At 41.3% G+C, this 56322-nt stretch carries 63 protein-coding genes, 3 tRNA genes and 1 pseudogene; 10 read left to right on the top strand and 57 right to left on the bottom strand.

Features of this window, described 5'->3' with window-relative positions; genetic code table 11:
* Nucleotides 1-280: 280 nt before the first annotated feature.
* The 6 genes from MOZ64_RS08905 to MOZ64_RS08880 form a co-directional block, all read right to left on the bottom strand.
* Complete coding sequence (locus MOZ64_RS08905; protein ID WP_320326212.1) at nucleotides 281-1534, bottom strand: hypothetical protein; 1254 nt, start codon at nucleotides 1532-1534, stop codon at nucleotides 281-283.
* Nucleotides 1535-1790: 256 nt separating this feature from the next.
* Nucleotides 1791-2468: a 2-phosphosulfolactate phosphatase gene (locus MOZ64_RS08900; protein WP_320326211.1), complete on the bottom strand. Its 678-nt coding sequence runs from the start codon at nucleotides 2466-2468 to the stop codon at nucleotides 1791-1793.
* Between the two features lie 10 nt (nucleotides 2469-2478).
* Nucleotides 2479-3240 carry an RICIN domain-containing protein gene (locus MOZ64_RS08895; RefSeq protein WP_320326210.1) on the bottom strand — a complete coding sequence of 254 codons (762 nt, stop codon included), beginning with the start codon at nucleotides 3238-3240 and terminating at the stop codon, nucleotides 2479-2481.
* A 94-nt stretch (nucleotides 3241-3334) separates the two neighbouring features.
* A tRNA-Ser gene (locus MOZ64_RS08890) sits at nucleotides 3335-3423 on the bottom strand.
* Between the two features lie 46 nt (nucleotides 3424-3469).
* Nucleotides 3470-4198, bottom strand: coding sequence for an NAD-dependent protein deacylase (locus MOZ64_RS08885; protein WP_320326209.1), 729 nt, complete (start codon nucleotides 4196-4198; stop codon nucleotides 3470-3472).
* A 57-nt stretch (nucleotides 4199-4255) separates the two neighbouring features.
* Nucleotides 4256-6835, bottom strand: coding sequence for an ATP-dependent Clp protease ATP-binding subunit (locus MOZ64_RS08880; protein ID WP_320326208.1), 2580 nt, complete (start codon nucleotides 6833-6835; stop codon nucleotides 4256-4258).
* 173 nt (nucleotides 6836-7008) lie between these two features.
* Here MOZ64_RS08880 and MOZ64_RS08875 point away from each other — a divergent pair, with 173 nt between their 5' ends.
* A complete protein-coding gene (locus MOZ64_RS08875) occupies nucleotides 7009-8196 on the top strand; it encodes an FprA family A-type flavoprotein (RefSeq protein ID WP_320326207.1) in 1188 nt (395 codons plus the stop codon).
* A gap of 88 nt (nucleotides 8197-8284) precedes the next feature.
* A complete protein-coding gene (locus tag MOZ64_RS08870; RefSeq protein ID WP_320326206.1) occupies nucleotides 8285-9235 on the top strand; it encodes an alpha-hydroxy-acid oxidizing protein in 951 nt (316 codons plus the stop codon).
* A gap of 2 nt (nucleotides 9236-9237) precedes the next feature.
* Here the strand turns inward: MOZ64_RS08870 and MOZ64_RS08865 are convergent, their stop codons facing one another.
* Genes MOZ64_RS08865 through proC form a run of 4 tightly spaced genes read right to left on the bottom strand, consistent with a single transcriptional unit; the run spans nucleotide 9238 to nucleotide 13709 of the window.
* Entirely contained in the window at nucleotides 9238-10545 is a 1308-nt protein-coding gene (locus MOZ64_RS08865) for an RsmB/NOP family class I SAM-dependent RNA methyltransferase (protein WP_320326205.1), read from the bottom strand.
* Nucleotides 10546-10555: 10 nt separating this feature from the next.
* Nucleotides 10556-11728, bottom strand: a complete 1173-nt coding sequence (locus tag MOZ64_RS08860; protein ID WP_320326204.1) for a M23 family metallopeptidase — start codon at nucleotides 11726-11728, stop codon at nucleotides 10556-10558.
* Between the two features lie 29 nt (nucleotides 11729-11757).
* Nucleotides 11758-12912 (bottom strand): O-antigen ligase family protein, encoded by a 1155-nt coding sequence (locus tag MOZ64_RS08855; protein WP_320326203.1) that lies wholly within the window; start codon nucleotides 12910-12912, stop codon nucleotides 11758-11760.
* Nucleotides 12913-12914: 2 nt separating this feature from the next.
* Nucleotides 12915-13709 (bottom strand): pyrroline-5-carboxylate reductase, encoded by a 795-nt coding sequence (proC, locus tag MOZ64_RS08850; protein WP_320326202.1) that lies wholly within the window; start codon nucleotides 13707-13709, stop codon nucleotides 12915-12917.
* A 509-nt stretch (nucleotides 13710-14218) separates the two neighbouring features.
* Between proC and MOZ64_RS08845 the strand changes: the two genes are divergently transcribed.
* On the top strand, nucleotides 14219-14842 hold the full coding sequence (locus tag MOZ64_RS08845; protein ID WP_320326201.1) for a helix-turn-helix transcriptional regulator: 624 nt from the start codon (nucleotides 14219-14221) through the stop codon (nucleotides 14840-14842).
* 19 nt (nucleotides 14843-14861) lie between these two features.
* The gene (locus MOZ64_RS08840; protein ID WP_320326200.1) at nucleotides 14862-15260 is read left to right on the top strand and encodes a hypothetical protein; all 399 of its coding nucleotides are present in this window, start codon (nucleotides 14862-14864) and stop codon (nucleotides 15258-15260) included.
* 512 nt (nucleotides 15261-15772) lie between these two features.
* Here MOZ64_RS08840 and MOZ64_RS08835 read toward each other — a convergent pair.
* The 6 genes from MOZ64_RS08835 to MOZ64_RS08810 all read right to left on the bottom strand — a co-directional run bounded on the left by MOZ64_RS08835 (nucleotide 15773) and on the right by MOZ64_RS08810 (nucleotide 18335).
* Nucleotides 15773-16177 carry a hypothetical protein gene (locus MOZ64_RS08835; protein ID WP_320326199.1) on the bottom strand — a complete coding sequence of 135 codons (405 nt, stop codon included), beginning with the start codon at nucleotides 16175-16177 and terminating at the stop codon, nucleotides 15773-15775.
* A gap of 12 nt (nucleotides 16178-16189) precedes the next feature.
* Nucleotides 16190-16459 carry a hypothetical protein gene (locus tag MOZ64_RS08830; protein WP_320326198.1) on the bottom strand — a complete coding sequence of 90 codons (270 nt, stop codon included), beginning with the start codon at nucleotides 16457-16459 and terminating at the stop codon, nucleotides 16190-16192.
* Nucleotides 16460-17299: a peptidoglycan recognition protein family protein gene (locus MOZ64_RS08825; protein WP_320326197.1), complete on the bottom strand. Its 840-nt coding sequence runs from the start codon at nucleotides 17297-17299 to the stop codon at nucleotides 16460-16462.
* A 98-nt stretch (nucleotides 17300-17397) separates the two neighbouring features.
* Entirely contained in the window at nucleotides 17398-17715 is a 318-nt protein-coding gene (locus MOZ64_RS08820; RefSeq protein WP_320326196.1) for a hypothetical protein, read from the bottom strand.
* Complete coding sequence (locus tag MOZ64_RS08815) at nucleotides 17702-17914, bottom strand: holin (RefSeq protein WP_320326195.1); 213 nt, start codon at nucleotides 17912-17914, stop codon at nucleotides 17702-17704. Before MOZ64_RS08815 ends, MOZ64_RS08820 begins: the two co-directional genes overlap by 14 nt.
* Before the next feature lie 13 nt (nucleotides 17915-17927).
* Entirely contained in the window at nucleotides 17928-18335 is a 408-nt protein-coding gene (locus MOZ64_RS08810) for a hypothetical protein (protein WP_320326194.1), read from the bottom strand.
* Nucleotides 18336-18349: 14 nt separating this feature from the next.
* Between MOZ64_RS08810 and MOZ64_RS11655 the strand changes: the two are divergent.
* A pseudogene (locus MOZ64_RS11655) lies at nucleotides 18350-18595 on the top strand (phage baseplate protein); the annotation flags it as partial.
* On the opposite strand, the gene MOZ64_RS08805 reads toward MOZ64_RS11655, so the two are convergent.
* The 38 genes from MOZ64_RS08805 to MOZ64_RS08620 all read right to left on the bottom strand — a co-directional run bounded on the left by MOZ64_RS08805 (nucleotide 18592) and on the right by MOZ64_RS08620 (nucleotide 48677).
* Nucleotides 18592-20295 (bottom strand): DUF859 family phage minor structural protein, encoded by a 1704-nt coding sequence (locus MOZ64_RS08805; RefSeq protein ID WP_320326193.1) that lies wholly within the window; start codon nucleotides 20293-20295, stop codon nucleotides 18592-18594. The pseudogene MOZ64_RS11655 and the gene MOZ64_RS08805 sit on opposite strands and share 4 nt — an antisense overlap.
* A 44-nt stretch (nucleotides 20296-20339) precedes the next feature.
* Nucleotides 20340-23549, bottom strand: a complete 3210-nt coding sequence (locus MOZ64_RS08800; protein ID WP_320326192.1) for a phage tail protein — start codon at nucleotides 23547-23549, stop codon at nucleotides 20340-20342.
* Nucleotides 23546-25051, bottom strand: a complete 1506-nt coding sequence (locus MOZ64_RS08795; protein ID WP_320326214.1) for a distal tail protein Dit — start codon at nucleotides 25049-25051, stop codon at nucleotides 23546-23548. Before MOZ64_RS08795 ends, MOZ64_RS08800 begins: the two co-directional genes overlap by 4 nt.
* Before the next feature lie 68 nt (nucleotides 25052-25119).
* Nucleotides 25120-28425: a tape measure protein gene (locus MOZ64_RS08790; RefSeq protein WP_320326213.1), complete on the bottom strand. Its 3306-nt coding sequence runs from the start codon at nucleotides 28423-28425 to the stop codon at nucleotides 25120-25122.
* Between the two features lie 972 nt (nucleotides 28426-29397).
* Nucleotides 29398-29769 carry a tail assembly chaperone gene (locus MOZ64_RS08785; protein WP_320326191.1) on the bottom strand — a complete coding sequence of 124 codons (372 nt, stop codon included), beginning with the start codon at nucleotides 29767-29769 and terminating at the stop codon, nucleotides 29398-29400.
* A 74-nt stretch (nucleotides 29770-29843) separates the two neighbouring features.
* Nucleotides 29844-30389, bottom strand: coding sequence for a phage major tail protein, TP901-1 family (locus tag MOZ64_RS08780; RefSeq protein ID WP_320326190.1), 546 nt, complete (start codon nucleotides 30387-30389; stop codon nucleotides 29844-29846).
* Entirely contained in the window at nucleotides 30386-30799 is a 414-nt protein-coding gene (gene gp17 / locus MOZ64_RS08775; protein ID WP_320326189.1) for a tail completion protein gp17, read from the bottom strand. Before gp17 ends, MOZ64_RS08780 begins: the two co-directional genes overlap by 4 nt.
* A gap of 1 nt (nucleotide 30800) precedes the next feature.
* Nucleotides 30801-31157 carry an HK97-gp10 family putative phage morphogenesis protein gene (locus MOZ64_RS08770; RefSeq protein ID WP_320326188.1) on the bottom strand — a complete coding sequence of 119 codons (357 nt, stop codon included), beginning with the start codon at nucleotides 31155-31157 and terminating at the stop codon, nucleotides 30801-30803.
* A 2-nt stretch (nucleotides 31158-31159) separates the two neighbouring features.
* On the bottom strand, nucleotides 31160-31462 hold the full coding sequence (locus tag MOZ64_RS08765) for a hypothetical protein (protein ID WP_320326187.1): 303 nt from the start codon (nucleotides 31460-31462) through the stop codon (nucleotides 31160-31162).
* Complete coding sequence (locus MOZ64_RS08760; protein ID WP_320326186.1) at nucleotides 31459-31779, bottom strand: phage head-tail connector protein; 321 nt, start codon at nucleotides 31777-31779, stop codon at nucleotides 31459-31461. Before MOZ64_RS08760 ends, MOZ64_RS08765 begins: the two co-directional genes overlap by 4 nt.
* Before the next feature lie 8 nt (nucleotides 31780-31787).
* Nucleotides 31788-32693, bottom strand: a complete 906-nt coding sequence (locus MOZ64_RS08755) for a hypothetical protein (RefSeq protein WP_320326185.1) — start codon at nucleotides 32691-32693, stop codon at nucleotides 31788-31790.
* 9 nt (nucleotides 32694-32702) lie between these two features.
* Nucleotides 32703-33326: a DUF4355 domain-containing protein gene (locus tag MOZ64_RS08750; RefSeq protein WP_320326184.1), complete on the bottom strand. Its 624-nt coding sequence runs from the start codon at nucleotides 33324-33326 to the stop codon at nucleotides 32703-32705.
* Nucleotides 33327-33640: 314 nt separating this feature from the next.
* On the bottom strand, nucleotides 33641-33952 hold the full coding sequence (locus tag MOZ64_RS08745; RefSeq protein ID WP_320326183.1) for a ribosomal-processing cysteine protease Prp: 312 nt from the start codon (nucleotides 33950-33952) through the stop codon (nucleotides 33641-33643).
* A gap of 138 nt (nucleotides 33953-34090) precedes the next feature.
* The gene (locus tag MOZ64_RS08740) at nucleotides 34091-34318 is read right to left on the bottom strand and encodes a hypothetical protein (protein WP_320326182.1); all 228 of its coding nucleotides are present in this window, start codon (nucleotides 34316-34318) and stop codon (nucleotides 34091-34093) included.
* Nucleotides 34311-36233 carry a minor capsid protein gene (locus MOZ64_RS08735; RefSeq protein ID WP_320326181.1) on the bottom strand — a complete coding sequence of 641 codons (1923 nt, stop codon included), beginning with the start codon at nucleotides 36231-36233 and terminating at the stop codon, nucleotides 34311-34313. Before MOZ64_RS08735 ends, MOZ64_RS08740 begins: the two co-directional genes overlap by 8 nt.
* The gene (locus tag MOZ64_RS08730) at nucleotides 36217-37617 is read right to left on the bottom strand and encodes a phage portal protein (RefSeq protein ID WP_320326180.1); all 1401 of its coding nucleotides are present in this window, start codon (nucleotides 37615-37617) and stop codon (nucleotides 36217-36219) included. Before MOZ64_RS08730 ends, MOZ64_RS08735 begins: the two co-directional genes overlap by 17 nt.
* A 436-nt stretch (nucleotides 37618-38053) precedes the next feature.
* Nucleotides 38054-38620 carry an HNH endonuclease gene (locus MOZ64_RS08725; protein WP_320326179.1) on the bottom strand — a complete coding sequence of 189 codons (567 nt, stop codon included), beginning with the start codon at nucleotides 38618-38620 and terminating at the stop codon, nucleotides 38054-38056.
* Nucleotides 38621-38736: 116 nt separating this feature from the next.
* On the bottom strand, nucleotides 38737-39726 hold the full coding sequence (locus MOZ64_RS08720) for a PBSX family phage terminase large subunit (RefSeq protein ID WP_320326178.1): 990 nt from the start codon (nucleotides 39724-39726) through the stop codon (nucleotides 38737-38739).
* Nucleotides 39701-40138 (bottom strand): terminase small subunit, encoded by a 438-nt coding sequence (locus MOZ64_RS08715; RefSeq protein WP_320326177.1) that lies wholly within the window; start codon nucleotides 40136-40138, stop codon nucleotides 39701-39703. Before MOZ64_RS08715 ends, MOZ64_RS08720 begins: the two co-directional genes overlap by 26 nt.
* Nucleotides 40139-40218: 80 nt before the next feature.
* A complete protein-coding gene (locus MOZ64_RS08710) occupies nucleotides 40219-40380 on the bottom strand; it encodes a hypothetical protein (protein ID WP_320326176.1) in 162 nt (53 codons plus the stop codon).
* A 139-nt stretch (nucleotides 40381-40519) separates the two neighbouring features.
* The gene (locus MOZ64_RS08705) at nucleotides 40520-41122 is read right to left on the bottom strand and encodes a hypothetical protein (RefSeq protein WP_320326175.1); all 603 of its coding nucleotides are present in this window, start codon (nucleotides 41120-41122) and stop codon (nucleotides 40520-40522) included.
* A gap of 11 nt (nucleotides 41123-41133) precedes the next feature.
* The gene (locus tag MOZ64_RS08700; protein ID WP_320326174.1) at nucleotides 41134-41559 is read right to left on the bottom strand and encodes a hypothetical protein; all 426 of its coding nucleotides are present in this window, start codon (nucleotides 41557-41559) and stop codon (nucleotides 41134-41136) included.
* On the bottom strand, nucleotides 41556-41825 hold the full coding sequence (locus tag MOZ64_RS08695) for a hypothetical protein (RefSeq protein WP_320326173.1): 270 nt from the start codon (nucleotides 41823-41825) through the stop codon (nucleotides 41556-41558). The genes MOZ64_RS08700 and MOZ64_RS08695 overlap by 4 nt, the downstream gene beginning before the upstream one ends.
* A gap of 1 nt (nucleotide 41826) precedes the next feature.
* On the bottom strand, nucleotides 41827-42357 hold the full coding sequence (locus MOZ64_RS08690) for a hypothetical protein (RefSeq protein ID WP_320326172.1): 531 nt from the start codon (nucleotides 42355-42357) through the stop codon (nucleotides 41827-41829).
* 170 nt (nucleotides 42358-42527) lie between these two features.
* Entirely contained in the window at nucleotides 42528-42701 is a 174-nt protein-coding gene (locus tag MOZ64_RS08685) for a hypothetical protein (protein WP_320326171.1), read from the bottom strand.
* A gap of 11 nt (nucleotides 42702-42712) precedes the next feature.
* Nucleotides 42713-43150 carry a single-stranded DNA-binding protein gene (gene ssb, locus MOZ64_RS08680; RefSeq protein ID WP_320326170.1) on the bottom strand — a complete coding sequence of 146 codons (438 nt, stop codon included), beginning with the start codon at nucleotides 43148-43150 and terminating at the stop codon, nucleotides 42713-42715.
* Complete coding sequence (locus MOZ64_RS08675) at nucleotides 43147-43323, bottom strand: hypothetical protein (RefSeq protein WP_320326169.1); 177 nt, start codon at nucleotides 43321-43323, stop codon at nucleotides 43147-43149. The genes ssb and MOZ64_RS08675 overlap by 4 nt, the downstream gene beginning before the upstream one ends.
* Complete coding sequence (locus MOZ64_RS08670) at nucleotides 43320-43562, bottom strand: hypothetical protein (protein ID WP_320326168.1); 243 nt, start codon at nucleotides 43560-43562, stop codon at nucleotides 43320-43322. Before MOZ64_RS08670 ends, MOZ64_RS08675 begins: the two co-directional genes overlap by 4 nt.
* The gene (locus MOZ64_RS08665) at nucleotides 43559-43873 is read right to left on the bottom strand and encodes a hypothetical protein (RefSeq protein ID WP_128520590.1); all 315 of its coding nucleotides are present in this window, start codon (nucleotides 43871-43873) and stop codon (nucleotides 43559-43561) included. The genes MOZ64_RS08670 and MOZ64_RS08665 overlap by 4 nt, the downstream gene beginning before the upstream one ends.
* Nucleotides 43874-44109: 236 nt before the next feature.
* Entirely contained in the window at nucleotides 44110-44628 is a 519-nt protein-coding gene (locus MOZ64_RS08660; RefSeq protein ID WP_320326167.1) for a replicative helicase loader/inhibitor, read from the bottom strand.
* Nucleotides 44629-44918: 290 nt separating this feature from the next.
* Nucleotides 44919-45272, bottom strand: coding sequence for a hypothetical protein (locus MOZ64_RS08655; RefSeq protein WP_320326166.1), 354 nt, complete (start codon nucleotides 45270-45272; stop codon nucleotides 44919-44921).
* A 47-nt stretch (nucleotides 45273-45319) separates the two neighbouring features.
* Nucleotides 45320-45727, bottom strand: coding sequence for a RusA family crossover junction endodeoxyribonuclease (locus MOZ64_RS08650; protein ID WP_320326165.1), 408 nt, complete (start codon nucleotides 45725-45727; stop codon nucleotides 45320-45322).
* Entirely contained in the window at nucleotides 45727-46539 is an 813-nt protein-coding gene (locus MOZ64_RS08645; RefSeq protein ID WP_320326164.1) for a recombinase RecT, read from the bottom strand. Before MOZ64_RS08645 ends, MOZ64_RS08650 begins: the two co-directional genes overlap by 1 nt.
* A complete protein-coding gene (locus MOZ64_RS08640; RefSeq protein WP_320326163.1) occupies nucleotides 46536-47474 on the bottom strand; it encodes a YqaJ viral recombinase family nuclease in 939 nt (312 codons plus the stop codon). Before MOZ64_RS08640 ends, MOZ64_RS08645 begins: the two co-directional genes overlap by 4 nt.
* A 222-nt stretch (nucleotides 47475-47696) precedes the next feature.
* Nucleotides 47697-47942, bottom strand: a complete 246-nt coding sequence (locus MOZ64_RS08635) for a hypothetical protein (protein ID WP_320326162.1) — start codon at nucleotides 47940-47942, stop codon at nucleotides 47697-47699.
* 99 nt (nucleotides 47943-48041) lie between these two features.
* Complete coding sequence (locus tag MOZ64_RS08630; RefSeq protein WP_320326161.1) at nucleotides 48042-48218, bottom strand: hypothetical protein; 177 nt, start codon at nucleotides 48216-48218, stop codon at nucleotides 48042-48044.
* A gap of 16 nt (nucleotides 48219-48234) precedes the next feature.
* Nucleotides 48235-48417 (bottom strand): hypothetical protein, encoded by a 183-nt coding sequence (locus MOZ64_RS08625; RefSeq protein WP_320326160.1) that lies wholly within the window; start codon nucleotides 48415-48417, stop codon nucleotides 48235-48237.
* 50 nt (nucleotides 48418-48467) lie between these two features.
* Nucleotides 48468-48677, bottom strand: coding sequence for a helix-turn-helix domain-containing protein (locus tag MOZ64_RS08620; RefSeq protein ID WP_320326159.1), 210 nt, complete (start codon nucleotides 48675-48677; stop codon nucleotides 48468-48470).
* A gap of 176 nt (nucleotides 48678-48853) precedes the next feature.
* Between MOZ64_RS08620 and MOZ64_RS08615 the strand changes: the two genes are divergently transcribed.
* The 3 genes from MOZ64_RS08615 (at nucleotide 48854) to MOZ64_RS08605 (ending at nucleotide 51382) form a co-directional block, all read left to right on the top strand.
* Nucleotides 48854-49114: a helix-turn-helix domain-containing protein gene (locus MOZ64_RS08615; RefSeq protein ID WP_320326158.1), complete on the top strand. Its 261-nt coding sequence runs from the start codon at nucleotides 48854-48856 to the stop codon at nucleotides 49112-49114.
* 59 nt (nucleotides 49115-49173) lie between these two features.
* Nucleotides 49174-50142, top strand: a complete 969-nt coding sequence (locus MOZ64_RS08610; protein ID WP_320326157.1) for a hypothetical protein — start codon at nucleotides 49174-49176, stop codon at nucleotides 50140-50142.
* Between the two features lie 163 nt (nucleotides 50143-50305).
* Nucleotides 50306-51382 carry a site-specific integrase gene (locus MOZ64_RS08605; protein ID WP_320326156.1) on the top strand — a complete coding sequence of 359 codons (1077 nt, stop codon included), beginning with the start codon at nucleotides 50306-50308 and terminating at the stop codon, nucleotides 51380-51382.
* Between the two features lie 73 nt (nucleotides 51383-51455).
* Here the strand turns inward: MOZ64_RS08605 and MOZ64_RS08600 are convergent.
* The 3 genes from MOZ64_RS08600 to MOZ64_RS08590 form a co-directional block, all read right to left on the bottom strand.
* Nucleotides 51456-51530, bottom strand: a tRNA-Thr gene (locus MOZ64_RS08600).
* Nucleotides 51531-51577: 47 nt separating this feature from the next.
* Nucleotides 51578-52636, bottom strand: coding sequence for a hypothetical protein (locus tag MOZ64_RS08595; protein WP_320326155.1), 1059 nt, complete (start codon nucleotides 52634-52636; stop codon nucleotides 51578-51580).
* 86 nt (nucleotides 52637-52722) lie between these two features.
* Nucleotides 52723-52810, bottom strand: a tRNA-Leu gene (locus MOZ64_RS08590).
* 60 nt (nucleotides 52811-52870) lie between these two features.
* Between MOZ64_RS08590 and mnmA the strand changes: the two genes are divergently transcribed.
* Together mnmA and recD2 are read left to right on the top strand one after the other, a co-directional pair.
* The gene (gene mnmA, locus MOZ64_RS08585) at nucleotides 52871-54076 is read left to right on the top strand and encodes a tRNA 2-thiouridine(34) synthase MnmA (RefSeq protein ID WP_320326154.1); all 1206 of its coding nucleotides are present in this window, start codon (nucleotides 52871-52873) and stop codon (nucleotides 54074-54076) included.
* Nucleotides 54066-56195, top strand: coding sequence for an SF1B family DNA helicase RecD2 (recD2, locus tag MOZ64_RS08580; protein WP_320326153.1), 2130 nt, complete (start codon nucleotides 54066-54068; stop codon nucleotides 56193-56195). The genes mnmA and recD2 overlap by 11 nt, the downstream gene beginning before the upstream one ends.
* The last annotated feature ends 127 nt before the right edge of the window (nucleotides 56196-56322 follow it).

The raw sequence follows: 56322 nt of genomic DNA, 5'->3' as shown, positions 1-56322 counted from the left end.
AATCCAATACAGCTTGTAGCTTTTGTTCAAATGTATATTTGGCTTTTCGTCCCATAATAAAATCCCCCAAAAGCAGGGCAGTACATTTTGTGTATTTGTACTGTCTACTTTTAGGGGATCATATCAGCTTGGGACAACTTTTATTATTTGTTTGCTGACCTATACTGGTATTGGTCACATGACTGCTTTTACGGAATCGTTGGCATCCATCACATTAAATATTGTTCTGTATCTTATGCAAAAAGACCTACCCTATAGTGAGAATAGGTAGGTCTTTTCTTTACACTTGTTCTTCAGCTGGATCAATATTCATTTTTGATAATTTTTCTAAATATCCCTGTGCCTTGGATACAAAACACATCTTATTTCCCATGGCAACAACACGTTTAAAATATACATCGGCCAATGGATAATCTTTTTCAACAAATGAAATCAATCCAATATAATAACTGGCATCTACTTGTTGGCAAGTCACTTGAGCAGTTTGTAGCTTTTTTAAATAATATTTTCGACAAGTATTTAATTCACCATTCATCAAATCAATTTTATTCTGGATCGAAGCCATTTCGTCGCTTGTTGTGATCACACTGGAAAAAGCTGTTCGTTGCGTCGCTTTTTTCAATTCTTCTTTGCATCGCTCAATGGAATGCTCATCTTTTAATAAATAATAAATATAAGCCATCAATGTCCAATATTGAATGATGCTCATTTTATCTTTTTTCGGAAATCGCGTTAATACATCTTGGGCAAGTTCCGGCTCATCCATATAGATCAAACATTGCGCTAATATGGTATGCATCTGTAAATGAACCTTTTTTCCTCTTGTTGAAAATAGGATGATAGCAGATGCACATGATTCTGGATCACATTGATCATACAACAAAGAAATAATAGGTACGATATTCGAAGCCCGGTAACGTGATAGGATATTGAAAGAAAACAAAAAAATCAAAAAGCCAATGATCAATATCCAAATATTGCTGACTAAGAAAATCACACAAATTACGGCAATCAATCCCAATGTATAAACCATCTGAATTTTTTGTGAAGTCTTTCGACAAGTTTCAGCTAATTCTTTGACTTCCATTTTTAATGGATGTCGCAATGTATACATACGAACCAATTCCTGATCGGGCGTTAATACCCCAGAAGTAAAATCACCCGTCTTGCCAAGCTTGAGTTGGATCATGCCAACCAAGCAAACGATCACTACAGGAATGACTAATGCAATACCAATATATAAAAATACTTCAGGCACAAATATCATTAACATGATGATAATAAATGGTGAAATATTCCATTTCTCACCTACAAGTTCCATTAATCGAATAATATTAACGATACCGGCAATGGACAATCCACTCATCGCATAAAAAAATAGTTGATTTTTTTGAATATAGGAAATGACTTCACTCGGATATAAAGACATATACACATCCATATGTTGATTGACAGATATATAAGCAATCAAACACCCCACCGCAAAGCCAATCAACATACTGATCAAATGCGATTTACAACGATATCTCCACATAGAACCTCCAACTGTATGATATAGGATTTATTCATAAATAAATCCTTAAATACACATGCATGAACATAGACTCATCACTTTTTAAGATTCGAGGATTCCCCATACTTTTTATCATAGCAACATAAAAAATAGACCTCAATTTTGCGGCCACACACATGCAAATGATTCGAAAAAGAACAATGTCTATCTACAAGAAAGTTTATGTTATTTTATTTGAAAATGCAAGAATGTCACTCTTTTGTCAACAAAGATTTCCTTATTGAATCCTGTATGCTCGATTTCCATTTTTTGTCACTTGGATCACAAAGTCAAAATGATCAACATTTGTACACAATGCGAAATCAGCTTCGGGAAAAATAAGATTTGTGGGATCAAAAAATTTAGCACCCGCTCCCTTTTTCAACGCTTCTACTTCCTGATCGATCCTAAATTCTTTTCTTTCTAACAATGCTTTAATATACTGAGCACATAACAGATCTTCATCAGCACGACAAACACCTTGATTTCCCATCGCAACAATCGAAACAAGATCTGGATTCTTTTGCTGGATATACCTTGCCACTGCTTTGGCATTCACCAACGATGCCGTTACAATTTCATCCGCACCCTTCGCATTCACAATACCCTGTGTTCCTGCTGAAGTTGTATGAATGATCGTTTTATTTGAAAAATCAAGATGAGCAATCTCATTTGGCGAATTTCCAAAATCACATCCATCCACTTTTGCCCCTTTTCGTTCACCAAATAAACACCAATCGGGATGTTCTGCTTTTAAGGCAAAAGCTTGATTTAGATTGCCAATGGGAATAATGCGTTTGGCTCCTTGATGAAACAAATAACACTCCAAACTAAACGCACGAAATACATCAATGATGACTGTTAATCCCTGGGCTTGTTTTGCCCCTTCAATACATTCTAAAATATTGATTTCCATATTTTTTCACCTACCAATTTGTGGCAACATCTAATTGTGTGGCATTGTTTTGTGCAAACGATCCAGTATCACATACAATGCCCATTCCTAAAGAAGTTGGGATCAATGTACCATAGGGTCGGATGCCTAAATGGGCTGCCACCATCACATATGCCCCATACATTTTAGCACCATCTGCTCTTTCCCAATAGTCCCCTTGTACACCATGAGCCTTTAAATTTGCCACAACCCCGGACATATCTAAATTATAATATGTTTCTTTTCCAGATGGTCCTTCGATTGAACCAGCACTTGCACTTAATACCGGCCCCGTCCAAGTCGTTGTTGCTTCTATGTTCCATTCCGCTTTTTCTGCTTTCATGGCACATACTGTCTGACCATTGACTCCAAGTGTATATTTCTTATTGGCTTGACTCGTCACTTGATAATGACCATCGACTTTTTCAATGATCCATTGTTGTTTCTTTGAATCATCCGCTTCTTTCATTTGCACATTCTTCTTTGTATACGTTAGTACTTGTTGACTCGCTTGATTTTTGATCAAGAAAGTTCCATCTCCACGATTGATGATATCCCATTTTTGCGAATTACCATTATCAAGCGTGGATAATTGTATATTTTGATTCATCATCAATACATCATTGGAAATATGACTGATTTGATAGGAACCAGAAGGTAAAACATCTTTTGCCGAAACAATAGAAACTTGCGAAAAAAAGCAGATGAAACACATCACAAACCATGTGATCATTCGTATATTTTTAGTATTCATAAAGGTATCCTTTCCATACATAAAAAAACTGAATGATGACCATTCAGTTTCCATGTGTATGATAATACCTTAAAATCGGCTTATTTGTCAAATCTGGCGGAGCCGGAGGGATTCGAACCCTCGGGGCCGTTAAGCCTACCCGAATTCCAATCGGGCCCGTTATGACCACTTCGATACGGCTCCATAGCCACTTTATTCTACACAAATAAAGTGGCTATGTCAAACAGAATCAAATCACATTCGACAATATTTTGCCAATGGAATCATGAATAACAAGATCCGCTTGATCATCCATTGGTGTAACATCCCGATTAATTAAGACCAAATGCTTGCCATGAAAATAACGAATCAATCCAGCAGCCGGATAAACCACTAAACTGGTTCCCCCAACAATCAGTAGATCCGCCTTTTCAATGGCATCCACCGCAGCATAGATTGTTCTTTCATCCAATCCTTCTTCATATAAAACAACATCTGGTTTGATGATATGACCGCACTTTGGGCAACGAGGAATGCCCTTATCATCCCGTGCAGCCATCGTTTGCTCTAAATCATAATGAGCATGACAATGCATACAAGTATTTTTTAAGACCGATCCATGCAATTCATACACCACTTTGGATCCCGCCTTTTGATGTAAACCATCAATATTCTGCGTGACGACTGCCTTTAATTTTCCTCTTTTTTCCACTTGGGCCAAGGCTTTATGGGCTGCATTTGGCTGTGCATCTGGAAAAATCATTTGATTAAAATAAAATTCATAAAATTCTTCTGGATTGGAAAGAAAAAAAGAATGACTGATCATCTGTTCTGCTGGATAACGATATTGTTTTTTATATAAACCATTATCACTGCGAAAATCCGGAATATTACTTTCGGTTGAAACACCAGCACCACCAAAAAATACAATATCATTTGAGTCATCGATCCATTGATGCAATTGCTCAATATCTGTCATACAAACACTTCCTTTTCATTATTTATATTATACGCTAAAAAGGCGTAAACGTTTTGTTTACGCCGTCATTTTTGAAACACCTTGTACCGCAATTTGATATTGACCATCTACATAATCAACTTGAATGGTCGCATCTTTGATCGTACCGGTTTCAATGATCTTTTTCGCAATCTGTGTCTCAATTTGTCGTTGAATATATCGCTTCATTGGACGAGCGCCAAATACGGGATCGACACCCATTTTCGCAATTTGTTGATAAACAGCATCACTTACTTCTAAGTGAATATCTCGTTCGGATAAACGATGAGACAATTCATTCATAAATTTATGAGCAATCTGGATGAAAGCACTTTCGTCCAAAGCATTAAATACCACAATTTCATCAATACGATTGATGAATTCTGGTTTAAAATGACGTTTGACTTCATTCAAATATTTATCTCGACGCTCTTCATTGCTGATATTTTCAAACGCATATTGACTACCCAAATTACTTGTCATAATAATGATCGTATTCTTAAAGTCTACCGTTACACCTTTGGAATCTGTGATTCGACCATCATCCAATACTTGCAACAAGACATTGAATACATCGGGATGGGCTTTTTCAATCTCATCAAATAAAACAATACTGTATGGATTTCGACGAACAGCCTCCGTTAATTGTCCACCTTCATCATAGCCCACATATCCAGGAGGCGCACCAATCAAACGGGAGACACTGTGCTTCTCCATATATTCAGACATGTCGATACGGACAATGTGACGTTCATCATCAAACAATTGTTCCGCCAAAGCTTTGGCAACTTCCGTCTTACCTACACCCGTAGGACCTAAGAACATGAATGATCCAATTGGACGACTCTCATCTTGAATTTGCGCTTTACTACGCAAAATGGCATCCGTAACCAACTCTAACGCTTCGTCCTGACCAACAACACGTTTGGATAGATTATCCTTTAATCGTAACAATTTCTTACGTTCCGATTCGACCAAACGGCTGACTTCAACACCCGTCCATTTCGAAACGATTTTTGCGATCATTTCTTCATCCACCGTTTCTTGGATCAATGCGTTATCATCCTTTTTCAGATTATCGGCTTTTTGGATCTTTTTCTCTAATTCAGGAATGACACCATATTGAAGACGAGCTGCCTCTTCATAACGAGCATCGTTTTGCGCTTGTTGCAAATCCAAACGAGCTTTTTCCAACGCCTTTTTGTCTTCTTGGGAATTGGCCAAGGCTTCTTTTTCATCTTCCCATTTTGAACGCATAGCATCTCGTTGCGCCTTCAATTGACCCAATTCCTCTTCAATTTCATCACGACGTTCGATGGCTTTTTTATCCGTTTCTTTCTGCAGTGATGTCTTTTCAATTTGCAGCTGTAAGATCTTACGCTCTAACTCATCCAACTCTTGTGGCATACTTTCCATTTCTACCTTCAAAGTTGCACAAGCCTCATCCACTAAATCGATGGCTTTATCTGGTAAGAAACGATCGGTAATATAACGATCCGATAATGTAGCTGCACTGATCAATGCTTCATCTTTAATTTTAACACCATGGAAACTTTCAAAACGATCTTTCAAACCACGTAAGATACTAATGGTATCTTGAACACTTGGTTCTTGTACCATGACACGTTGGAAACGACGTTCCAAAGCCGCATCTTTTTCAATATATTTCCGATATTCATCAAATGTTGTCGCACCAATACAATGCAACTCACCACGTGCTAACATGGGTTTCAACAAATTGGCTGCATCCATAGAACCTTCTGTTTTACCAGCGCCTACTAAATTGTGAATCTCATCAATAAATAATAGGATCTGACCATTGCTCTTTTTCACTTCATCCAAAATGGATTTTAATCGTTCCTCAAATTCGCCACGATATTTAGCACCTGCAATCAATGATCCCATATCCAATTCGATCAATCGTTTATCTTTTAAAGATTCGGGTACGTCCCCTTTCATGATACGCCAAGCCAATCCTTCAACAACAGCGGTCTTACCTACACCCGGCTCACCAATCAAAACTGGATTATTTTTTGTCTTACGCGACAAGATCTGCATCACTCGACGAATCTCATCATCACGACCAATAATAGGATCGATCTTTCCATCACGAACTTCTTGTACCAGATCACGGCCATATTTCTTTAAAGCTTCGACATTATCTTCGGCATTCGGTGAATCATATTTTTTACCATTTCGACGTTGCAGTTCTGCTTCTTGACAAGCCTTTTCATTCAAATGAAATTCACGCACTAATCGTTTTGAAATATACGATTCATTAAACATCAAAGCTAGCCAAACACTCGCCACCGACAAATAGGTCTCATCATGTGCGTTTGCCCATTTTTCAGCCTTGTCCAAAGATCTTTGAACCGTCGTTGAAAAATTAAGATTCTGTGTCGGACTTGACGCAATATGACCTTCTTCTTCACCGATGATTTCTAACGCTCTATTTTTATCGATACCGACACGCTCAAACAAGCCATCTAGAATATCATCTTTAAAAATAGCGGCTAATAAATCAATCGTATCCACGCTTGGATGTTGTTTGGATTGAGCATCATTCGCAGCATCCATCAATACTTTCTGTAATCTCTCTGACATATGTTCATAATCCATAGGGCACACCTCCTTTAGCGCTCTACTTATCCAACTGCTAATTGTAGTATAGCACAATAGTTAGCACTGTCAATATAAAAGTGCTAATTTTTTATATTTTATTTCTATCCCCATTATGGACATTTTAAACAAAAAAGCCTACACTAAAAAAAGTAAAGAAATGAGGTTAAAAAATGAAAAAAGCAAAACAGCTCATGGATTCAGTATACTGGGTTGGCGCCCGTGATATCACCAATCGTTATTTTCACGGTGAACTCTATCCTATTGATGAAGGTTGTACGTATAATGCTTATTTGATCGTGGATGACCAAGTTACACTAATTGACACGGTCGAAGAAGAATTTAGTCAAGATTGTTTAGAACGCATTCAATCTGTATTAGGTGATCGACCTATTGATAATATCATCATGCAACATGCAGAACCCGATCATTCCGGTGGCTTATTGGAAATCAAAGCAATTTATCCAAATGCCAAAGTATATGCATCGGTTGGTGGTGTACGCAATATCAAAGCCCAATTTCCAATCGACTTTGAAATTGAAGCATTGAAAACAAACGACACCATGACAACGGGAAACTATCATTTCCAATTTGTTGAAATGCAAATGATCCACTGGCCAGATAATATGTTGACCTATTGTCCTGAACTAAAAACCGTCTTCTCTAATGATGCTTTCGGCCAACACATTGTCAATTATCAATTGACCGATGAAAACTTAGATCGATCCTTCTGTCTTGATAAAGCCAAGGAATACTTCGCAAATATCGTGCTTCCTTATACTGCGCAAGTCAATGCTAAGCTCAACTTTATCAACAATTTACATTTAGAAATTGAAACCATCATGCCAGCACATGGTATCATCTGGAAACAATATGTACCTGATATTCTAACCGCTTATGGAGACTTTGCACATTTAAAACCATCCAATAAAGTGGTCATTGTGTATCAATCGGTATGGAAGCATACCCAACAAATGGCAGAAGCATTAGCCGAAGGATTTGGCGATGCCGGCATGGATGTAAAAATCTATCCATTAGCGGATACGAAATCGACGATCATTTTTAAAGAAATCGTGGATGCCAAATTGATTTGTGTTGGTTCAGGCACATATAATAACGATATTTCTTATAGTGTTGGTGCATTCTTAACTCACCTTCGTGCGGCTAAATTAAAAGGTAAAAAAGGATTAGGCTTTGGTGCCTTTGGTTGGTTCCCAAAAGTACCTTCTCAAATTGATCAAGCCTTAACGGACGCTGGATTAGAAAGTGTACACGATGCGATATCCCATGTATTTAGTCCAGATACAACCGATCTAGAAAATTACTACAATATTGCACAAGAAATCGCAAAAGAATTATAGATCCAATCAAGTAGCATCTTTCAAAAGGAACATGCTACTTTTTTTCAGGACTGGATTCTGCCATAATAAACAAAAAAGGAGAACATGGATGAACGAAACCAAAACAAAGTGGCCAGGCCCACCTGGTTTAATTCCAGTGACAAGTGGCCGAGCCGATGATGCCAATCAAATCAATCGCCACTATTTGGATCGATTGATGGTTGAAATGCGCGTTATCGATGCCAGAATACCCGATTTACATACAGAAATATTCGGAAAGTTATACGACAGTCCGATAATGATGCCTGCTTTTTCTCACTTAAATAAAGCAGGCATACAAGATCGTCAACCCATGGAAGAATACGCCAAAGCAGCCACCATTCTAAACATCGTAAATTGGGTAGGCATGGAAAGTGATGAGGAATATGAAAACATCGCAAAATATGCACCCGGATCCATTCGTATCATCAAGCCCTTTGCCGATCATCATCGCATTCGGTCCGAAATACAATTTGCGAAATCGCAGGGGGCTATTGCTGTAGGCATAGATATCGATCATATTGCCGGCAAAGATGGAAACTTTGATATTGTGGATGGTATTCCCTTAGGCCCCATCTTTCAAGCGGATTTGAAGGCTTATGTCCAAGAAGCAGGCATCCCCTTCATCGCCAAAGGTGTATTAAGTGTGCAAGATGCCTGTATAGCTGCAAATGCTGGTTGCGCAGCCATTGTTGTCTCTCATCATCATGGACGCATTCCCTATGGCATACCACCACTCGCGCTTTTACCAAACATCAAAAAAGCCTTGCAGAAAACAAATGTAAAAATATTTGTAGATTGTGGTATGGATAGTGGCTATGATGCTTATAAAGCGCTAGCCCTAGGTGCTGATGCCCTTAGTGTGGGAAGAAGCATCCTAAAACCGTTATTAAAAGATGGTTCTAAAGGGGTCGTCTCCAAAATCCAACATATGAATGAGGAACTGAAACAACTCATGTTATATACAAGTATTGCAAACACCTCATCTTTTGATCCTAGCGTCATTCATTACATGAAGTAGTATCACAAACAACATCGATTAATATGTGAATTAGGGAGCAATCGCAAGCCTTTTGGAATCTTATTTTTTATATGTTTCCCATCACTTTTTCCAAAGCCAAATGGATATCCATCCACACAAACCGCAATATATCCTTTTTGGCTTGGATGCTCAATTTCTAGACCATGCATAAAAGCATCCACTTCATCCAAAGAAAGATTTGTTTTCTGCTTATAGACATGGATCCATTTCGCATTCATATAAAAAGCATGAGCGGGTTCAAATCGTTTTTTTATACGCTCTCCTGCAAAGATTCCTTGCCGTAAACAATGCAATCCCTTGGTTTGAATAAACGATTGATCCATAACATATATTTTATCGTCTTGCTGATCATGGTATTTTGGAATAAAGCCCAATTGATCCATGAAAAAAGTTTTTGTGATTGAATCAATCGCTATTGATTTTTGAACAGGTAACCTTTTGACGGGGCCCCCTTTTTTATGTAGTTTGGCAACAAAATGCCCTTCCCCTTTATCCATTGGAAAAATACGTATCGTATTCTTCATAAATCCAGGTCGTCCAAAAGAAACATTTGGATCGACCAATTCCATATCTGGATATGTATCGAGGAACCATTGCATCACATCTTCATTTTCTTCTTTGGCATAGGTACACGTCGAATACACCATGAATCCATTTCCCTTTAACAATTGATAGGCACTTTCGAGAATTTGTTTTTGTCGCTTTGCACAAAATTGGATATGCTCAACCGACCAATGATTCATCGCTGCATCATGTTTTTTCATCATACCTTCTCCACTACATGGAGCATCTACTAAGATTCGATCAAAACAATGCGCATATTTGGAAACAAGTTGCGATGGCTCATTATTCAAGACCATCATGGAATCCACTCCCATGCGTTCCATATTGGACAATAAAATTTGTGCTCGTTTTTTATCAAATTCATTGGCCACTAAAAAACCTGTATCTAATTTTGCAGCTATTTGCGTACTTTTACCCCCGGGTGCTGCACATAGATCTAAAACCACATCATCGGGTTGAACATCTAAAATTTCCACAGCACTCGATGCACTTGGTTCCTGCAAATAAAACAATCCCGCCAAATGATAGGGATGATTTCCTAAAGCCTCATTCACATAATATTCATCATTCGAAAAGGGGGTCTTTGGGAAAGAAATTTGTGCATCTTGCCATTTTTTTGGATTGATTCGTAATCCACGATACATGGGGCGTTCTAAAGAAGATAGAAAGGCTTCCATTTCGTTGGGTATATAAGATTGAATACGATTTAAAAAGTCAGGATTCATAATAATCTCCTCAAAATACAGTTTCTGGGCGAATTCGACAGGCAATATCGGAACAAGTCGCTGGTTGATCCCATCCACAGCCCCACGCAAAATCAGCTCCTTGGCGAAATCGTTGAACCGCTTCTTGCACGGAAATATTTAATCGAAAAAGCTCAATATGTGTGTGCGGTCCCGTCGAATTTCCACTATTTCCTGATTTCGCGATGATATCGCCTTGATGGACTTGTTGCCCAGCCACCACATATATTTGATTGGACAAATGATTCAAGCTGACTGCATAGAGTTGATCATTTACCGCCATCAACATACATATGGTGTTGCCTCCTCCATAAGGCCAACCACAGTAATTACCTAAATAGCCACAATTGGTTGGTACACAAGCATCGGCATAGAGCACAAGTCCATTGGCACCAGCCCGAATAGGACTATATAAAGGAGCGGCAACATCCAACCCTAAATGAAGTCCACCATGGGGATAGGACCACGTACCTGCGCTTATTGTACCATTTTGAATAAATGGAATCCAACCTTGGCTGTAGCCGTCAACATACAGTGTTTCATCCAATGGACAAGCATAATTGGTAGTCTGTTTTTCACTCGTTACAAAGCCATAAGCGGGAAGATCATGATCACCCGGAATCGTTTGTTCCCAATGAGGTGTTCCTTCTTCCTTCATGTCTTGAAATTCATTTTGAAAACGCCTAGCCAATTGAGCCTGACATCGGTTTAAACGCGATATCCAAGAATCATACTTCTCTCTCTGTTTCTTGATCTTGCGGATGCGCAATCGGTTTCTTTTCATCTGCAACATGATTTTTTGGTGTTTTTGTTTCATGCATGATATATCCTGCTCGGCCTTGCGAAATCGTAAATACGTGCGAAACCCTGTCACCGATATGGTATTTCTTTGTTGCGCTAGGATAATTTCTTTTTGCAATTTTGAAGCTCGTTTATCTAAACCTTTATTTTGTTGCTTCAATTTTTTTTGTAGCTGAACACATTCCTTATTTTCATCTTGCAATTCAATCCATACATCACGTATCTCTTTAGAAACTGTAGAAGCTTGTGCTTTAGATACTACATGAACCACTTTTTCATAATAGGTAACCTTCGATTCATGATCGATCGTGGCACCAATGGTAAATGGAATCAAAAAAAGACAGACAAAAATCTTCCGTATCATGTACGACTCCTTTCCTGTCTGTCTTCCTATTATTTTTTCATAGAATAACTTGTTATGATCATCATAAAAAACATCATGGTCTTCAATGGCTCGATCGTCCCGTCAACCAGACCCATAATAGCAATAATACTGGTTAGTGCCAAGATCAAACCAAATAAAGGCCGACTAGATGTATATAATTTTCTAATATTTTGAAATTGTACACCAACATATCCAGCTAAGATGCCCGTACCAATAATTCCATGTGATAAAATGAGATCAATATATATATTATGTGCATGGGATCCAATGTGGTTCTTATAAATCGGATGCAATAAATGAAAAGTCCATGGTCCCCGACCAAACAAAGGACGTTGTTTGATACCTTCCCATGCATATGACCAGATTGTAAAACGACTCGTGATGGTACTCGTATCATTGAATCGAGGAATCAATGTAGGCATTTGGATGACCAATGCCAATAAACCAGCCAAACAAATACAATACATGCTCAATATGATTTTTTGTCCAAAGCAAATCAATAAAATCGGGATTACAAGAACCAAAGGGACCAATGCCGATCGACATCCCGTCAATAAAACTAAACCAAATTGAAACAAAGCAATGATCACATACCATATTTTCAAAGAGATTTTTCGGGTTTGCAGAAACCGATATAAAATGCATGCCAATACCATATCCAACATCAAAGCATAGATATTTGCATTTTGAAACGTTGTCATGATCCTTCGTTTGGGACTATTAAAAATATGAAAAGCAAAAAAAGAATATCCACCCGCATGAGATATTTGGGCAAATTGCACCAAAGCATAGATTCCATTGATCAAAGAACAAATAATGGTCCACTCAATCACATACATAAATAATTTTTCATGAATATGCCCTTGATAATATCCAATGAATGAAAACAATCCCAAAAAGCCCAACGTGATCGTCAAACCATACCCATTGACATTGATCAAACTGATGATTCCCGATAGGAACAAGAATAAATAAATATACTTTTTTCCCGTTTGATGTTCCATAAGTGTGGGGATCATCTTATCATTCCATAATATATATACGTCCAATAGCGTTAATACAACCAAAAAAAGCGAATGAGGAAGGAATATACTGGTAACCATCGCCAAGATGATCCAATCATGGATAGAAAAAGCGTGCAAATCATTACGAATCGTTTGCATTTCTATTCTCCTCTTGATTTTCGACTTGCCGCAATGACCGCTTCCATCACACTCGATCGGAATCCATTAGCTTCCAAAGTACGAACCCCTTCAATCGTCGTACCAGCTGGAGAACATACTTGATCTTTACAAACACCTGGATGATTACCTGAAGCAAGAACCATTTTGGCAGAGCCTAAAACGGTTTGCGCTGCAAATTGATAGGCCATTGCCCGAGGCATCCCTTCATGAACGGCGCCATCCGCTAATGCTTCAATAAACATATAGACAAAAGCTGGAGAAGAACCCGATAGACCGGTTACGGCATCCATCAAATCTTCATCTACACAAGAAGCAATGCCAAAACAAGAAAGTAATTTTTCGATCATTTGTTGATCTGCTTGATCACAATGCGTATTCATCACATAGGCGGTACAACCTTCATTGACCATAGCGGGTGTATTTGGCATACAACGTACGATCTTGTGCACCCGCTCAAATTGCGTTTCCAATTGATGTAAACAAATTCCTGGTGCGATACTGACAATCAATGTTTCTGGCTTAACGACTCGACGAATTTCTTCAATGATCATCGAATATACTTTTGGCTTTACACATAAAACCAAAATATCACTGTTTCCAGCCACGACACAATTATCCATCGTCGTACGCACTCCATATAATTCTTTTACGTTTTCCAATTTTTTTGATGTATGATTTGATACAAGAATATCTTCGTTTTGTATCCATTTTGCAGCAATGATTCCCTTTATCATCGCTTGGGCCATATTGCCACAACCAATAAATCCAATTTTCATATTGTCACTTCCTTATGTTGGTATCTTAACATAGACTGAAAACGAAAAGCATGAATTCTCATAAAAAGACGAAGGAAGTCCTACCAAACAAGAATTTCAGATCCGCTCCAAGCTCAAAGAATCGCCCCAAAAATATCTGTCTATTTATAAAACATTCACCATAACCAAACTAGCAGAGTGAGATTTCCCATAAACAGTAATCTGTTGCGAATATAGTCAAAATAAAAAAGCCCTTGTAAAAAGGGCTCATGATATACGAATGGTGCCGAAGAGAAGAGACGACAAAAAGGAATATACGCATGAATATAGCTTTATTTAAGGCAATATCCAACACAATACATAATATATATTCATATCTTTGCAATTTTTTAAGATATAAAATGAGATATAAAAAAGAGAGATAAATTTTTGAAAAAAAAGTGTAATTCACTCTTGCGTGTCCCGGTATACCGTGATATATTATAGACGTAGAAAGAAAGGTGCTTAAAAAAGCCCCGGAGGAAAATAATATGAAAAACGAACAATTCTTACAAAATTACAATCCAAGCGAAATGTTTCATGATATGACCCAAGCCATTCATGATTACGAATGGCTGGATAAAGCTTTCCGCGATGCAATTAAGGATTTACAATCTGGATTGCTGATCAACGGTAAATATGAAAAGAATACCGTTGACTACTGGACGAATCAACGTACCAAATTAAATGAACTGGTTCGCTCTAAAAGTGTTGAAGACGCTTACAAAGAGTACCACGTTCGATTGGAAGAAGCCGATGGCACTTATACATTGTATCAAATTGATACTGGAGAGTATATGCCTATCGATGGAGAAGCCCTTGAATTCGTAAATAAAAAGAAGATCAAAGGCTTCCGAAAAGCAAAAGACGCATATTTTAATTACGCTTCACTTTGCTACTTGATGAGTATCCATCGGAATCTTAAATTTGCGGATCTTTGGCCGCACACGACGGCAAGCCTTTCAAAAATGTCCGGGGTGCCAGACCAAACGGTTCGCGATTTGGTCAATGGAAAAACTGACTTTTCAAAGATGTCGGTTGCCAATGCTGTCAAATTGGCAAATGCAATGAATACAACCGTTGACGATTTATACAAACGGTTGTATCAATTCTAAAAAATATGGAGGAAAGATCATGGAAAAGGGCGAAATGATAGAAAAAGAATTAAGCTGGGAAGCGCTAAGCCAGCAGCTTATTAAATATGGTCCAGAGGCACCATGCTTTGGCGGAATCAATGCATGGTATGAAGCCGAAAGAAATTGGTTGATGATAAATATAAAAGTTTATATCAATCAATTTGATCCAATATATATTTGTAATAATCATACAAGATTGGATCAACTTGGGTCGTATTCGGACAAGAAAAAAACAAGATATTCCAATTTTAACGAATTGGCATTATCTTGTTTGAAGAATGAAGAATTCATAGATGGATTCAAATGGTCATTCTTTAATAACGACTCGTTAGAAATGGGCGGATTCTATGATGGCAGTGAAAGTGAATACTATACCATCGATTGTTTAGTTGATTAAATGAGTAAATCTGTTATAATAATAATTAGGAACAAAAAAGTTTAATCTTTTTCCGGAGAGAGGACACCTGTGTCTTCTCTCTATTTTTTTAGCTTTCAGATGCCTTAGTGCCATATTTTTAAAAAAATAACACTAAGAATAATGCTAGTGCCAAATTTAGCAAAATAAAGCACTAAAAAAAGCCAATTATAATTGGCTATTACAAACTAATATCGCAATTGGATTGTAACATAGAAAAAACCTATGTCAAAATTTGGCATAGGCTTTCTTCCGACCCGAGGTCAATTTACATCCTTTTTCTAGACAAAGCGATATTACAATTAAATTATAACATAAAAATTTGGATTTTGAAATTCATACGTTTGCCTACATATGCCTACATAATTGCCTACATGAAGAAAACAAAAAAATCGGGATGACCGCTAAGGCCATCCCTTTTTTTACTCGATAGAAAATAGTTGTTTGTCCAACAATGCGGTTTTTAGAAACCGTCAAAAACACTAGTATAAGAATTAAATAGAATAATACCAATCTGCTAAATAATCTCCATCTCTTAATGTGACCACATCATTCTCCCAAGGTAGAATTTCGTGGTAACTGTTCCAATTTTCCATCATGTTGTAGATAAAACTGTCAGTATTACCACGTAAACGATATCTATCTAGATATTCGTTTTTTGACTTCTCAGTGTTTGATGGAAGAACAAAAGTATATTTAATGCCTTTATCATGTAGTTTGGTTCTAATTTCTTTGTGTGCAGAAATTAATACATCGTATCCTTGTTCATCCAAGTATTTAGCAGTTTCAGAGTATAATTCCCAATCTTTTTTAAATATAGAAGATTCTAAATCTATCACTTCATAACTCTTTTTTGCTAATGTACTTTTTCCAATTCCTGCAAATCCACTGATAATCATTTCTTCTACCTCCTAGAACAAATCTTCCACAAGTTCGTAAGTCTTTTCAAACACTGACGGTTTACATGGATAAAATTCACCGTCTACGCCTTTAATGATGTAATCACCATAAGTTGCGTAAATCACTCCTTCTAATGTATTGACATAGCCACCTTCCAGGTAGCCATCTCTCCAAACTAACGTTAAATTGCCTTCGCCAAATTCGATGATCTTGTCACGGTTTTTAAAAGTCAACTGCATCGCTTCGATCACGATCGGCTTCTTGCGATAGTGGAGTGCCATCTACTGACCTTCCTTGGTCTCGGTCAAGCAACGAGCCTTGAGCCAGTAACCAAGCTCGTTGATATATACTGAATCACTAGGCACGTCTACTTTTCCAACGGTCATCTCATGCGGAAAAGCAAACCCCGATCCAACATTAAGGATCTGGTCTTTCTTGCCGTCACGAGCGTCTACTTCGTCAACGTCTTTTGACGGGATCCAACCGCCGGCCACGGAGTTATAGACCATCTGATTGGCCACATCAACTTTTTCCACAAGCATGCCAATAGAGCGGACCTTGCTTCCAACTGTCAAGATCTGATCAGGCAAGTTACCTTGCACTTTGTTTGTCGTTGGCTTTGACCCGGCCATCATGGCTTTGACGTCTTTCACGATCTGCGGCATACGGGCATGGATCCAAGGCCCTGGGCACGAGGTAGCGGCATACATACGATGCTCTGTGAAGCTTTCATTAGGCGTACCGTCATAGCTTGGTGTGATGCCGTAGCGTCGGCAGATATCGGCACATAGCTCGATCAGCTTAGTATATGCTGCGTTTGAGATGCTCCAGGTAGATAGGTTGCTATCGGCTACTTCGATGGTGATAGCGCGTTGGTCGTTCCAGTTGGATGAGCTTGTCCATGCTCGACAGTTTTCATCTACGTAGCAGCCGACACGACCGTCTGAGCCAATGCCATAGTTGCTTGATGCTTGACGTGCAGTATTTTGGAAGACCGCACCGCACTGCTCGATGCTTAGATTACCGGCCATGTGATGGATGGTAATCTTGGATACCTTACATACACGTTGACCGCTGTGATTTGGGGATAGGATGATTTTATTTGTTAGTGAGCTATGCATACTACTTTCCTTCTTTCTTTTCTTCTTCTTTACCGTTCGATAATTCTTCTTTTGCTTCGTTGCTTAGAGTTTCAAATGTATCTTTTTCTGCCATGTTATTACCCTTCTTTCTCTTCCAGTTTTGTGATTCGACAGCATGCACTGTCTAGGTCTTCTTCAATTTTCTCAAGGCGGAAGTCATGCTCCATCTGTTTCTTGGTCATCTTTTCAATGTCTGATTTCATGCTTTTGAGATCCAGTCTTGTCTCGCTCGAATCGCGACATAGCGCATCTAATTTCAGATTTGCCTTGACCACACCTTCGGCATCTGACTTTGAATTGTTCTTGATCATGACCACCACATTGACGATCAGGACCGCGAAGGCGGCCAAAGAAAACAGGAATTCAAAGGTCATGCCGTCCTTAGGCGTTACCATCAGACACCTCAGGTAAGCCGCCAAGACTAGTAAGAAGTGATACCAGTCCGGCCAAAAGGCTTGCGGATAGCACCACTTTCCAGTCGACTGACTCGATCATGGTACTAGCTCCGATGGTACCGACCGCGGTTTGGCATACTGTCTTTACGGCACGGATCAGTGCCGCATCCCACCATTTTTTTGATTGTAATTGATTCATGGTTCGTTTCTCCTTATCCATTGTTTTCTGTGCTACTGATTTCTGTGTAGTAGCTCCACAAGGTCATTTCACCTAATTTGACTTCGGTCTTTTTGTATCCTTCCTTGTCGGATTCGACCTCTTTTTCTTCGATATGATCCGCAATCTCTCCAAATAGTTCCTGGCGACGGTTGTTCTTCTCAACTTCTGCCTGTTTCGCTTTTTCATCGGCAATATATTTTTCATATTCTGCTTTTGAAAAGTAGATATGTAACTTCTTGTCGGCTTTTGAAGTGTATGACTTGTATGCATGCACTTCCGGCCATCCTTCAGGCATGCCGTCACATACGGCTTCGATATCGATATCTTCCGATTTCTGCATCGCGATATTTTCAATGCTTCCATCGGCCCCTACTTTCACATATACATTTGCTTGCGACATAATTTTCCTCCTATAAAAAAACTGGTGGCGAATATAGCCATCAGCTTACCGTAAACGAGATGCCGAGCCACAATCACTCCCCATCTAGCACTGGAAAAGTGCAAGTTGCAAATTTAGGTGGTGGGTCTTATGTTGTGGCCGACTTGAGTCAAAAAGGTAATACTAACTGGGCATATAAGACTGCATCAACCGGCGGCAATCAATCCCATAACAATATGATGCCTTATATCGGCGGATACATTTGGCGGCGGGTAGCTTAACCGATACGTCTCCACATATAGCCAACAATGTATGGGCCCATCAATGAAATAGCTTGATCACCGCCACTACTATCTGTACTAATTTTGTACTGCTTATTGTAGTTTCCATAAGTAGATCCGCCTGATGCAGCGGTTACCTTTTGAACAATTGGCGAATAATATTGGTGGCTATGGCTAGGTATTTCATCGATTGTGATCCGATGGCTATATTCGCCACCAGTTGCACCTGCCGTAAACGTCATCTGCTTGCCATTCGCATCTGTTCCGGTTCCTGCGCCAATCAATACTCGACCTTCTCCATATGATACCCATGTTCCACCAAAAAGGTCGCCAGGATTGACATTATTTGCGGATAGATACAGAGAGCCAATCGGATGAAACTTGTCCAGTATATACTGATCAAGATCCACACCATTGATGCGTACCGTCTTTTTACCGATCCATACTACCGGAGTTGTCGAAGGAAGCGTGATCTGTCTTGTTTCGGACTGGCCGAAAGCGTCCTTGATCGTTACCGTGAAGTGGAAGCTTGATTGATATGGAACATTGGATACCGATTGGCTTATCGTCCATGCTGTTCCGGATATCGTCGGTACGGTTGCCGATACCGAAGCATCGTCCGTGATCGTATATGTTATTGTATTGGCTTTGATTCCTATCTTTCCGTTCCAGTATGTCCCTTTACCGGATATGGTTGCCGTGCTTGCCGTATCTGTCGGCCTTGCTACGGTCAGAGACTGGATCGTCGGCCTGAAGTAATCATAGTAGGTACCGGTTACTGTCTTGCTAACCGTAAAGCCTCGGCTGTCTGTGACCGTGACCACAAAGCTTGCCGAGCTTAAATTGTCAAATCCAATTGTTGCTGTCGAAGAATCAGATACCGACTTGGTAACATTGCCGTTCTGCACCTGTATCAAGGCTATCGATGCATGATGCTGTGCGGTTGCCGTGACCTTGACGGACTTCTTTCCGATGATTGCTACACAATCGGTGCTGCTGATCCCGCTCAGTCCTGTCTCGGTCAGTGTTACACCACTTATGACCGGTGGACAGTTGATAGATACATCTATCTTGACCTCGGATGATTCGCCAATCTTGGTCGTGCCGTTATATGTTTCCAATACGGCGCCAAGCTGTACCGTCTGTGTGGCTGTGTAGTTTGAATAGATATACTCAAGGCTTGTCGAATCGAGCGTGAAGCTCGTTCCGGACGTATTGTAATCGATGTGCATCAATGCTTTGACGTTCGGTATCGATATGCGAAGCTTGTCCGTATATGTGGATACGCTCTTGGTATATGTGACCTTGAAGGAACCATCTACCGTACTTCCTGTAAAAGTATCGATCTTGGATGCTCTTGGTATCTTGGTAAGCGTCAAGCTTCCTGATGTACTGCCTGAAGAGGGCAGATAGTAGGCACTTGCCGCGCTTGAGTAAGATGCGGATACGGATACGGTCTTGCTTCCATCATTGTTATGACCAACTGTTGTTGATCCGGATGCAAGCGTAACCGATCCATAGGTGCCGACATTCAGATTGACTGTACCCGATCTAACTCTTGAGCCATTGATATTGATCGCATAAGATCCCGCACCGTTATACTGTGCCGATCCACCTGTAGATGTAAGCACCAGTGAGTACGAGAGCGTCGAATAGTTGCCGGAAGTATTGGTGGATGATTCCAACACGTTCAGTGTCATCTTCCAGTAGCTTCCGAGCTGTACCGTTTTGCTTATGCTTGGCATTATTTAACATCTCCAATCCATAATAAGGCAGTCCCTACTACGGTCGAGCCATCTGCTTCTTCGCCGTCATAGGCCTGTATCTGATGGGCCCCGAACTGCACTTTTTCCGTCACTTTAAGGTTCTGTATCATCGATTGTGTGGTCGTTACATTCATCAGTATGTTTCCATCTGCATCCAATACAATAAGCCCTGATCCATCAATCTTTGATTCTGTCTGCGTATTGGATGTGCCGACATGTAACCCCGATTCATCCAGTTTGACATTTGAGACTGTCTGATATGTACTGTCGCTGATTGCCTTTTTGATGCTTGCCTGGATGGACTGTGAGGTCTGCGCTATCTCTGACTTCGTGGCATATGTACCGCTCACATTGGCCTTGAAAGCATCCAGTGCATCGGTATTTGATTTGATTGCATCCGATAGTTCGGAGTGGTATGTATTGACCTGTTCAACGGTTGACTTGATGGAATCGTTGGTATTGATGATTTCGGCACTGTTGGATGTTTCCATCTCGTACAGTTCATTGAGATTCGACCACAGTTTTCCATCTGAATACTTTTTCGTACCATCGGAAAGCGTGGTTTCCTGTCGAATCCATACCCATTTGTTGGGTTCCCATTTCGGATAGTCCGCCGACCACGAGCCACCGGTCATGGATGTACTGGAAGTGGACAGATAGTACTGGATCACTACGGATGTAACACTGATGCCATCCTTACCTGTGGCACCAGTCGCTCCCGTGTCGCCTTTATCACCTTTGTCACCTTTTGCTCCTTTCGGCATTAATGATACTCCGGCTAAATCTGCCACATTATTACTAAATCCAAGTCTCAAATATCTCGTTACTTTAAGCGTCACATCATCCGTCTGTTTAATTGACAGATTGGTCCAGTGTGTCCACTCGTGACTTGTGCATGCTCCGCTTTGTCCATAGTATATATATGTTGATCTTTCTTTATGTTGCATTACCGGTGTAGACTTAGGAATTGTAACCCCACTATACGGCGAATCTAACTTTATTCTATTGTTCCCTTTATCTACATTTGATTGATTTTTGTATAAAATTACATTTCTGGTGTATGTTCCGACCGGATAAGTATATCCAGTTGAATCAGTATAATTATAAAAAGCTATACACCATTCGTATACGCCAGTAGACCAGTTAGTTAAATCCTCAAAATATATGTATTCATCGCCTGCTTCTACATCTTTTGCAAGCTTGTACGTATATTCGTTCGATCCCGGAGTCATATAACTATATATAAAATTTTTATCAATATCGTATGGAACCAGAGCAAAATATGAAGATCCAGAGGATAAATTTTTATTCAATCTTGACCAATATGACAATACATATTCGGTATTTGAATCATACGGAATAAAATCACTAGAACCACCGTTAAAGTATCCATAGCAATCAATCGGAGCGTCACCCAACACGAATTTACCACCAGCAAATGGCGCTAATGTTTTATTTTCACCGAACCCATTTACAACCAAATTACTATACGGGATCATTGCGCCATCCGCTCCAGCTGGACCACGTGGACCCTGAGGTCCTGTGTCGCCAGTAGCTCCCTTAGGCCCCTGGATTCCTTGTTCACCTTTGATACGTGTCCATTTGTAGTCCGTGTATGTTTCAGATGCCGTTTCCTTGTCGTCGGTATAGATGCCAAAGTACATGGCACCATCGAACCAGGATGTGCTGAAGTCTTTTGATCCTTCTGCCGAATTGGCATATGCAATATGGATATGGCTTGAATCGCCGTCAATCACATTGGCGCATGTGACCTCTGTCGCACCTCTCACTACATCGTTGGCATCGATAGCTTCCACACGGTATGTGACCGTATTGGTGATATCTTTCGCGAATATGGCCAATGTCTGACCGGTCGAATAAGATATACCGTCCTTGTACCATCGATACGTCATCTCTCCGGAAGCATCCTGATTATTGGCCAGTACTTTGGCCGTCAGTGTCGTTGATCCAGTGCTGTTTTTGAACACCGTACCGTCGGAAGATATGATGTTGACCTCAAAGGTTCGTTTTGCATCAATCATTTTCTGCATAGCATTGATCAATGACTGATCAACCTGTGATTCGACCTCCTCAAAGTTGTCAAAAGTCGTCTTGGATGCTGATGGGTCCGTGAAGCAGATTTCCTGCTCCGTGACTCTAGCCGTCAGATACAGTGTCGGTTTATAGTCCGTATCTTCGATCGTGAATGTATCACCGATATTGGCATCAACATAGCTATCGACCTCATAGGATACTTTCGGAACCATGATCTTCGCGAGCTCTGCCTTGGCCTGTCCGTACAGGGCATTGACATCTGATGTATCATAGCTCCATATCTTGACGATATAGCGGTCATTTTTTGACGATTTCAACAAAGATGGGAACCGGTCCCTTGCCTGCGGTGCAAGTAGATTGTTCCCTGATACCTGGAATTCGACGTTCCCGTCACTGTCGTACTCTTTCTTTCCGCTCAGCTTGTTGAGCTGCAGCCCATCCTTTCCAGTCGGACGTATGGCCGTACATAGCTCGGTTATGTCTGATTTCTTCGTGATCCCAGTGACTTCTCTGCCAAATCGAAGTACTTCCCCGGTACGATCCTGCCCCATCCCCTGATGGGTATCATCATGTTCCCGATAGACGTTCAAGACGATTCGATTCAAGGAATAATCATCGTTAAGTTCCGTCACAAACTCAAGTTCTGCGTCGAATACCGTGGCCAGTGAATACAGCCTTTTCAGTACCGTATCCGTTCCTTCCCACTTATTGGATATCCTCTTATCGGAAACTTCATTGATACCGATATCGAAGCTTTTTTCATAGTTGAATGCCTTGACGTATGCCTCAAAGCTCATGGATTTGCCTTCGTACGTGTCCACTTCTTCATTGAGAAGCTCAAACACAAGACCGTAAGCCGTGACCTTGATTTCCAGTTCATCCTTCTCAGTTTCAACGATATTCAGGTAGTAGCCCTTGTCCTTGTACTTGAAAGACAAGTGGTTCCCTTCCACAAGATATGTAGCGTCATCCATCCATGCCTCTGTCGTGAACTCGAACGTATATGCCGAGCCCTGCAGATAGGTGTGCAGATTATCATCCCAGTAATGAAGCGTATCATCTAATGAGTTATCTAAAAAAGCGCACACTTCATCGTATGCGCTCAATATTGCGATTCTTGGCATTTCCGTCATAGCCATGCCTCCCGAATGTATACCTTGATCGTAGGGTCTGTCTTGGTCCACTCTGATACCTTGAATTTGATTTCCGATGTGCCCGGATCAGCTTTGAAGTATTTCGTACCTAAGATCTCATCCTGTTGACGATTCATACCGTTGACGTAGAACTTGCCCTTATCACCATCGATCGTGATCACATCGCCATTGCTGAAGCGATTTGGTATATCTTTCCATTTATCAACATGCATTTTCTGATAGGTAAAACGGTTCAAGCCTAAGAAATATAGGAACTTGTTGCCTGTACGATTCTTCCATGCTTTGATACTGACCTGTACCTTAGCACACTTCATGTTCTCAATCTCCGGGATATGGTACTTGTAGTAATGTCCCCAGTAGAAGAAGGTCACATCGGCACCCTCCTTGCGGATATCACAGTGCCCCCAGTCCCAGTACCATGGATTCTGCGAGTGCAAGTGACTGGTCTGAAATGACCATGTGCGAAGCACCTTTCCGCCAAGCTTAGGATTGGGCGATGTGCCGTTGACGATCAATTCATAATGCCCGGTATTTCCGGATGTATCTGTCTTGAACCAGTTGACGCCACAAATCAATTTGTTGTCGGCCGTCAAAAATCCTAGGTCCATTTCTCCTGTCTGCCCCATCCTTGATGCATACATCAGTATATGGAAGTAGGAATAGAAGTTCACCGCACCGTCTGAATCGCCGTTTGAATCGGCCGGGAATGTGAATGTCCTCAATCCTCCATTGGCATCACCGACGATGGTACCCTCTGATCCGAATCCAAGGAATGAGTTATTGAACCACGTCTTTTTTGCCAATGTTCCTTTTGCACCGTATTTCGGATGAATAGCGATGGTTCCTGCGGTATCATCCGCACAGTTCAGTAGATCATTGATCGTTCCTAATGTCTCGTTCTGCTGGACGGTTTCCCCATCGGCTTCATCGATCTTGCCGAACTGCATGATCCCATTTCCCGATACGATACCGATATATCCGGTATCCGAGTTGGTCTTGATCTCATAATCAATCGTGGCCGGTCTGCTTCCGTTGTTCTCTATGGTTGCTACAAGGTCGCCGTCACTGTTCTTGGCAGCCGTCACTTCCTTGAGCGTCGTGGAGTACTTGGCCGGGTCCGTACAATATATTTCAATTTCACCAATCACAAAGTTGGTTCCTTTTTCGTTTTCCGTGATTCCTTTTTTCGTACCGATGAAATATTTGTCGGTCTCGTCGTTGAAGATGATCTTGACTTGTTCGCCATTAAGCAATCGGTTCATCTTGTTGTAGGCATCACGAAAAGCCTGGTCACTGGATGCGAGAAGCTGATAAGTGACCGTGATGGTCCTTGGCGGGTATCTTCGTGCTATGTAATTGGACCCATCAATCGTATCGATGGATTGTTCCTTGATTTCCGCGCCATAGAGCTCTCTTCCAGCAACATGAAGCGTCCTGTATCCTTCGATTTCGTTCTCAAGATAGACGCCATCATAAGACATAGCCTCGGACGGCAGGGTACTGCCATCCGGGATACGTATAGAAGTGTCGTGATAAGAGTATAGGCTCATTATCTATCACCTCCCAATTTGCTCTTGAATTTCTTCGCTCGGTCAAGTTCTTTCTCGTTGTATTTGGCCGTGGCACGTGCAAATCTCTTGCCGTCCACATCCAATGGAACGTTGATCGTGTACTCCGAGCTGTTTCGATAATCATAACTGTCGTTCAGTTCCGCACTGAAGCTTCCAAAGTTGGTATCTGCCTGTGCAAAGGCAAGGCCAGGAAGATAGACAAGGTCTTCCGATGCATGCCGTACATTGGTTACCATGCGCTTGATACCGTTGATATATCCCTGTCCGTACCAGATACCATACTGGCGTGTCAATCGTGACGGAGAACCTAATTTTGCTTTTGCCGCGATTGCCTCATTGGCAGCATTGGCCAGTCTTGCAGCAGCTGCTTCTACGGATCCTGCCGATGCATTCAAGCCGTTGGCCAAACCCTGGCCAATCATCAGTCCGGCACTGTATGCACGACCGGCACCGGACGACATAGCACTGTATATGCTTGACATCATGCTCGTTACGATGGACACCGCTCTAGCACCGCCACTTGAAAGTGCCGATGAAAAGCGACCCATCGCATTGGAAGCGATGCCTGGAAGCCTTGATAGGCCACTGCTTGCCGCACTTACGATAGCACTGCATGCGCTTGTCATGGCCGATACGCCTGCGCTTGCACCTGCTGCGATAGCCGATGCGAATCCGGCCATCGCGCTCATGGCACTTGCCGAAAGCATCATCATGGATGCAATTGCAGCAGTTGCGCCAGTGCTTATCATCATGAGAGAAACTGATGCACTCATAGCCGATGCAGCTATAGCCGCCATGCTTGCGGATGCCGCCATGGCAGATGTGCCAAGCATGGTCATGTAATTGGATGCGATCATAAGGTCCGTGCCGAATATCGACATAGTAGCGCTTGCCATCATGATCATACCGTTGAGCATGGTCATGGATGCCGATGCCATAGCACTCATCGTGCCAAGCATGAGCATGGTCGTTGATGCCATCATGGCCGATGCAGTCAATGCCGTCATTCCGGTCGCAATCAGGATGGATGTTGTTCCAACCATCATGGCGGAAGCTGTGAATTGTACCAATGCTGCATTGAGCATCTGGAATTGTCCCGGAATCGTTGATATCGATGAACCCATCGTACTGATAGATGTTGCAATAGTGGACATGGATGTCGCCGCCGCGCTTCCATTGGTGGAAAGCGTCTGTACGGCGCTTCCAAGGTTTCTCATCGAATCGCCTACTGTATCAATTTCTGCGGATTTCTTCGTGATCTTGCCAATTCCCAGTGCAACGGCGGCTAATGATGCCGTCATATCGCCAAGGTTAAGGTTTGTGATGTTCTTCAACCCATTGGCTAAATGCTCCGCCCCTTTTCCGGCATTCAAAGCACTCTTTCCGAACGATTCGACAACTCCGGCCACACCATCAAGGATACTCTTTACACCTTCGCCAAATCCTTTGAACACGTCCGATACACCATCCAATACAGATTTGACGTTATCTCCAAAGGCCGTGATGATATCGGCAACTCCATCCAAAGCTGATTTTATGGCATCTCCAACGGATGAAATGACGTCTGCCAGGCCCTGGAAAGCATCCTTGATGGCCGTACCGATAGACTCAACGACCGATGCAATACCTTCCAAAGTTGACTGTATCGCATCTCCAATGGCCTGGATAATAGCCGGCAATGTCTGTGCTACGGCCACGATACCGGCAACTACCGTACTAACGATAGGTGCCAATGCCTGTAATATCTGTGACAAACCGTCTGCCTGTGTACCGACCAGTGCAAATGCCGCACCGACCATCAATGCAGCTGCGCCAATTGCCAACCATGTAGTAGGCGGAACAGTTGCTAAAGCATCACCTAGACCGCGGAATGCGGTTGCCAGTCCGGTACCGATTCCCTTCGCTGCCGTACTGATTGCAGTGCCTAAAGATTTAACAATTTGTGATATCGATGTACCCAATTGTTTGACGATAGAAGATATGGATTGTCCAATTTGTTTGATTATGTCTTTTATCGAATTTCCTAGCTGCTTGATGATATTAGTTGCACCTTTGAATCTGGCGTTGATTTTGGATACGGAACTGGATACTCTGCGAGATGATTGTTCCGCATTGTCACCAATTTTTTTGACTTCTTCGGCAGTATCAGATGAACCTCCCCCTTTTGAGAAGATGCTCTTTATCTTTCCAGCCAGTGTTTTGACGTTTCCTACAGATGTTTTTGCCGCATTGCCAATTGCCTTGATCTTTCCGGCAATGGCACTGACACCTTTGATGGTCAGAAAAGCCGTACCCAATGCCAGTACAGCATCAGAAAAAGCTTGAATTTGTTCTGGTGACATGTTTGCTACGAACTGTGCAATCTTGTCTGCCAGTTCTGCAACCTTGTCTACCACGGTACCAACGACCGTGCCAAGCGTTGAGAAGATACCGCTCGCTCCGCTCAGTGAACTTGCCACATTGGAGATGGCTGGGCCTAGGTCGTCGAACAGATTCCTCAAAGAATCCACGGCACCCGAATTGATGAATGAACTCCAAAAGTCATCAAAGCTCTTTTTGGCACCGGCAACGAATCCGTCAATCTTTGCCGTTAGTGCTCCAACATCGATACGATCCATTGCGGATATGATGCCCTGTACGGCATTGATTCCTATATCCTGTAATTTATCCCATACTGGCATAAATTTGGCCGTTACATCTTCGTACAATCCATCCATGGCTTGACCAACAGACTTGAAATTCTGTGCCATATTATTGAACGCATCAGAGTTTCCGACCTGTTCAACGGCATTGAAGAAATCTTCCGTCTTGATCTTGCCATCCTGGACTGCCTGTACCATATCCTGTGTGGACATGCCCATCTGTTTTGCGACTGCGGCAATACCCGATGGGGTCTGTTCAAGCATGAGCTTGAAATCCTGCCATGCGACAGTTGGACGTCCGGCCATCTGTGTGGCCTGTTGGCTCAGTGTCTTCATGGCCTGGCTTGGATTTTCTGCGGCAGCTGCTAGACCGCCAAAGCCTTTGACCAGTTGCGCCGTATTTTTCGTGCCAACGGCAGCCAACTGCGCATAGGTGGATGCCATATCACTGGCATTGTATACGGTTGCCTGTGCATAGTTTTCCAGGTCTTTCTGTACGGCCTGTATCTGTGAACCTGATGCACCAAGAATCTGCATATTACCATTGAAAGACTTCCATGCAAGACTGGATGTGTTGAAAGACTGGCCAAGCTCCTGGATACCATTGGAAAGCGCCCCTACTGCACGGTTGCCGATGGCCATCAGTGCACCAAACCCGATGCCACTTTTGATCTTGGATGATAAGGTGTCCATCTTTGAGATAGCCTGGTCGGCTGTCTTCCCAAGTGACTGGTCACGGCCCTTAAGGATCAATTCCGGAACAGATTTGATAACAGAATCAACTCTTTTGACTGTATTTGATGCGCTGTTGACTTTAGGCGACATATTGTCTGTCGCTTCAAGCTGTGCCTTGAGCGCTTCACTTGTCCGTCTCTGCGCCTCTTCTATCGTACCGATAGCGCCTTCTACTGTCGGCGTCATATCATCGGTCGCTTCAAGTTGCGCTTCGATACCGCCTGTTGCTTCTGATTTCGCTTTTTCAAGCGAACTTACGGCATCATCGACAGTTGGTGTCATATTGTCCGTGGCTTCAAGTTTTGCCGCCGTGATATCCGATGCGGCCTTGTCGGCCTGTTGGCATGCCTTGATAGCATCATCCACGACCGGGGTCATATTGTCCTGTGCTTTTAATACCACGGTTGCAATCTGATGGACTGCCCTGTCTAATGACTTCAATACGTCAAGAGCCTGTTCAAAGGTATTTGTAAAGTTAGAGTCTCTAGCAGAAAGGGAGGCGGTTACTGAATATTGTTCAGGCATATCAATTGCCCTCCTTTTTCTTTGCTTGCTGTGAAACGAAACGTCTGAGGTCTGCGAACTTATCGTTTTCTTCTGCTTTGTTTCCGTTCATTACACGATCCACTTCTCTTCTATAGTTGTAGAACTTGTCAAAGTTTCGATATACCGGTCTTCCGCTCTTTTTTCGAGCTCTGACCTGGAAATTTTTGAATGCCGACAAATGGATATCGAACATGCGGTCCACTGTCTTGAGATTGACTGCCTTCATGAGTATCCGATACTCTCTGAGGTTCAGTCTGTCTACATCATCGAATGATTTGTAGTCAAGATATCGGAAGCAGTTGAGCGCGATATTTTCATACATCTCATCAAAATCTATGCTTTCACTTGACTCGTCTGTTTCATGGCTTTCTGAATCTGCTCGTACTTCTTTTTTGAGACATTCGCTTTCGATAAAAAATCGGACACCTTCTTGAATAAGCCGTCAATATCGTCGCAATCTTCGATATAGGTTTCCAATTCTTCTTTCTTGATTCGTGGAGAGAATCCGATATTCATTGCATAGAGCACATCGATAAGGTCTTCGATCTCTCCGCCAATGATCCCGCCAAGGGCATACGTCATGCCTAGTTCTACTTCACGGTCACCTGATTTGGTCTTTACCTTCTCATTCAGAGCACGCATAAATTTGATGCTTGCTTTAAATTCGTATTCTTTGCCATTGATTTCAAGTTGCATAGTATTCATATGTATCTACCTCTTCTTTCGTTTCGTTTTACATCAAAAAAAGGACGTGATCTTCACGTCCCTATTGCTATTAGTTAGGCCGTTTCTTTTGTCGTGTCTTTATAGACATAGGAAGCGGCTTCTTTCTGTGCATCGGATACGGTTGCATATCCATCTGCGCCGTTGCCTTGCACACCGAATGTAAGTTCTACTTCGGTTGCATCTTCGGCATTTGATGTTTCGGTAAATTCCGTAACATTTGCCTGATAGTATGTAGCTTTATACTTGCCAGCATTCGTGTCCGTGCCTTCTTCGGCCAGATTGACGCGCCATACTTCTACGATCTCTCCTGATAGCAAAGCTTGTTTGAGCTTATCAACGATCGTATCGCCTTTGGCAAGGATAGATTTTGCATTGATCTCCAATTCAGGTGTTCCTGGTGTACGGATAGGGCCGTCTTTGGTCTGTGTCGTATCCGCATCACGTTTCATTGATAGTTCGTTCTCTTCAGAAAAAGCAATATGTGTTGCGTCTGCTTTGGATTTTTCACTTAGCAAACGATATAAGTAAATGATCTGTGTTCCTTTGACCTTTTCTACATCGCTTGCGAATAATTGCAAATTGATCATTGTTTTGATCATTGTTGTTTTCCTCCTGTTATTTCAAATTCCAGATCAAGCACGCCATGCAATAGCGGTTGACTGGTCGTTGTGTCCGGTATCACCTGCTGATTGATGTGCCGGATGTTCCAGTGATATGACTTGGTATCACGGATACCGCGGGCAATGTCCTTGACTTCTGCCATGATCCTGGACTGTGTGCCTCTTTTTTTGGGGTCATCATGCCATACATGCACCGTTTGGTATACGTGTCCTGTGATCATGGACTTGTTTCCATAGTCATCTACGACTTGATTGTCACCTAGATAGATGAACGGATATGGTGTTCCATCCGGCGGCAGGAAGGTATCATACACACCAATGCCCGTATCCTTATATTTGGCTTTAAGTGCCATCAGCAGTGCACTGTATAGTTCCTGTTGCGCATCCATATCAGTCACCTACTACCTTTTTCATATCGGAGATAAATTTCTCTTTTTGCTCGTTGAAGGCAGGCTTGCAAAATGGCTCGGCTTCCATAAATCGAGTTCCATACTCCAGATATGGCGAGTAATGAGTTGTTGGCTGTGCTTCATACCCAAGGCCGCCATCGATAGAGTGGCCTGTAATTGATCTTGCTGTCGTACCTGTTGCATAACCTTTAGTAAAAGCCGAGGTTGCATGTCTTGTCATGCTGTTCTGCATCTCAACACCGTTCTTCCTAACGACAGTTTTGACTGGACCAAGGTCCTTACATTTCTCAAGCTTGTATATCAGCTTGTTAAGGCCGGATATCTCTACTGCTCCCATAACTATTGCACCTCCGATACGATAAATGATTGCTTGGTTCTAAGCCGTCTCGAATAATCAACACGATATTTCTTGTTGCCAATGATCAACTGGTCAAACGGCACATCGATATGGTTCTGAATATGCACCGTCAGACTTCCCTGTCTGATACCGCCATACACAAGATTCATGGTCTGTGTATTGGTATCCATCACAGAACCATATACCTTGGTATCAGTGTATGTATCATCGGCATAGTCCCCTGTATCCGGGTCATATGCCCCAGCCACTAGCCGTCTGAATAGGATCGGTGTGTCGTATCTCATAAGAAGCGTATCCTTCCGATATCCTGGTCGGACTGTGCATCCCGCCATGCCTGGATATCATCGGCATAGGAATCAAAGTCATTATCCTTGAACGTCAATGATTCACCTTCGACAGTATGACCGGACAATCCTTCTGAACCGATACGATTGAACCGTGCAATCGAAACTTCGGTAACGATATATTCCAGTTCGCTTGGCACTTCCTTTTGGCCAAGCAATGCTTTTAGGCGGTTCTCGGTCAAGGTAATGATGATATTCAATTTATCATCTTCATCCTCGATACCGAGTAACGCCTTGACATCATCAATTACCGCCATGTCTTATCCTACTTTCCAGTCGAAGCAGTAGCACCACCAACGGTAACTTTAAATACACCATCGACATATTCTGGGAAGAACATAACACCACTAATCAATAATGATTCAACGGTAGCATTACGAGTAATAACACTGTGAGTCATACCAATCAAACCAGTAGTGTCAAATGTCAATCCGAAGTTAGATGCTACATCTCCACCACTAGGGATATAAGCACCATTCAAGTTTTCTTTTGCGGTTGCATAAGCTGTACCTTTAGCCAAGTTTGGAGATACAACAACCGTACCTAATCCTAAGAAGTTTTCGATATAAGTCAAACCGAAAGCTGTTTGTGTAGTTAATTGAGCACTGCCCAAGTAATCAGCAACATCTAACGATGATACAAAATAAATTGGGCTTACTGTTTTGTGTTTGTAGTAAACAGACATAGCGCCCCATGCGTTAGCTAATGCAGCTTGTAATCCTACACCTGTAGCTGTTCCTGTACCAGTAGCCAAGTTTGTATAGAAATCATCTAATACTTGATATTCTAATTCAGATACCATCTTGGCATCTGTATCATTCAATGCTTTTTGAGAACCAATCTTTTGAATGGCTTCTGCGGATGTAACTTTACGGAATTTCAATAATCCTAGTTCCTTTGTCCAAGCCAACTTACGAGTGATCTTCGTTAATCCGATATCTTCACCTTCGCCGACTTGTGCTGGTGAATTTGCTTTTGCTAATTTATAAGCTTTGATAAGCGTTCCACTGGCCATTGGTGTCAATTCATTAACACTCAAGATTTGACGTAATTCGTCAATGTTTTCTGCAATTCGAGATGTAAAATCAACTGAAATAGCTGGCTCTAAATCCGTTGTGATTGTTAAATTGTCTTCCGCTGCGAATAATTGCAAATCAATTAATTGTTTCATGTGTTCCTCCTATTTGAATAGATTCATGTTTTCCCGGATCAGACGCTGACGTTCGATTGGATCACTGATCTTCATGATGTCTTCCTTGGTTAAGCCACCGTTTGATCCTGTTCCACGCTTGAAAGAGTTGCCTTTCAAAGCGTCTTTGACTGCTTTTTCGACTTCGCTTTTGAAAAGTTCAATAAAGGATTCGACGGCTTCTTTTGTGGTATCGGCATCCGATGTGATGATGCTTGCAAGAATATCATCGCTCACATTCACATTGGCTTCTGCACACATCTTGCGTGCTTCTTTGGCCATGTCTGCACGTGCTTTTTCGGCACGCAGTTCATCAAGCTGCTTTTGCAATTTGTCACGCTCATGCTCGGCTTTTTGCTGAGCGTTCATCTTTGCAAGTTTCTTGGCTTCTTCTTCGCTCTCTTTTGCCTGTTTGTCCCACTTTGCTTTTTTCTCCTGGATGATTCGGTCAAGGTCCTCGTCCGTGTACTTTGGTTGAGGTTTGTCGTTCCCTTTATCGTTATCTTCACCATTTGGATCGTTTTTGCCGTTTTTCCCTGGGTCGTTATTTTCAGGGTCTTGGCCTTGATTTCCTTCTTCTGCGAAAATCTGCAAGTCAAATAGATTTGTTTTCATATGTATTTCCTCCATAGTTTTGAGACTCAATGCTTGTCTTCCATAGCTTTTTACGTCGCTCCATGCCTGGACCCATGGCTTTTAATGTCGTCAATGCTCGGACATAAAAAAGCACAACCTAATCGCTTAGATCGTGCTTTATGAACTTTGGTAGCTTTCGCTTCGGCGGGTCTTTCATATATACCGTCTCCTTTTCCGTTTTTCCACAAAAAATGCAGGTACGTACTATTCTTTCCGCCCTGCATTGTAAATTATGATCATAATAAGATTTCTCAATCGATTCTGTATAGATGTGTCTGCACATAGCGTGCCTCCTAGGTCAATTCATTATCAACCCTCACATGGTCCTGATATATGGAAGCTATTTCTTCGCATCCTGTGATAAATGCCATGATTGCGCCAACCCCTTCTTCTGTAACAGCATCGATAAGGACATGTTCGAATCCATCATTGCTTCGGATATGTTTCAATTCTCCATAATGTCTAGTTTGAATGGTCTGCACCAATGTCTGATACAATGCAGACACTGCCGCACATACGATATCCTTTCCTTTTGGTGCATATCCTGCATGCCCTTCGATTTGGATATCGAACCATTCATCATATTTAATCGTGATATGTATCATGTTCAATCCCTTTCTTGCGCTAAAAAAGCCACCATGAGGCGGCTTTATCCATTTAATAATTTACATCCAATGAAAGATATCCAGCGTCATAAACATCTTTTTTAGACGGTGCCTGCACTGCCGTGCCTATTCAACTGGTCAATTTGATTGTTTTTCAATCTCATGCTCAAGCCATATTTTTCCTGCATAATTAATTATTTCAAGGGTGGTAGCATCTGGATTGTCGTTCATGAAGTTCATTACGCGATCTGCATCTTCTTTTGTACCGCCCGCCAATGTTCCGACAGTCACAACAAAATCTCTACTTGTATTTATTTTGTGTAGTTTTTGCTTCAACTCTTTTTTAAATTCAGGTATATCACTCATATTGTTCATCAATTGGTACCTTTCCAATTATACGGTAATCATCAAACCCATGCACTTCTACCGTATAAACGTAATCGCCTATTGGTTTGTAAATGATTGGTTGTTTTAATTGCTCTTTTGTAAGATTAGTATTCAATTCGCTCATTACCTGTGCATACTCATCTTTAGGCAATCGAACAGTCGGTATATTCTTTGTTGAATAGTTTACCATTTCCGGCTTCATATTGCGAGAAGTATTCGATATATTTCCACCTTTTAGTTTCTTGATTGCCTTCGAATATTCCGGATCTATTTTCCCTAATTCGCCTTTATTGTATGCCACGAAGGATTCTGCAAGGTATTCGTTTTTTGAAGCTGTTGCGTAGCCGGACAACTTCGGAGCATATTTGTTCATCCGGGCGCCAAGTGCGTTGTTCGTCTTTGCATCCAGACATTCCCATGCGACATGATGCCCATACTCATGTGTCAAATAGTCTTTTACAGACCCGTCTCCCACAAGTGCCCGACCAGCATCTTTATACCTTTGTGCCACTTGCCGTTGGGTACCCGACAATTTGTCGAGGTTATTCATGACAATGTTCCACGCTTCACTTGAATCGGCATTATATTTTGCAAGGCTCGCTGAATCTTTGAGCACCTTCCGGTTGATATACACGCCATGCTGGATGGGGTCATATGCCATGACTGCATCTTCGCTTGTAAAGATCTTCTTTCCTTTTGGGCTAGATGGGTCGATAGATTTTATTCCTGCTATTTTTTTTGCACCCGGATATTTCTCAGTCAACTCTTCCAATGTCCGGTTTATCTGGTTTGCATGCTCCAGAGAAATGCCCGTGTAAGATGCTTTTCCCTTAAATATGCGATCCATAAACTCGCTTTCAAAATACTTCTCTGCGCTTTTCTCTGCCTCTTTCACAGATTTGGCAGGAATAAATGTATCAAGACTTTTCTTTTTCTTCCACTCCTCAAAATCCAAGCCATGATCCTTGTATGAATCCAACCATTCATCATATTCCTTGCGGTCTAGATATGGGCCTGTGGAACAATGGCAATTTGGATGCATTGGTGGTGCGTTTTCTCCCACCACCATCTTGGATACCTTGAAATGCTTGCCGTCCAAGGCTCTGCATATATCACAACAGTCGGCAAGACCACAAGCAATGTATTCATATTCTTCAATATTTTCGTCTTTGTATGACTCTTTTTGAGCCTCTATCTGTACTCTTGCCTGTTCCGTCCGCAACAGCCTTTCGGCATCACGTGCCGATACATCGAATCGTTTGCGAAGTTTTGGCACGAATTCCCTTGGATTGCGTCCGCCAATCAATGCCGTGGTCAATATGTTGGTCATCTCGTTCCGAAGCTTGTCCTGGTGCTGCCATATCCGGTCTGAAAAGGTGGCATTGTGAAAGCTTGAATTGACTATGGCCTTGGCTTTTCTGTCTGCATCATTCATGATGGTTGGACCAAGTATTGCAGCATTGTGTCTGAGCGTTTCGACCACATGATCTGTTAGCTTTTCGCCCATATATGTTTTCAATTCGTCATGTCCGGCTACTAGATCAAGACCAATGCTCGATTTCAGAAGTTCCAACCGATTAACTTTCATGGTCATGTTGTATAGTCGCATTTCTTTATTGGCCTGGTCGGAGAAGTCTTTCTCCTTCACATATTTTGCGGCCTTGCGCATATAAGCTTCGATATCAATGGTATCCGCTCTCTTCTTGGCTTCTGCCATGGATATGCCCTCTTTGTATGCGTACCTTTCAAAGAAGGAATTGATCTCTTTTTCAATTTCATCGAGCATGTAATCGTAAATGGCCTGAACTTCATCGGCCTGAGCTTTTTCGCTCTTTCGATTCTGTGCAAGCCATTCTTCTTCTCGCTTTCGCCAGTAATCACTGCTCTTGCTCATCCTTGCCTACCTCTTGGCCTTGGTTTGGATATACCGGATTGTTCCCAAAAAATTGGTTGACGATTGCATCATTTTTTTCTTGCTGTTCTTCGTCGATTCGCTCGATTTCTTTTTGCGGATCGTCAACGATCGACAAGACTGACAACTGCGTTGGCTGAGATACGATGCCTGACAAGTTCTGCGCAATCTGCGTTTCTTCAAAAAGATTCTGTGGAATATTGCGCGTAAAGTGGTAACTCAATCTGATCCAGTCAGATTCGGTCATTGAGTTGACCGGATTGGAGAAGATGATGCGATATCTTCGGTTTAGCCCCGGCGTGAACTTGCGCTCCTTCGCCTTTGCTAGATTAGACATGGACTGAAGTTTGTAAGCCATGGCGATACCTGAACTGTTTCCAAAGTTCTCGTCATTGATGTTCGCAATCATGGACACCTGGTAAATCAATCGCTCCATTCGATTTAACGCATTTTCCTGGGTGCCGTCGGCATTCGGCTTTTCCAGGAACCCGACTTCGACCGGACTTTCCGACATATCGCCCTTGAAGGAAATAACTCGATGGTCACGCATATCACGAAGCATTTCATTAGTTAGCTCAGGGCCAAGTATCTTGAGATAAGCATCAGCAAAAGCATCCACATCATTGAGCTTTTCAGATAATGCCTTGTTGTACCCGATGATTAGCGAGTATACCGATTCAAATACGGCCATACGCGATTCGTTCTCCAGGAACTCTGTGGCTGGAACATCACTGAAATTATGCGGTCTGAACTCATCTTCGAGATAATGCAGACCTCCATCATCTGTGAACGGCCATACATCGGTTTGTGTAAGCACTGAGCCATGCATGATCTTCTTCGAATCATAGTAGTACGTTACGAAGTATCTAGGATGCTGTTCATACGTATTGTCATACACCATGAATCCTTGTGTTGGATCTAGATGAAAGATGGATACATCACCGCTTTCGCCATTGGTATACAGCTCATATCCCTTGCCGTAAATCGAGCAGAAACGGCTCAATTCGGCATTATTGTCTTCAATATCGTTGTAACTGTCGAGCATATCGAGATAATCAGTAACTTTCTTATCGTCGGACTTGACCTTGATGGGAATTCCGATGAAATATCCATTGAAGGTATCAACCAAATATTTTGCGAAGTTGACAGTCACACGGTTATCAGGTTTCCAATCTTCCTTGTCCTGCCATGTAAGGTTAGGATACATGTTCATGTACGCATCTTTCAGAACCTTGTATCGGTTCGTGATCAGGTTCTTATGCTTGGCAATCAGCTCGCCAAGCTTGGTGATCGTCATATCTTCATCGTCTGATATACAGATAAGTTCATCAGGTATGATGATCGATCTAACATTTTGCTGTGGCATTATAATCCGCCTCCTACTCTGTTGTATCCGATGCTCGGCTTGCGCATGTTCTCGATCGAGTACCGTAATGCCGCCATCGCATCATCAAAAAAAGGAACTGGCTCGTCAAGATACGTGTTTGTCTTTGCATCTTTCTGCCACTTCCATTGCTGTATTTCTTTATACACATTGATACAGTCCGGATGGATATGTATCTTGTGCTGTTTCAAATAGTCAATCTGAGCGTGCACGGAATTCCTTTCCTTGTTCACGCCTCTTGCTTTATATCCGGCCTTTTTCCACATCTTGATGCGGTCCGGTTCCTAAATGTTCGTTTGCGCTCGCTAAACGCAAACCGACCGCCAATTTATAGGCGGTCAGCTATATATTTCTATATAGTTCAGACTATATCTTGCATTTTTCAATGCCCCTGCTTTTCGGTGCGCTTGCACCTACTCTACTTTCTTCTACCCGATCTTGGGTATGATTTCGATAGTCGTTGAAGAACTTCGCTACTACTTAATTTTTCATATGAGAAGTAATGCTTTTTGTGTGACTTTTCAATTCCTCTTGCAACATTAAATGCATGGTTCGAAAAACCGTCAGAAGTAACATCTATTGCATTTTCATAATACTTAATAAAATTTCCTTCTAAATCATAACAATACAATCCTTTTGAATTTGTGTATCTGCTATTTTCTTTAGCTGTAACCCATTCAAGATTTGATACATGATTGTTATGTTTGTTTTTGTCTTTGTGATTTACTTGTGATTTATTTAATGGATTATCAATAAACGCTTCCGCTACCAATCTATGAACTCTACACCATTTTTTTGAATTATCATTGCACATAAGACAAACATTCAAATATCCTCCGGTCTTTTCTAATAGCTTCAATTCAGTGTTTTCTTTAATTTTATAAATTGGATTTGTTGCATTACTTATTACTTTTCCATTATCACAAATAAAATAACAATCTCTTACATTCTCATATCCTTCAATCTCACATATTTTTTTTAACATGGTATTAACTCCTTTCTACCATATTATAACGTATGTGTGATTGTACGTAAACATAATAGCTAAATCCTTGCTGATTGTCCAATCCTGAACATTGTCACTCTTTGGTAGTTCAGGCTCTAAGGAGTTTCCAGCATTAACAGGGTTAAGTGCCAAACCGGAATCTTAGCACTATCGCACCACATACGCAGATGCTTCCGGAATCCCCGGTCATTGGCGATATCGATCAATTCGTCGGTATCCTTTTCGTATTCATACATCTCTCGACATATGTATATTTCATCGTCTTTGAAACCGACCTCAAGAAGGCAGTCCGCATGGTTGAAGCCAAAGTCCTGTGCATTGACCATATAATCGAACCGTTCCGGAGAAATGTTGAAATCCTCAACCACATAATTGTGTAGGATCAATCCGCCTGTTTCGCCCCATTCCCCGAGGCCATAAATTCTATATCCTTCTGGGTCCACTTCTTTACGGCGCTCCATGCGTCGGTAGTAGCCTTCGTCGATGAATCGATTCTCTCGATACGTCGAGCTGTGCGTGAACACATCCGGATCCTTGCGGTCAAAGAACTGTGCCTTGATCCAGTGCGATGCGCTCACCGGGTTGAACGTCATGCGTATCTGATAGAACTGTCCAGGCGGAAGCACACCACGCAGACGGTCATCGATGATCTCAAAGTCGGATTGCATCAGCTCGGTTGCTTCTTCTATCCACACATCTGTAAGCTTGCCTCGCTTGAATGTGATTGACTTTAGACGTTCACGCTGATTATCGTCCTTCATACCACGGAATATAATCTGATTGTTATTGCTGCGACATTCCATGATCATATTGCTTTGATTGATACGCCAGTACCTTTCCCATTTATCGCCGAACATACGAAAAATAGCACCTTGCAATTCCGCAAAAGTGCTATCTCTATTTGTCACGTCAACTTTTCGCACACACAAAAGGTTTCTGCCTTTGTCTTTCATCAATCGAAGGATATAATGTTGTGCCGTGTCTACGCTCTTGCCTGATCCGGCGCTTCCTTTCATGACGACATACCGACATTTGGACTGATCAGGCTCTTTGAATATCTTATTCGCTTGAATCTTTATCTTCATATTCAACCTCAATATTCAAATCCATATCCACATTGGAATCAATCTTATCCGTGAACATGGCAAACGACTTGCCCATCAACTCAGATGCTCTGATCCGATCCTTCATGGATACATTGATTTCTGTTTCGACCTGATGCCCTTCATTGTCATATCGCAATACGGTATCTTTTTCTTCGCCTCGCATAACTCTTGTCCAGAACTCGCGGATCTCTTTCGCATCGGCTGTCTTCTCCTCGTCAATCTGTTTGAGTTTTTCTTCAATGGCCTGTTTGATTTCAGGTTTTTCCAGGTTTTCGGGGCCAATGGAATGCGCACTTTTTTTAGAGTATCCGGCACGAATTGCAGCCTGTGTAGCGTTTAGATCAATCAGATATTCCTGGACGAATCGCTTTTGCTTTGCCGTCAGCTTCATGCCATCACCCCTCTCTAATTTACAAAGACCATAGTCCTAATTTCTTAGCTCTGTTTATTAGCTCGCGATTTCCAGATTTATTAATTGTAGCATCTGCATGAAAGCACCTCGTTGAATCCAATAAGGCTTTCGGGAACAACATCACATCGATGTATGATCGGCATTTCATAAGGACCGGTAACATCAAATGGGTCATATATGTCCAGATTATATTTTTTGTAAGTCAATTCTTTTCCTGCCATGTAGTTCCAACCTTTTCAAGCACGATAAAAGGCGGCATGCCTGATGCATCCGCCTCGTGTGCTTATCTACTGGCTACCTTTCCGGTAACTCTGTACACTATCATATTACTACGTAAAACCGGTTTACAATGTAAACTCTTTACGATTCCACCCCAAAGATATACCTTTCGGCTCTATCTTCGCCGATAGTTTCAACTGCTTCTTTTAATTCTTCCTCAGAATCAAAGTAAATTGATCCTTGATAATCAATCAACTTCGTTGAATTACGTAAGATATTTCCACTTACATGTTCATGCGTGATGAAATAATTCTTTGTTCTTAGCTTTAAACTCCTATGACCGCCTAATCGAATCATTTCTGTTTCAACTTTTCTACGCTCAACCTCAAATTCTGCTTCTTCCTTAGTAAGGAAACAATTACCTAATTTTCTATTTTCGATTTGGACAGGAAGGTGGGAAGTATAGTTACCCCATGTTTCAGATAAAACTCGTCCATCAGAAGCGATAAAAAAACATTTGTCACCATTTTGCAAGTTCCACACGCTTTTAGGTTTATCAATATATGTTTCTAACTTTGATTCTGGTCTTGTATATATATATTTCTTTCTATCAGCTTCAAGGTCATACCAGTATTCATTTCCCGAAAAACTATACCTGTTAATCTCTACTACAGTATAGATATCACCATCTTCGATATCTCTTACTTTTTGCCCCTCTTTGAATTTAGGATCTTTGATTTCCATTCTTATTCACCTCAACATAACTTTCTGATTTCTTTTTTGATGTGCTTCCACATTCCCTGCCGTGTATATCCATACTTCTCTGCCACATCCCACTGATTCATGCGGAATATGTACAGATCAAACAGGATGTTCTGGTCACGTATATCAAGCAGTTCAATCAATCGGCATTCGTTGATGCGTCTGCGATAGTAGTTGATCTCCAATTCAACTTGTGAGGCAACCTCCATCAAAGCAATCGGACTCTGATACTGGTGTTGATACGACGGCATTGGCAGTGGCGAGTTCAGCTGTTCGCGTGTCAATCTTGGACCATTATGCGACAGTCCCAATTTCTGATTGCTGATGACCTCCAGTTCCTCGTTTAGCTCAATGATCCGTTGGCAGCAATAGTCCAATGATTTCATATCATTGAGCACCTGAGAGACTTTCGCGTTCACGCGAAGCCCTCCACCAAAGAAACCAGCCGCGAATCTTGCCATCTTTTATAGCGTTTTTCAAGCTCCGCAAACTCTTCTTCGGTCGTACCGAAAACTTCAAAGTATCCATAATCACAGCATATCAGCAATTCAAAGTATTCGCCTTTGAACAGTGTGAACATTTCATCATTAACGATATTCGGCTCGTCGAACAGTCCACAATCGGCACGCCAGAAGTTTTCTTCCATGAGCTCATTTACTTTTTCAAATTCCTGTTGCCTGGTCATACTATTCTCCTTTCATACTTCTAAGAGCAGATACTGCATCAAATGCGGTCGATGCAGTGTATATCTTCTCGCATGACTTTAATGTCATATGATGATTGATTACATAATCAAGTATGCTTTCTTTTTCGTACTTTTTTATCTGGTCAAGATTCATCAGGTCACGCTTTGATAGACCGTACTGGATGCACAGTCCGCCAAGTTCCATTTGGAGCTTGCGGTTCTCATCCTGTGCTTTGAATGCCGCCAAACTTCTGCTGTCTACAGAACCGAGACAGCCTTTAACAGCCAGTTCTTGACGGATTTCCTCGATGGACCCAAGCGAATCAAGATCATTGATGGTTTTAACGACCTTATCCAATGTGTCTTTCTTTACTGGTTTTCCTTTTCTGATCTTGGCAAATGTGCAATCGGATACATGTGCATATAGAAAGATGTGATATGATCTAAGGCCAGGATATTTTTCAAGAAAATCATTGATCGTATCCGCTGTTGTCTTGCTATCGACCGTAAATACGGCTCCTTTGTTTGGCATATTAATCCTCCTCTTTATTCGGCTGTCTGTACTTTTTCATCCACTGTCGGTAACAGCCATATGAGCAGAAATAGATGTAACCGTGCTTTAAATTGGACGTCTTATACGCCCAATCACGCTTCAAGATTGATATTATTTTGCGCTTTCCGCACCATGCACAGTCGATGTTGTCAAACTTCTGTATCTGCATCCGATCCCACCTTCTCGATCGTATTTGGATCCACTCTAACAGTAGATGTTCCGTAAGGATATTTCTCTATGATGAAACAGCTCAGTCCGTCATAGGCAAGCTCTCCCCGTACCTCTTTTCCCGTAACGATTGATTTTGCTTTATATGTGTCCATAGGCCCCTCCCCTAAAACGGCAGGTCGTCGCCTTCGATGCCGATCGTGTCAACATCGCTTGTGTCTGTCCTGTAGTATCCATCCGATGTGCTCGGCGATGGCTTAGGTGGTGTCTGATGCGGTTTGGCATTGGCACGCGGTTCCAGGAAAGTAAAGCTTTCGACAAGCACCTCCGTGATGTATACACGCTGTCCTTGCTGATTCTCATAGCTTCGTGTTTGCAGATGCCCATCCACACCGATCAATGAGCCACGATGTAAATATTGCGCCATGGCTTCGGCCTGGCGGTTCCATGTGACACAATTGATAAAATCGGCTTCAGGTTGCCCTTCGACCTTTCGGCTCCGGTCAACGGCAAGTGCAAAGGATACATACGTCTTCCCTGTCTTTGTTGTCCGTGGCTCCGGGTCTTTGGTTAGACGACCGGTCAATACGATTCGATTGATCATGATAATTCATCCTCGTTCGATTCCATGTCTCTCTTAATTGCTTTTGCTTGAGCCAAAAACAGCAAATATGTTACTTTTTCTCGACCTAGATCTTTTTCCACAAGTTCGCAAAACCTTGAAAATAAATTTATCGAAAATTTTAATTCAATTTTTGTTTTTTCCAATTCAGTCATTGTTTTTCCTCCGCATTTTTATTTGATCGAAGATATGTAACTGTAATATCATTAATGTTATTTTTATCATCGGGTTCATATTTGATATCCAATTTTTTCATTGGCTTTGATCCAAGGCCGTAATCACAAACCGCATTCATCTTGCATTCCGAACAATCGCTATCATTGATTGTTGCTTCACAAAAGTTTTTGAGCACGGAAAGTAGTACATATTCATTTAAATCATCTGTTTTGATCATTTCCAAAAGTCCTCCAATTCTTTCACTTGTTTTTCAATTTTGCTTGGATGTTTCTCTTTCATCGCTTCCAACTTGCTTTTTGGGAATGCTTCATCTGGAAGCAAGATATCTGCTTCGTCGCCATACTTCATCAGTTGTTCCCATTGCAGGGATATGGCACGCATTACGTGAGGAAAGCGCTTGGCCGAATAGCATCCGTTAAATTTCATATAATCGTGATGATTGGCCAACCACTCGGTAACGTCGTAGATAGCTTTGTGATATCCTTTGCGATATTCTGCATACGGTTTGAATGCACTAAGCCTTGTCATGATCGTTCCTCCTCACTCATTTTCATATGTGTCATCCTCCTCGTATCTGTCGCCCCATCGTTCTTCGTAGTTTGGCGAACGCCAGTCCAGTGAATCCATCGATTCACGCTGTTGTTCGATACGTTCAAGCTCCGCATCTGTGATTATTCCGTACATTTTTTAACCTCCGTAAATGCACTTTTAAGCACCATTCTCATTAACGCTACTAAATACTCATATTTTCTTTAAATCTCAATCTAAGAAACGATTTGGTGGCAATTATGCATATTCTGTGCCTCCTCTGCTTCATCCACACTAGATTCGCCAAATGTTTCCAGTTGCAATTCTTGTATTTCTTTTAGCAATTCCAATCTCTCTGGGTCGGATGGATCTGGTTCAAATTTCATCCGCCTTGCAAGCTCTTCCGGTATATGGTTCCAGTCGTCCCACGTTGCCCATTCGACATCTTTGTCGTTGTATGTGATTTCCCCTTTCTGTGGAAAGTGGGAATACCAACGGTTGGGAAAAGAATTATCATTTGCCGAGCCGTCGAAGACGTTCATGTATTTCTCCAGTTCACTCACGTAAGGAAAGAACCTTGATACTTTCTCATGTTGTGCAAATGCATCCTCTACGCTTTGTGATGGCACATCGCTGAAAGCTCTATGCCATTCGTCGATAAGCGCAAATTTTTGTTCTTTTGAGAGTCCATTCAGATAGGTCGTGTATTTCGATTTTTTTCTGTTTATAAATTCGATCACTTCATTTTTCGTCATGATGGCTCCTTACTAAATATTGCCACTACACTGCTAAGAACGGCCGGCACGGCTTTTTATACATTCTTATTCATTCTTATACATTCTTGTATGTGAACACTTGATGAACACTTGATGAACACTTGATGAACAAGTTGATGAACACACACATGCATTTTTTGCTTATTTAATTGTGAGAATATGCCTTAAACAAGGCATTTCAATAACTTTGTTTCGATGAACAAAAATGATAGCTTTTTTGAAAAATCACATAATTCTTTGACAAAAAAGGCCGTTTTTTGATGAACACGCTATTTGTTTTGATATTTGTCCCAATTCGATACAGTGATGACACTGTATTTATTCGTCGAATCGATAGAGATCATATCCATCTTTTCAAAAAGCTTGAGCCATCTAAATAAAGTTACGCCTGTGATATAGTCTTTTTTTTTGCAGTTGCGATTGTACTCTTCTTCTATATCGTTCCTACCAGTAATGAATTGTCCCTTGTCCAACCGCACGATTCGATTTCCGACAAGGACGTTCTGAGGCTTGTGGCATGCCTTCATCAGGCAATAGGACCATAATTTGAATTTGTCGGAATCGCACCATACATCATCATCCATGATCTGACGATACATCTTGATATATCCTCGTCTTGCCATTTGTTACCTCACTAAAAAAATATAAAATAAATAAATTCTTTAATATGTTAAATTTCTTCTATCATAACAATCGTTCGCGGCACATCTGAGTACCATTTGCGAACGACCATCTCGATGACCTGCTTATCATCGTTGTATGCCACACTGTTGAGTGCATCCAATACCGCTTTTGCGACGTTGTCACAATCCGGCCTCTTGGTCGGCCTTATTAGCCCATCCATCATGAGCAACTTGCGCTTCTTTGGTGTACTTATCGGTATCGGGAAGTACGCATCTATCTCAACACGGCACTGTCCTTCATACGGCTGATGGCCTGGCACATGCTGTGTGAAGGCAACACGTACCAGGTTCTCAAACTCGACCGTTTTCTTATCGGTATAGGTATGCCCATACCGCGTGAAGCGTGGCCTTCCTTTGTGCCCGGGCTCACCAGGCACGCTGAAAAGGACCGCCATTATTTAACTTCTCCGGTATCCGGATCCGTATGTTCATCAACATACGATTCTTCATATTCGACGTCAAAGAAGTCATTTTTGACGTCTGACATGTTGTTATCTGATTTTGGGTCGAACTGTTTGATTGATTCGTCCTGCATGACGGCTCTAGCAAGATCTGTCTTCTTCGGTGCATATTTCAGTGCCCGTTTAAGCACTGTTTTCTTTGCCATCTCATCAAATTCGGTCTGCCAAGGACCGTTGGTATACGTCTTTGAGTATTTCTTCATGTGCTTTTCAACATCTTCACGGCTCATGACCTCGAAGCCGAAGTTTTCGCCATTGCGCCATACGGCATAGTATGCGATGGCTTCTCCGCGGTCCTTCATGGCTGGAACATGCTTGATATCCGGATGCAGACCAAGTGAATAATCGAATTCGTCATTGGCATAGACGACATGGGCATCGACATTGGTACCGGCTCTCTGTGCAAGCTCGACCATGCCTAGATACCCAATCTGGAACTGGCACTGATTCTTGTAAGGGATCAGATAAGCCTGTCCCAATGGTGTGTTAGGTTCAAGGCCTAACTGTGCAGCATTAAGCAGTGCACCAATGAACGACTGCGGTGTACAGCTTGCCAGTTTCGGTGTGTTCGTCACGGCAGTTGTAGCAATCCTTACGAATCGTTCCGGGGTCATCACGGATGGCAGGGCCTTGGCAATCTCGCCCTGATACATCGTGATGTAGTCCTTCATCGTTCGATTGGTTTTCTTGGCCACACTGTTGTTGGCCTTTTTTGCAATCATTCCCTGTTGATTTGTGGTTGTCATTCTTCTTCCTCCTCTATTTCTTTGATAAGGAATCGTCTTGTCTTTGATTCCTTTACATATTTTTCATAAATATCTGGATTTTCTTTTTTGAATCGGGTCGTGTCGAATCTTTTCGATACCGATTCCTTCCAGGTGATGTTGGCATGATTGGAATACGCATATACGGCATCTCCCATCACGTCTTTTATTTGATTTTCATACTCCTTTTGTATCGTCTGAAGCTCTTTCTGCTTGGACTTTAGCTCGAGGAGCATTGATGTAAGATCATCACTTATGATCACACTTCCGGCATCATCAGATGGATGAAATACCTGGTTGAGTGCTTCACTGGTCGAATCGGTCCCGTCTACTGGTGGCTCCTGATCCGTATTTACATAGTTCCAAAACTTATGTTCCTGTTGGATCAAGGCTTCTATTTCTTCTTCATTGCGTTCAACCTCGAAAAAATAGAATTCCTTTCCAAGGACAAGCACGGCAATATACCACTTGTCCATTCCTGTGACGGCCATATAGTGCATGCACTGCGCGTAATATGACGCCGGTATATCACCTTTGTCATATCGTGTTCGGGTCAATGCATTGGCCGTCTTGCACTCAAGACCGGCATTCTCACCAACGACCAAACGATCGACATTGGCAAGCATGTATGGATGCTCTTTGGACTGGTAAGAAAATCCGCTTTTATGGACTTTTTTACCAGTTGCTTCCATCCATCTGCGAGCAACGTAATCTTCTAGATCCCGTCCTTGGCGCATGGCCTCATTGTCCGGTTTTGGTGTGATCCGTCCCGTTTTTTCGCACCATAGATAATATGGCGATTTGTACGGATTGAATCCCAGGATAGCGCCGGCATCACTGCCTCCTATCCCTTTCATTCGATTTTCCAGCCATTCCTCATGACTGGATGGAAGTTTGTGTTTTATGAATGGTTTCAATTTTTGCCTCCTTAGTTTTTTATCCATGAGCATGACGGGCCAGGCAGGCGATATGAATCAACCAACGATGCCAGTGCGAGTAAATGTAAAAAATATGGAAAGGAGGTCTCGCACAAAGATTTCAATCATGCAACCAAAAACTGTAGAAATTTGCCTACCCAGTCCGTCATGCCCACGGATTTGTGTTATACTGTTTATGTGTTATTTTTATATGTGGCTGATCTATGCATCAGCTGCTTTTTTTTCGCTTAGTTCCTTCTTGAGCCGTGCCACGAACGGCTTCAGATGGAACACCTTGATCAGGTCGTCAGTCAGATAGCCCCACCCATCTACGAAATAGATGCGGCCCTTTACCTTTCTGATTTCTCGGTTGACGACCGAAGGCGAACGATTTAGCACTTTTGCGAATTCCGCGCCAGTAAGGTACGGACACTCAAGAAGTTCCAGCCTTTCCTTTGCCGTACACATAATTCCTCCTTTCTATAGAATCTTGGTTGCTATATCTGCGATCATGGCTATGCCGCTATCGAGAGTGACATTGATCTTTTTCTTATGGCCGTTTTCGAATTAGGCTACTACGATTTCATCATCATCCAGCTTGGTATACTTAAGTTCGACAAGATCGTGTAGGTGTCGTGTCTTTTTTAGCGCTACTAAAAGAGCATCACATATCGCTTGTTTATCCTCGCCCATTGTGATCGCATTTAGAATCGCATTACGTATCGCTTGTTCATGCTCTACCATTCCGATCACCTCCTTTCTATCCGCCTAAAAGGCCAACCACAAGCACACATACTATGAATGCCGTGATCAGTATGAATGCATCACGTCTGTCGCATTTTTCTTGGTGCTTCTTTTCCCGGATGGCATCCTTAGCCATACGGGCATCGATTTCTTTTTGAATCTGCGCATCAGTAATGCGCCTCATGAATTCATAATCCATAATTTCTCCTTTTACGTTACTAACGTACTTAACAGCTAAAAAAATATAGATCAATCAATATTTATCACATTGATATCATCTATACCCGCTATTGTCATCAGCGCAATAATCTCAGTGCCGGTCCACTTAGCGTTTCCTTGTTCACGTTCCTGTAGTTTTCTTTCAGACATAGGAACCCCAAGCGCCGTGATTTTTTCGGCCATTTCTTTTTGAGTGATGCCCATATTTATACGGATTGCTTTCGGTGTTAATTTCACCACTATAAACCGCCTCCTTTCCGAGAGTACGTTATTAACTAACTCTTACAGTTGCTATCTTATACCACTGTATGTACGTTGTCAACGTACTTTTCGTTATTATTTGTTTTTTTTATGTTTATACTAACGTTATTAACGTATTTTATGGTAACATGGGCATATAAGGTGGTGAAAACAAAATGAGAGAAAAGAATGATATTGATATTCTCAAATATCAAGGAACGCTTTTACGTAAATATAGAAAAGAATATAGCAACATGACGATGGAACAAGCCGCAACTGCATTAGGCCGTTCTAAAACCTGGCTGTCTGATATTGAAAATGGAACCAACAATATATATGCCCAGGACATGATCATGCTGCTAAAGTTGTATCATGCAGACATTAACGATTTTTCCAAGGAAATGTCTGAGTACATGAACAATAGTATTAGCAAATAAGACATTATCCATGTCACAAATTCTAGTAATATGATTTTAAATTAAGAAAGGCGAAAAAAATGGGACTGTTCAATCTTTTTAAGAAAAACAAATCGAAACAAAAAAAGGTAAAATTGGATAATACCTTTTCTCGTGAAGATTTTTATCAAATGAACTATAAAAGAGATTTTCAAATATTGCACGATTCAAAAGAACTACTTTTATCAACAAATAATCCATCAGTATTTTTTTCGAGATATGATCTTTTCTACGAAAAACTGAATAACCTTGTCGACGACGAAAGGAAAGGCTATATCGAAGCAGAGAATGGAACTTATAAAGAATATTTCGACGTGGTTTCAAAAGATGATTTTCGGAATGAATTGATAAAGGAATTCATTGACCGTTCATGGAACAAGACTTGTGTAGATGCGTCTGAGCTGAAAACACAAAGAGGCATAAATAATCGAATAAATAAATATAAAACAGAAATGTCTGAGTTTGATGATCATATTCCAAATGATTATATAGATTACTATATGTCATTAAGCTATTCAGATTGGAAAGCGAAATTTCAAAAATTGACCAAACCGTCAGGTTACATCGACAGAAGAAAATACAATGATGAAATTGATCGAGCCCAACGTTTAGAAGCAAGTCCCGAATTCAAAAAGAAGGTGATTGATAGATATTATAAAGACTATCCAAACAAGCCATATATTTCCAAAGATAGAGAGTTATATGTAAATGATTGGTTTCAACAAGCCGATTTGTTTCCAAACTCAATAATTCCAAGAAAAACAATGGAACGGTTTGACGACGGACTATTACCTGGAAATGTATATATGCTTTACTGGATAAATAAATATCCCAAAAAGAAAAAGATACCCGGATATTTCGAATACAGATACGGCATTGATTTTACGAAAGAACTAATCGTTTTGAAATCAAGCAAATACCTGGATGAAAATAACAAGCTTACAGAAAAGGGCTTAGATGCAATAAACAAACATGTTGATGTAATCAATGAGCATCGGTTATACAAATAAATACATTTATCGCAAAATAAAAGCACTCACTGGCGGTGAACAAACTTCAACAAACAAACCGTCATAGAGCGCTTGTGCATAAAAAGAAAATAACTAGTCAACCATTTTTCTTTTTATGTGCTCATTTTATCAAAATTTTATAAAAATAGAAAGGATGAGTACTATGTCAATTTCGACCAGGATGCATAACGGCAAAAAGCAGTGGTCGTACAGATGTTACTATACGGACCATACTGGAAAGAGGAAACAAAAAAATTCGAAGTGGTTCGATACGAAGAAAGAGGCTACAAGAGCGGAGGCGCAGTTCATTGAAGATGCCAAGTCTTCGAGCGGTACCAAGCTAAGGAGCATTGTAAAGGACTACATAGAACTACATAAATCAAACAATAAGCCGGAAACCATCGAGGACAAGGAATACATATTATATACGTATCTGGAACCGTTGCTCGATGTGAAGGTCGACCGGATCAAGCCGGCCATGATCAAGCAGATACTGGAATCTGATGATATCCAAAAGCTGTCCACGGCACGCAAGAATAAGATCTATATCTATTTCAAAGGTGTGTTCGAACATGCATGCAATTTCTATGACTTGGCACGCAATCCAATGCGTTCTATACCATCATTTAAGATGACGGAGAAAGAGCGTATGCATGAGATGACCATTTATACACCTGATCAGTTTCAAACGTTCTGTGATGCGATTCCGGAGGCCAAGCGTGAATTTATGATCTTCTTCCATCTGCTGTTCTGGACCGGGCTTAGGAAGAATGAAGCTATGAGTCTCACATTTAATGACTATGATGGAAAGCGCGTAAACATTTGGAGGCAATTAAAGCGAAGCTCGCACAGTGAATTCACGGTCCTCAAAAGTCCAACGTCCAAGCGTACCGTGGCACTGGATAAAGCCACAATAGAGCTACTGAATGAACAAATAGATAAATATAAGGGCATGCCCGGATTCAGTGCAGACTGGTTCCTTTTCGGCGGATACAAGCCGCTATCCTTGACCAGTATCGACCGCGTAAAAAAAGAAGCCATCGAAAAGAGCGGACTTCCTTATATACGTATCCATGACTTCCGGCACTCTCATGCATCGTATCTGATCGACAAGGGCGTCAACATGTACAAGATATCCAAACGGCTTGGACACAGCTCGATTACCATCACGATGGACAGATATGGACATCTGCTTGATCGTCAGGAAGATGAGATACTGGATGCTATAGAAAACGGATGATCTAGATATAAATAAGATATAAATAAGATATAAAAAATAAAAAAACCCTTTAAATAAGGGCTTTTATGGCATATGGTGCCGAAGAGAAGATTTGAACTTCCGACCTACGCGTTACGAATGCGTTGCACTACCGCTGTGCTACTCCGGCATCTGTTCATAATAATACATGAAACCGGACAGTATTTCAAGATAAAATTAGTAACCCGTATCATAACTTCCACTATAATAACTGCTATCCGTAGATGTATCATCTTGCATTGTTGTATCTGTATAGCTAGATGAATCGGTAACATCGCTGGATGCATCCGCTGAAGTATCCGTTTGTTGTGAGGAAGTGGTATCCGATGTTGAATAATTACGATACGATTTACACAACTGCGAAAATGTTTTTGTGGATACTTGCTGACAAAGTGTGTCAATTTGTTGCTTATCGGTCTTGGTTAAACTATCGTATGTATCTTCATACGAAACAATCGTTGCTTTCTGGTCTTCTGTATATGTAGCCCAATTGTTAATAAACGTGGATAACTGATTCAACCGATCTGCTTCTTGTTGTGCTTTTGCCTTTTTTAGATTCGTAAAAATAGTGGTTAATTTCTTTCCGGTCTGCTCTTTAAAATACGCATTGATATTGGTCTTTTGTTCATCCGTCAATTGATCGTATTTCTTTTGATAATTCAACAATTCACTCTTTTCTGTATCGGAAGACATGCTCCATTCATCCGCATAGCCTTGCAACGTTTGATATGTCTTTTCCATCGATTGTGTGACTAAATGTTGTGGATCATAAATTATGGTCTTATAGGCATAGCCTACCAACAATCCAGCAATTACTAAAACAATGCATAAAAAGACAATGAGTCGAAATTTAAACGAGTTTGATTTTTTTTGATGCTCAGTTAATTTCGATTCTTCTTTTTCATTTTCCTGGTACAATGTCCGTTTTAATTTGATCCGTCCCGTTGCGCCCATCCGAATCAGTGTATCCGTCAAAGATAAATCTTTATCCGTCTCCTCTTTCTTTTTAGATTTGATTTTTTTGATCACCCTTGTTGATTCAACAGGCACTGTTGCTTCTTTATCTTTATTTTCATTGATAACTTTTTGAATATATTTTAACGATTGATCCCCTTGATCAAACGATATTGATTTGGTTGTGAAATCAGGAACATCCAATTGATCGAGCCTTTCTTGTGATTCACGCAAACGATCAATAGCACTTTCCTTCTTACTATTCTTTTTCTTCTGCTCCATTTTGATCCTCTTAATGATTTTTATTTTACCATAGGTATATCGAAAACGGCATAAAAAAAACGAGCATTGCTCGTTTCTTTATTACATGGTGCCCAAGGCCGGACTCGAACCGGCACGAGCTCATCACTCGGTGGATTTTGAGTCCACTGCGTCTACCAATTTCACCACTCGGGCATCGCTCATTTATAATACAACATGTTGTTCATACTTGCAAGCAAAAATTTTGTTTATTTTATGAATTTGCGTATAATTAAATACACAAGGAGGATTTGGACAATGAAAGTACTACTTGGATTAAGCGGTGGCGTCGACTCAGCGGTAGCTGCCTATCTACTCAAGAAACAAGGACACGATGTCACCTGTTGTTTTATGCGAAATTGGGATAGCTTTGCCAATAATGACATTGCTGGCAATCCTACCATTCAAGACCCTACTTGTCCACAAGAACAAGATTATTTGGATGCACAAGCCGTTGCAAACAAACTCGACCTTCCCCTAGAACGGGTCGATTATATCAAAGAATATTGGGATCATGTCTTCCAAACTTTTTTGAACGAATATGCCAAAGGCCGTACTCCAAATCCAGATATTCTCTGCAACAAATACATCAAATTCGACTCTTTCTTTCAATATGCGATGGAACATGGCTTTGATGCAGTCGCAACAGGACACTATGCATCAACTACAGAAGACCATGGATTCAAATACTTGAGTCGCGCTGCTGATCATAATAAAGACCAAACGTATTTTCTCTGTCAAGTCAATAAAGAAGCCTTTCAAAAAACATTATTTCCTTTGGGCACCATTGAAAAACCTGAAGTACGAAAAATCGCAAAACAATTAGAATTGGATAGTGTCTCAACCAAAAAAGATAGTACTGGCATTTGTTTCATTGGTGAACGAGATTTCCGTAAATTTCTAACCAATTATCTACCAAGTCAAAACGGAAAGATTGTGGATATTGATACACTGGAAACGGTTGGCGAGCACATTGGTGTTTTATATTATACCATTGGCCAACGCAAAGGATTGCATATTGACCATGTAAAAGGACCATGGTTTGTCGTTGGTAAAGATGTTGAAAAAAATATTCTTTTCGTTTGTCATACGACCCATAAAGGCTGGTTATATAGTGATTCATGTCTGGTCAAAAACGTCAACTGGCTTGTCGATGACGCATATCCGATTCCTGCAGATTGTACGGCAAAATTCCGCTATCGTCAGCCCGATCAAGACATCCATTTAGAACGAATAGATGATACAACCGTCATGGTCCATTATCCCCAGAAGATATCGGCCATCACTTGTGGTCAAGAAGCGGTCTTCTATGATGGTACTATCTGTTTAGGTGGTGGCGTCATTGAAGAAGTATATCGAGATGGCAACGATCTAAATCAAACAATCATACATCGCTATCAGGAGTCGACTCATGCCCACTGAAGTGTTGGAAGCCAAACTTCAATACGTGATCTTTGAAAATCCAACCAACCACTATGTTGTTGCCCAATTTTCAGAAACCAAGACCTATCACGTCTTTATAGCCACAGGAATGATCGATGGGCCTTTAGAAGACCAAATTTATGAATTAAATGGACAATATGTAACACATCCTCGCTATGGCAAACAATTTCAGATCTTCTCAGCGCAAAAGAAACTCCCCAATACAAGCGAAGCCATCGTTCGTTTCTTGAGTAGCGATGCATTTCCTACCATCGGTAAAAAAACCGCTGAAGATATCGTCGATGCATTGGGCGAAGATTGTTTAAACCAAATCAAAGAAGATCCAAGTTGTTTGGATTCCATTCCTAAGTTAAACCATAAACGCAAACAAATCATCATCCAAGGTATCCAGGATTTTGATGGCTTTTCACAAACCTATGCCCAATTGATGCAATGGGGATTGGATCAAACGCGCATTACTTTGTTGCAAGAACACTATGAAGACGTCATGGATGTGATCGAAAAAAATTGTTTTCGTCCTTACTATGAAATTCATGGATTTGGATATAAAAGTGCCTGTAAGCTCGCAAATGGCATGGAAATTCCGGCCAAAGATCAGCGTCGTCAAGATGCATATATGCACGAAACCATCGGCCAGATCATTCTAAAAACAGGAAATACATACATCACTCTGCCTTGGTTGGTTGCATATTTATCACAAATTGACCAACAAAACATCATTGACTCCGTTAATCGTTTGGCCCAAAAAGAAATCATTCGGCTTGTCAATGATCGCATCTATCCATATCATCTCTATGAAGAGGAACAATGGATCAGTTCCATCCTGGTATCTCATTCTATACCAATTGACGAAATTGAAGTCGATACGATCAATGATAAAATCAAAGCCATTGAATTTGAAAACGCAATCACCTATGAAAGCATGCAGAAACAAGCCATCTTTACGTTTTTTCAAAATTCGGTCATGTTGATCAACGGCGGTCCAGGCACTGGAAAGACAACGATAGTGAAAGGTATTCTGGAACTCTGCCAAGACTTTTATCCCGATGCCAATATCCAGCTTTGTGCACCAACCGGCAGAGCGGCTAAACGACTAGCCCGTTTATCTTGTTACAGCGCCAAAACGATCCATTCTTTATTGAAATGGAATATGGAAGATAACACATTCGGAATGAACGAAGACGATCCCATTGATGCTGATTTTTTAATTGTGGATGAATTCAGTATGGTTGATACCCATATTTTTGCCGCTTTATTAAAAGCACTAGAACCACATTGTCGCATCCTTCTTATTGGCGATGAAAACCAGTTAGAAAGTGTCGGACCCGGAAAAGTATTCAAAGATATCATTGATAGTCATCTTTTCCCGATCATCCATTTGGAGAAAATTTTTCGACAAGCCAATGGCAGTGGTATCGTTACTCTTGCCAATCAAATTCGTACGGAACAAAATTGTACCTATGAAGATGGTGTAACCTTTATCGAACAACCTACCGAAAATATCATACCCACTCTTTTAAGCATCACTCAAAATTATGCCTTAGATGCCTTTGAAATCTTAGCACCCATGTATCATGGTGGTGCGGGAATCGATCAAATCAACATTGCGATGCAAAACCTGAAAAATCCACCAGCTGTAAATAAAGCGGAATTACACGTTGGCGCGACTACGTTTCGTGAAAATGACAAAGTCATGTTATTAAAGAATCTGCCTGATGATAATGTCTATAATGGCGATATTGGTACGATCCTTGCGATCGAAACAAAGAAAAAAGAATATTGTGTTAGTGTCGATTTTGGGGAAAACGTTGTCGATTTTGACAGTGATATTTTATATTATCTTAAACATGCCTATTGCATCAGTATTCATAAATCACAAGGCAGTGAATATCCGATGGTCATTTGTGTAGTGGATAAAATCAGTGCACGCATGCTCAATCAACGCTTGTTGTATACAGCCATTTCCCGAGCTAAAAAAGAATTATTTATCATCGGTCAACAAAGTTTGTTTGAAAGTAGTGTCAAAACCAAACAACGTCATATTCGTCAAACGAGCCTCAAACAAGCTCTACAACATCGAAAAGCGGAAAGTGAATAATGATATGATCCCCTAAAAGTAGACAGTACAAATACACAAAATGTACTGCCCTGCTTTTGGGGGATTTTATTATGGGACGAAAAGCCAAATATACATTTGAACAAAAGCTACAAGCTGTATTGGATTA

This window comes from Absicoccus intestinalis, assembly GCF_033971885.1.
Taxonomy (GTDB): Bacteria; Bacillota_I; Bacilli_A; order Erysipelotrichales; family Erysipelotrichaceae; genus Absicoccus; species Absicoccus intestinalis.
The sequence above is the reverse complement of the archived record's forward strand: the minus strand, read 5'-3'. Positions and strand labels throughout refer to the sequence as shown.

Coding starts and splice junctions, on each gene's coding strand:
- MOZ64_RS08605 (WP_320326156.1), top strand. CDS start 50,306: ATGTCAATTTCGACCAGGATGCATAACGGCAAAAAGCAGTGGTCGTAC.
- MOZ64_RS08665 (WP_128520590.1), bottom strand. CDS start 43,873: ATGACAAGGCTTAGTGCATTCAAACCGTATGCAGAATATCGCAAAGGA.
- MOZ64_RS08860 (WP_320326204.1), bottom strand. CDS start 11,728: ATGATACGGAAGATTTTTGTCTGTCTTTTTTTGATTCCATTTACCATT.
- MOZ64_RS08745 (WP_320326183.1), bottom strand. CDS start 33,952: ATGATACATATCACGATTAAATATGATGAATGGTTCGATATCCAAATC.
- MOZ64_RS08660 (WP_320326167.1), bottom strand. CDS start 44,628: ATGACGAAAAATGAAGTGATCGAATTTATAAACAGAAAAAAATCGAAA.
- MOZ64_RS08715 (WP_320326177.1), bottom strand. CDS start 40,138: ATGAAGCTGACGGCAAAGCAAAAGCGATTCGTCCAGGAATATCTGATT.
- MOZ64_RS08815 (WP_320326195.1), bottom strand. CDS start 17,914: ATGAATCAATTACAATCAAAAAAATGGTGGGATGCGGCACTGATCCGT.
- MOZ64_RS08835 (WP_320326199.1), bottom strand. CDS start 16,177: ATGATTATCAGTGGATTTGCAGGAATTGGAAAAAGTACATTAGCAAAA.
- MOZ64_RS08685 (WP_320326171.1), bottom strand. CDS start 42,701: ATGGACACATATAAAGCAAAATCAATCGTTACGGGAAAAGAGGTACGG.
- MOZ64_RS08750 (WP_320326184.1), bottom strand. CDS start 33,326: ATGAAAACAAATCTATTTGACTTGCAGATTTTCGCAGAAGAAGGAAAT.
- MOZ64_RS08630 (WP_320326161.1), bottom strand. CDS start 48,218: ATGGTAGAGCATGAACAAGCGATACGTAATGCGATTCTAAATGCGATC.
- MOZ64_RS08675 (WP_320326169.1), bottom strand. CDS start 43,323: ATGACTGAATTGGAAAAAACAAAAATTGAATTAAAATTTTCGATAAAT.
- MOZ64_RS08655 (WP_320326166.1), bottom strand. CDS start 45,272: ATGGCAAGACGAGGATATATCAAGATGTATCGTCAGATCATGGATGAT.
- MOZ64_RS08765 (WP_320326187.1), bottom strand. CDS start 31,462: ATGAGATACGACACACCGATCCTATTCAGACGGCTAGTGGCTGGGGCA.
- MOZ64_RS08730 (WP_320326180.1), bottom strand. CDS start 37,617: ATGCCACAGCAAAATGTTAGATCGATCATCATACCTGATGAACTTATC.
- MOZ64_RS08695 (WP_320326173.1), bottom strand. CDS start 41,825: ATGACCAGGCAACAGGAATTTGAAAAAGTAAATGAGCTCATGGAAGAA.
- MOZ64_RS08760 (WP_320326186.1), bottom strand. CDS start 31,779: ATGGCGGTAATTGATGATGTCAAGGCGTTACTCGGTATCGAGGATGAA.
- MOZ64_RS08875 (WP_320326207.1), top strand. CDS start 7,009: ATGAAAAAAGCAAAACAGCTCATGGATTCAGTATACTGGGTTGGCGCC.
- MOZ64_RS08670 (WP_320326168.1), bottom strand. CDS start 43,562: ATGATCAAAACAGATGATTTAAATGAATATGTACTACTTTCCGTGCTC.
- MOZ64_RS08870 (WP_320326206.1), top strand. CDS start 8,285: ATGAACGAAACCAAAACAAAGTGGCCAGGCCCACCTGGTTTAATTCCA.
- MOZ64_RS08725 (WP_320326179.1), bottom strand. CDS start 38,620: ATGTTAAAAAAAATATGTGAGATTGAAGGATATGAGAATGTAAGAGAT.
- MOZ64_RS08880 (WP_320326208.1), bottom strand. CDS start 6,835: ATGGATTATGAACATATGTCAGAGAGATTACAGAAAGTATTGATGGAT.
- MOZ64_RS08705 (WP_320326175.1), bottom strand. CDS start 41,122: ATGGAAATCAAAGATCCTAAATTCAAAGAGGGGCAAAAAGTAAGAGAT.
- MOZ64_RS08595 (WP_320326155.1), bottom strand. CDS start 52,636: ATGGAGCAGAAGAAAAAGAATAGTAAGAAGGAAAGTGCTATTGATCGT.
- MOZ64_RS08790 (WP_320326213.1), bottom strand. CDS start 28,425: ATGGCCATCGGCAACCGTGCAGTAGGGGCGCTTTCCAATGGTATCCAG.
- MOZ64_RS08885 (WP_320326209.1), bottom strand. CDS start 4,198: ATGACAGATATTGAGCAATTGCATCAATGGATCGATGACTCAAATGAT.
- MOZ64_RS08615 (WP_320326158.1), top strand. CDS start 48,854: ATGAGAGAAAAGAATGATATTGATATTCTCAAATATCAAGGAACGCTT.
- MOZ64_RS08805 (WP_320326193.1), bottom strand. CDS start 20,295: ATGACACTGAACGTGTTGGAATCATCCACCAATACTTCCGGCAACTAT.
- mnmA (WP_320326154.1), top strand. CDS start 52,871: ATGAATTTGCGTATAATTAAATACACAAGGAGGATTTGGACAATGAAA.
- MOZ64_RS08855 (WP_320326203.1), bottom strand. CDS start 12,912: ATGCAAACGATTCGTAATGATTTGCACGCTTTTTCTATCCATGATTGG.
- MOZ64_RS08780 (WP_320326190.1), bottom strand. CDS start 30,389: ATGATCAAAACAATGATCAATTTGCAATTATTCGCAAGCGATGTAGAA.
- MOZ64_RS08865 (WP_320326205.1), bottom strand. CDS start 10,545: ATGAATCCTGACTTTTTAAATCGTATTCAATCTTATATACCCAACGAA.
- MOZ64_RS08825 (WP_320326197.1), bottom strand. CDS start 17,299: ATGCATAGCTCACTAACAAATAAAATCATCCTATCCCCAAATCACAGC.
- MOZ64_RS08645 (WP_320326164.1), bottom strand. CDS start 46,539: ATGACAACCACAAATCAACAGGGAATGATTGCAAAAAAGGCCAACAAC.
- MOZ64_RS08810 (WP_320326194.1), bottom strand. CDS start 18,335: ATGTCGCAAGCAAATGTATATGTGAAAGTAGGGGCCGATGGAAGCATT.
- MOZ64_RS08820 (WP_320326196.1), bottom strand. CDS start 17,715: ATGGTAACGCCTAAGGACGGCATGACCTTTGAATTCCTGTTTTCTTTG.
- recD2 (WP_320326153.1), top strand. CDS start 54,066: ATGCCCACTGAAGTGTTGGAAGCCAAACTTCAATACGTGATCTTTGAA.
- MOZ64_RS08840 (WP_320326200.1), top strand. CDS start 14,862: ATGGAAAAGGGCGAAATGATAGAAAAAGAATTAAGCTGGGAAGCGCTA.
- MOZ64_RS08610 (WP_320326157.1), top strand. CDS start 49,174: ATGGGACTGTTCAATCTTTTTAAGAAAAACAAATCGAAACAAAAAAAG.
- MOZ64_RS08625 (WP_320326160.1), bottom strand. CDS start 48,417: ATGGATTATGAATTCATGAGGCGCATTACTGATGCGCAGATTCAAAAA.
- MOZ64_RS08895 (WP_320326210.1), bottom strand. CDS start 3,240: ATGAATACTAAAAATATACGAATGATCACATGGTTTGTGATGTGTTTC.
- MOZ64_RS08650 (WP_320326165.1), bottom strand. CDS start 45,727: ATGGCGGTCCTTTTCAGCGTGCCTGGTGAGCCCGGGCACAAAGGAAGG.
- MOZ64_RS08905 (WP_320326212.1), bottom strand. CDS start 1,534: ATGTGGAGATATCGTTGTAAATCGCATTTGATCAGTATGTTGATTGGC.
- proC (WP_320326202.1), bottom strand. CDS start 13,709: ATGAAAATTGGATTTATTGGTTGTGGCAATATGGCCCAAGCGATGATA.
- MOZ64_RS08635 (WP_320326162.1), bottom strand. CDS start 47,942: ATGTGTACGGCAAAGGAAAGGCTGGAACTTCTTGAGTGTCCGTACCTT.
- MOZ64_RS08900 (WP_320326211.1), bottom strand. CDS start 2,468: ATGGAAATCAATATTTTAGAATGTATTGAAGGGGCAAAACAAGCCCAG.
- MOZ64_RS08735 (WP_320326181.1), bottom strand. CDS start 36,233: ATGAGCAAGAGCAGTGATTACTGGCGAAAGCGAGAAGAAGAATGGCTT.
- gp17 (WP_320326189.1), bottom strand. CDS start 30,799: ATGGATGCGCAACAGGAACTATACAGTGCACTGCTGATGGCACTTAAA.
- MOZ64_RS08830 (WP_320326198.1), bottom strand. CDS start 16,459: ATGGCACTCCACTATCGCAAGAAGCCGATCGTGATCGAAGCGATGCAG.
- MOZ64_RS08690 (WP_320326172.1), bottom strand. CDS start 42,357: ATGCCAAACAAAGGAGCCGTATTTACGGTCGATAGCAAGACAACAGCG.
- MOZ64_RS08710 (WP_320326176.1), bottom strand. CDS start 40,380: ATGGCAGGAAAAGAATTGACTTACAAAAAATATAATCTGGACATATAT.
- MOZ64_RS08755 (WP_320326185.1), bottom strand. CDS start 32,693: ATGAAACAATTAATTGATTTGCAATTATTCGCAGCGGAAGACAATTTA.
- MOZ64_RS08720 (WP_320326178.1), bottom strand. CDS start 39,726: ATGAAGATAAAGATTCAAGCGAATAAGATATTCAAAGAGCCTGATCAG.
- MOZ64_RS08800 (WP_320326192.1), bottom strand. CDS start 23,549: ATGACGGAAATGCCAAGAATCGCAATATTGAGCGCATACGATGAAGTG.
- MOZ64_RS08845 (WP_320326201.1), top strand. CDS start 14,219: ATGAAAAACGAACAATTCTTACAAAATTACAATCCAAGCGAAATGTTT.
- MOZ64_RS08785 (WP_320326191.1), bottom strand. CDS start 29,769: ATGAATACTATGCAACTTGAAATCAATGGCAAAGAATACGAATTTAAA.
- MOZ64_RS08770 (WP_320326188.1), bottom strand. CDS start 31,157: ATGGGAGCAGTAGAGATATCCGGCCTTAACAAGCTGATATACAAGCTT.
- ssb (WP_320326170.1), bottom strand. CDS start 43,150: ATGATCAATCGAATCGTATTGACCGGTCGTCTAACCAAAGACCCGGAG.
- MOZ64_RS08740 (WP_320326182.1), bottom strand. CDS start 34,318: ATGAGTGATATACCTGAATTTAAAAAAGAGTTGAAGCAAAAACTACAC.
- MOZ64_RS08795 (WP_320326214.1), bottom strand. CDS start 25,051: ATGTCTTATGATGGCGTCTATCTTGAGAACGAAATCGAAGGATACAGG.